General features: G+C 62.8%; 55 protein-coding genes and 1 pseudogene (1 of these 56 running past the window's edge). 21 read left to right on the top strand and 35 right to left on the bottom strand.

The features are described from left to right. Together NKJ20_RS09425 and NKJ20_RS09420 are read left to right on the top strand one after the other, a co-directional pair. On the top strand, positions 1 to 545 hold a 545-nt coding region (locus NKJ20_RS09425; protein ID WP_352743710.1), incomplete at its 5' end, for an AraC family transcriptional regulator. Between the two features lie 92 nt (positions 546 to 637). Further along, positions 638 to 1,069, top strand: coding sequence for a VOC family protein (locus tag NKJ20_RS09420; RefSeq protein ID WP_352449792.1), 432 nt, complete (start codon positions 638 to 640; stop codon positions 1,067 to 1,069). A gap of 144 nt (positions 1,070 to 1,213) precedes the next feature. Here NKJ20_RS09420 and NKJ20_RS09415 read toward each other — a convergent pair whose 3' ends face one another. The 5 genes from NKJ20_RS09415 to ehuB are packed head-to-tail and all read right to left on the bottom strand — an operon-like array spanning position 1,214 to position 5,026. Then, positions 1,214 to 1,945, bottom strand: coding sequence for a GntR family transcriptional regulator (locus NKJ20_RS09415; protein WP_023674261.1), 732 nt, complete (start codon positions 1,943 to 1,945; stop codon positions 1,214 to 1,216). Beyond that, a complete protein-coding gene (gene ehuA / locus NKJ20_RS09410; RefSeq protein WP_023717024.1) occupies positions 1,942 to 2,721 on the bottom strand; it encodes an ectoine/hydroxyectoine ABC transporter ATP-binding protein EhuA in 780 nt (259 codons plus the stop codon). The genes NKJ20_RS09415 and ehuA overlap by 4 nt, the downstream gene beginning before the upstream one ends. Next, a complete protein-coding gene (ehuD, locus tag NKJ20_RS09405) occupies positions 2,718 to 3,377 on the bottom strand; it encodes an ectoine/hydroxyectoine ABC transporter permease subunit EhuD (protein ID WP_023674259.1) in 660 nt (219 codons plus the stop codon). Before ehuD ends, ehuA begins: the two co-directional genes overlap by 4 nt. Further along, positions 3,374 to 4,102, bottom strand: coding sequence for an ectoine/hydroxyectoine ABC transporter permease subunit EhuC (gene ehuC / locus NKJ20_RS09400; RefSeq protein ID WP_352455831.1), 729 nt, complete (start codon positions 4,100 to 4,102; stop codon positions 3,374 to 3,376). The genes ehuD and ehuC overlap by 4 nt, the downstream gene beginning before the upstream one ends. A 54-nt stretch (positions 4,103 to 4,156) precedes the next feature. After that, positions 4,157 to 5,026 carry an ectoine/hydroxyectoine ABC transporter substrate-binding protein EhuB gene (gene ehuB / locus NKJ20_RS09395; RefSeq protein ID WP_352576580.1) on the bottom strand — a complete coding sequence of 290 codons (870 nt, stop codon included), beginning with the start codon at positions 5,024 to 5,026 and terminating at the stop codon, positions 4,157 to 4,159. Positions 5,027 to 5,263: 237 nt separating this feature from the next. Between ehuB and NKJ20_RS09390 the strand changes: the two genes are divergently transcribed. The 6 genes from NKJ20_RS09390 to NKJ20_RS09365 all read left to right on the top strand — a co-directional run bounded on the left by NKJ20_RS09390 (position 5,264) and on the right by NKJ20_RS09365 (position 12,700). Next, complete coding sequence (locus NKJ20_RS09390; protein WP_352743708.1) at positions 5,264 to 6,454, top strand: M24 family metallopeptidase; 1,191 nt, start codon at positions 5,264 to 5,266, stop codon at positions 6,452 to 6,454. 73 nt (positions 6,455 to 6,527) lie between these two features. After that, a complete protein-coding gene (locus tag NKJ20_RS09385; protein ID WP_352743707.1) occupies positions 6,528 to 7,676 on the top strand; it encodes a M24 family metallopeptidase in 1,149 nt (382 codons plus the stop codon). Positions 7,677 to 7,686: 10 nt separating this feature from the next. Further along, positions 7,687 to 8,943, top strand: coding sequence for a sarcosine oxidase subunit beta family protein (locus NKJ20_RS09380; RefSeq protein ID WP_352743706.1), 1,257 nt, complete (start codon positions 7,687 to 7,689; stop codon positions 8,941 to 8,943). 13 nt (positions 8,944 to 8,956) lie between these two features. Then, positions 8,957 to 9,253 carry a sarcosine oxidase subunit delta gene (locus tag NKJ20_RS09375; RefSeq protein ID WP_352743704.1) on the top strand — a complete coding sequence of 99 codons (297 nt, stop codon included), beginning with the start codon at positions 8,957 to 8,959 and terminating at the stop codon, positions 9,251 to 9,253. After that, complete coding sequence (locus NKJ20_RS09370; protein WP_352743702.1) at positions 9,250 to 12,204, top strand: sarcosine oxidase subunit alpha family protein; 2,955 nt, start codon at positions 9,250 to 9,252, stop codon at positions 12,202 to 12,204. Before NKJ20_RS09375 ends, NKJ20_RS09370 begins: the two co-directional genes overlap by 4 nt. Further along, the gene (locus NKJ20_RS09365; RefSeq protein WP_352743701.1) at positions 12,197 to 12,700 is read left to right on the top strand and encodes a sarcosine oxidase subunit gamma family protein; all 504 of its coding nucleotides are present in this window, start codon (positions 12,197 to 12,199) and stop codon (positions 12,698 to 12,700) included. Before NKJ20_RS09370 ends, NKJ20_RS09365 begins: the two co-directional genes overlap by 8 nt. A 65-nt stretch (positions 12,701 to 12,765) precedes the next feature. On the opposite strand, the gene NKJ20_RS09360 is transcribed toward NKJ20_RS09365, so the two are convergent. From NKJ20_RS09360 to NKJ20_RS09260, 21 genes are all read right to left on the bottom strand, one after another. Then, a complete protein-coding gene (locus tag NKJ20_RS09360; RefSeq protein ID WP_352743700.1) occupies positions 12,766 to 13,230 on the bottom strand; it encodes a cupin domain-containing protein in 465 nt (154 codons plus the stop codon). Between the two features lie 203 nt (positions 13,231 to 13,433). Then, positions 13,434 to 14,309: an aldose 1-epimerase gene (locus NKJ20_RS09355; protein ID WP_352743698.1), complete on the bottom strand. Its 876-nt coding sequence runs from the start codon at positions 14,307 to 14,309 to the stop codon at positions 13,434 to 13,436. Positions 14,310 to 14,314: 5 nt separating this feature from the next. Next, positions 14,315 to 15,115 carry a FadR/GntR family transcriptional regulator gene (locus tag NKJ20_RS09350; protein ID WP_245274602.1) on the bottom strand — a complete coding sequence of 267 codons (801 nt, stop codon included), beginning with the start codon at positions 15,113 to 15,115 and terminating at the stop codon, positions 14,315 to 14,317. 2 nt (positions 15,116 to 15,117) lie between these two features. Further along, positions 15,118 to 16,062, bottom strand: a complete 945-nt coding sequence (locus NKJ20_RS09345) for an ABC transporter permease (protein ID WP_352502561.1) — start codon at positions 16,060 to 16,062, stop codon at positions 15,118 to 15,120. 53 nt (positions 16,063 to 16,115) lie between these two features. Continuing rightward, the gene (locus NKJ20_RS09340; RefSeq protein ID WP_352743697.1) at positions 16,116 to 17,636 is read right to left on the bottom strand and encodes a sugar ABC transporter ATP-binding protein; all 1,521 of its coding nucleotides are present in this window, start codon (positions 17,634 to 17,636) and stop codon (positions 16,116 to 16,118) included. Between the two features lie 97 nt (positions 17,637 to 17,733). Continuing rightward, entirely contained in the window at positions 17,734 to 18,717 is a 984-nt protein-coding gene (locus NKJ20_RS09335) for a substrate-binding domain-containing protein (protein ID WP_352571183.1), read from the bottom strand. 30 nt (positions 18,718 to 18,747) lie between these two features. Continuing rightward, positions 18,748 to 19,524 carry an SDR family oxidoreductase gene (locus tag NKJ20_RS09330; RefSeq protein ID WP_352571181.1) on the bottom strand — a complete coding sequence of 259 codons (777 nt, stop codon included), beginning with the start codon at positions 19,522 to 19,524 and terminating at the stop codon, positions 18,748 to 18,750. Positions 19,525 to 19,529: 5 nt separating this feature from the next. Then, positions 19,530 to 20,807 (bottom strand): galactonate dehydratase, encoded by a 1,278-nt coding sequence (gene dgoD, locus NKJ20_RS09325; protein ID WP_352743695.1) that lies wholly within the window; start codon positions 20,805 to 20,807, stop codon positions 19,530 to 19,532. Positions 20,808 to 20,910: 103 nt separating this feature from the next. Beyond that, on the bottom strand, positions 20,911 to 22,416 hold the full coding sequence (locus NKJ20_RS09320; protein ID WP_352449809.1) for an aldehyde dehydrogenase family protein: 1,506 nt from the start codon (positions 22,414 to 22,416) through the stop codon (positions 20,911 to 20,913). Further along, a complete protein-coding gene (locus tag NKJ20_RS09315; RefSeq protein ID WP_352449810.1) occupies positions 22,413 to 22,901 on the bottom strand; it encodes a (2Fe-2S)-binding protein in 489 nt (162 codons plus the stop codon). The genes NKJ20_RS09320 and NKJ20_RS09315 overlap by 4 nt, the downstream gene beginning before the upstream one ends. Continuing rightward, positions 22,898 to 26,047, bottom strand: a complete 3,150-nt coding sequence (locus NKJ20_RS09310) for a molybdopterin cofactor-binding domain-containing protein (RefSeq protein ID WP_352743693.1) — start codon at positions 26,045 to 26,047, stop codon at positions 22,898 to 22,900. The genes NKJ20_RS09315 and NKJ20_RS09310 overlap by 4 nt, the downstream gene beginning before the upstream one ends. Further along, positions 26,044 to 26,910, bottom strand: a complete 867-nt coding sequence (locus NKJ20_RS09305; protein ID WP_352449812.1) for an aromatic ring-hydroxylating dioxygenase subunit alpha — start codon at positions 26,908 to 26,910, stop codon at positions 26,044 to 26,046. The genes NKJ20_RS09310 and NKJ20_RS09305 overlap by 4 nt, the downstream gene beginning before the upstream one ends. Positions 26,911 to 26,924: 14 nt before the next feature. Continuing rightward, positions 26,925 to 28,298: an amidohydrolase family protein gene (locus NKJ20_RS09300; RefSeq protein WP_352449813.1), complete on the bottom strand. Its 1,374-nt coding sequence runs from the start codon at positions 28,296 to 28,298 to the stop codon at positions 26,925 to 26,927. A 39-nt stretch (positions 28,299 to 28,337) separates the two neighbouring features. Then, positions 28,338 to 29,903 carry a GMC family oxidoreductase gene (locus NKJ20_RS09295; RefSeq protein WP_352743690.1) on the bottom strand — a complete coding sequence of 522 codons (1,566 nt, stop codon included), beginning with the start codon at positions 29,901 to 29,903 and terminating at the stop codon, positions 28,338 to 28,340. A gap of 7 nt (positions 29,904 to 29,910) precedes the next feature. Beyond that, positions 29,911 to 30,519, bottom strand: a complete 609-nt coding sequence (locus tag NKJ20_RS09290) for a thiamine pyrophosphate-dependent enzyme (protein ID WP_352449815.1) — start codon at positions 30,517 to 30,519, stop codon at positions 29,911 to 29,913. Beyond that, a complete protein-coding gene (locus NKJ20_RS09285) occupies positions 30,516 to 31,016 on the bottom strand; it encodes a thiamine pyrophosphate-binding protein (protein ID WP_352743688.1) in 501 nt (166 codons plus the stop codon). The genes NKJ20_RS09290 and NKJ20_RS09285 overlap by 4 nt, the downstream gene beginning before the upstream one ends. 90 nt (positions 31,017 to 31,106) lie before the next feature. Continuing rightward, complete coding sequence (locus tag NKJ20_RS09280; RefSeq protein WP_352743686.1) at positions 31,107 to 32,027, bottom strand: LysR family transcriptional regulator; 921 nt, start codon at positions 32,025 to 32,027, stop codon at positions 31,107 to 31,109. Beyond that, entirely contained in the window at positions 32,028 to 33,830 is a 1,803-nt protein-coding gene (locus NKJ20_RS09275) for an adenine deaminase (RefSeq protein WP_352743685.1), read from the bottom strand. 36 nt (positions 33,831 to 33,866) lie between these two features. Further along, complete coding sequence (locus NKJ20_RS09270; RefSeq protein WP_352743683.1) at positions 33,867 to 34,502, bottom strand: glutathione S-transferase family protein; 636 nt, start codon at positions 34,500 to 34,502, stop codon at positions 33,867 to 33,869. Continuing rightward, positions 34,499 to 35,221 (bottom strand): Rieske 2Fe-2S domain-containing protein, encoded by a 723-nt coding sequence (locus tag NKJ20_RS09265; RefSeq protein ID WP_352449819.1) that lies wholly within the window; start codon positions 35,219 to 35,221, stop codon positions 34,499 to 34,501. Before NKJ20_RS09265 ends, NKJ20_RS09270 begins: the two co-directional genes overlap by 4 nt. Beyond that, on the bottom strand, positions 35,218 to 35,520 hold the full coding sequence (locus tag NKJ20_RS09260) for a hypothetical protein (protein WP_352743681.1): 303 nt from the start codon (positions 35,518 to 35,520) through the stop codon (positions 35,218 to 35,220). Before NKJ20_RS09260 ends, NKJ20_RS09265 begins: the two co-directional genes overlap by 4 nt. Positions 35,521 to 35,743: 223 nt before the next feature. Here NKJ20_RS09260 and add point away from each other — a divergent pair, with 223 nt between their 5' ends. From add to guaD, 8 genes are all read left to right on the top strand, one after another. After that, on the top strand, positions 35,744 to 36,784 hold the full coding sequence (add, locus tag NKJ20_RS09255) for an adenosine deaminase (protein ID WP_352743679.1): 1,041 nt from the start codon (positions 35,744 to 35,746) through the stop codon (positions 36,782 to 36,784). 27 nt (positions 36,785 to 36,811) lie between these two features. Then, positions 36,812 to 37,933, top strand: a complete 1,122-nt coding sequence (locus tag NKJ20_RS09250; protein ID WP_352449822.1) for a BMP family ABC transporter substrate-binding protein — start codon at positions 36,812 to 36,814, stop codon at positions 37,931 to 37,933. Positions 37,934 to 38,048: 115 nt separating this feature from the next. After that, positions 38,049 to 39,653, top strand: a complete 1,605-nt coding sequence (locus NKJ20_RS09245) for an ABC transporter ATP-binding protein (RefSeq protein ID WP_352743723.1) — start codon at positions 38,049 to 38,051, stop codon at positions 39,651 to 39,653. A gap of 2 nt (positions 39,654 to 39,655) precedes the next feature. Continuing rightward, positions 39,656 to 40,708: an ABC transporter permease gene (locus tag NKJ20_RS09240; RefSeq protein WP_502894821.1), complete on the top strand. Its 1,053-nt coding sequence runs from the start codon at positions 39,656 to 39,658 to the stop codon at positions 40,706 to 40,708. 10 nt (positions 40,709 to 40,718) lie between these two features. Continuing rightward, the gene (locus NKJ20_RS09235) at positions 40,719 to 41,654 is read left to right on the top strand and encodes an ABC transporter permease (protein WP_352743678.1); all 936 of its coding nucleotides are present in this window, start codon (positions 40,719 to 40,721) and stop codon (positions 41,652 to 41,654) included. Positions 41,655 to 41,661: 7 nt separating this feature from the next. Next, positions 41,662 to 43,062, top strand: a complete 1,401-nt coding sequence (locus NKJ20_RS09230) for an 8-oxoguanine deaminase (RefSeq protein ID WP_352743676.1) — start codon at positions 41,662 to 41,664, stop codon at positions 43,060 to 43,062. A 23-nt stretch (positions 43,063 to 43,085) separates the two neighbouring features. Beyond that, a complete protein-coding gene (locus NKJ20_RS09225; RefSeq protein WP_352743675.1) occupies positions 43,086 to 43,949 on the top strand; it encodes an aromatic ring-hydroxylating dioxygenase subunit alpha in 864 nt (287 codons plus the stop codon). Positions 43,950 to 44,049: 100 nt separating this feature from the next. Further along, complete coding sequence (guaD, locus tag NKJ20_RS09220; protein WP_352743673.1) at positions 44,050 to 45,417, top strand: guanine deaminase; 1,368 nt, start codon at positions 44,050 to 44,052, stop codon at positions 45,415 to 45,417. Between the two features lie 78 nt (positions 45,418 to 45,495). On the opposite strand, the gene NKJ20_RS09215 is transcribed toward guaD, so the two are convergent. Together NKJ20_RS09215 and NKJ20_RS09210 are read right to left on the bottom strand one after the other, a co-directional pair. Next, positions 45,496 to 46,551 (bottom strand): alpha/beta fold hydrolase, encoded by a 1,056-nt coding sequence (locus NKJ20_RS09215; RefSeq protein WP_352743671.1) that lies wholly within the window; start codon positions 46,549 to 46,551, stop codon positions 45,496 to 45,498. Between the two features lie 345 nt (positions 46,552 to 46,896). Next, positions 46,897 to 47,481: a glutathione binding-like protein gene (locus NKJ20_RS09210; protein ID WP_352743669.1), complete on the bottom strand. Its 585-nt coding sequence runs from the start codon at positions 47,479 to 47,481 to the stop codon at positions 46,897 to 46,899. 357 nt (positions 47,482 to 47,838) lie between these two features. Between NKJ20_RS09210 and petA the strand changes: the two genes are divergently transcribed. The 5 genes and pseudogenes from petA to NKJ20_RS09185 all read left to right on the top strand — a co-directional run. Then, complete coding sequence (petA, locus tag NKJ20_RS09205; RefSeq protein ID WP_502902802.1) at positions 47,839 to 48,423, top strand: ubiquinol-cytochrome c reductase iron-sulfur subunit; 585 nt, start codon at positions 47,839 to 47,841, stop codon at positions 48,421 to 48,423. Between the two features lie 16 nt (positions 48,424 to 48,439). Next, positions 48,440 to 49,735, top strand: a complete 1,296-nt coding sequence (locus tag NKJ20_RS09200; protein ID WP_352743667.1) for a cytochrome b — start codon at positions 48,440 to 48,442, stop codon at positions 49,733 to 49,735. A 23-nt stretch (positions 49,736 to 49,758) separates the two neighbouring features. Further along, on the top strand, positions 49,759 to 51,276 hold the full coding sequence (locus tag NKJ20_RS09195) for a mechanosensitive ion channel family protein (protein WP_352743666.1): 1,518 nt from the start codon (positions 49,759 to 49,761) through the stop codon (positions 51,274 to 51,276). 26 nt (positions 51,277 to 51,302) lie between these two features. Then, complete coding sequence (locus NKJ20_RS09190; protein ID WP_352743664.1) at positions 51,303 to 51,569, top strand: pirin family protein; 267 nt, start codon at positions 51,303 to 51,305, stop codon at positions 51,567 to 51,569. 213 nt (positions 51,570 to 51,782) lie between these two features. After that, positions 51,783 to 52,028, top strand: a pseudogene (locus NKJ20_RS09185) (pirin-like C-terminal cupin domain-containing protein); the annotation flags it as partial. Positions 52,029 to 52,095: 67 nt separating this feature from the next. Here the strand turns inward: NKJ20_RS09185 and NKJ20_RS09180 are convergent. The 7 genes from NKJ20_RS09180 to NKJ20_RS09150 form a co-directional block, all read right to left on the bottom strand. Next, positions 52,096 to 52,527 (bottom strand): DUF1810 domain-containing protein, encoded by a 432-nt coding sequence (locus tag NKJ20_RS09180; RefSeq protein WP_352743662.1) that lies wholly within the window; start codon positions 52,525 to 52,527, stop codon positions 52,096 to 52,098. A 41-nt stretch (positions 52,528 to 52,568) separates the two neighbouring features. Further along, positions 52,569 to 52,850: a GNAT family N-acetyltransferase gene (locus NKJ20_RS09175; RefSeq protein WP_352455795.1), complete on the bottom strand. Its 282-nt coding sequence runs from the start codon at positions 52,848 to 52,850 to the stop codon at positions 52,569 to 52,571. Between the two features lie 54 nt (positions 52,851 to 52,904). Continuing rightward, complete coding sequence (locus tag NKJ20_RS09170; protein WP_352743660.1) at positions 52,905 to 53,639, bottom strand: sensor histidine kinase; 735 nt, start codon at positions 53,637 to 53,639, stop codon at positions 52,905 to 52,907. Between the two features lie 129 nt (positions 53,640 to 53,768). After that, positions 53,769 to 54,206: a CBS domain-containing protein gene (locus NKJ20_RS09165; RefSeq protein WP_352455793.1), complete on the bottom strand. Its 438-nt coding sequence runs from the start codon at positions 54,204 to 54,206 to the stop codon at positions 53,769 to 53,771. A 137-nt stretch (positions 54,207 to 54,343) separates the two neighbouring features. Next, positions 54,344 to 54,865 (bottom strand): carboxymuconolactone decarboxylase family protein, encoded by a 522-nt coding sequence (locus tag NKJ20_RS09160; protein ID WP_352449835.1) that lies wholly within the window; start codon positions 54,863 to 54,865, stop codon positions 54,344 to 54,346. 266 nt (positions 54,866 to 55,131) lie between these two features. Beyond that, the gene (locus NKJ20_RS09155; RefSeq protein ID WP_352612463.1) at positions 55,132 to 55,578 is read right to left on the bottom strand and encodes a hypothetical protein; all 447 of its coding nucleotides are present in this window, start codon (positions 55,576 to 55,578) and stop codon (positions 55,132 to 55,134) included. A gap of 243 nt (positions 55,579 to 55,821) precedes the next feature. Beyond that, a protein-coding gene (locus tag NKJ20_RS09150; RefSeq protein WP_352743658.1) for a cupin domain-containing protein crosses the window boundary here: on the bottom strand, positions 55,822 to 55,852 show its end. It continues 371 nt past the right edge of the window; the window shows 31 of its 402 coding nt (coding positions 372–402); the start codon falls outside the window, past its right edge; it ends in the stop codon at positions 55,822 to 55,824.

Below are 55,852 nucleotides of genomic sequence, written 5' to 3'. Positions count from 1 at the left end.
ACGAGATCGTGATCGGCTTGCGCTTTCATCCTGCCACGGCGGCGGCATGGCTCGGCGTGCCACAAATCGAGCTTGTCGGCCAGAGGCTGTTGCTCGACGATTTATGGGGAGCGCGAGCCCGGCGCCTCGCCAGCCGCGTGCGCGCTGGCGACAATTTCGAAGATCTGGCCTGTTCGCTCGAACAGGTCGTCGCCGAGGAGGCGGCCTCCCGCGCGCCAGACGCTCCCATGCAGGCGGCATATCGATTGATCGAGCGCGGGCCGCCACCCGACGCGCCGCTCGTCCCTTGGTTGATGCGCGCACTCGAGATGAGCGAAAGGACGTTGCGCCGGCGCTTCGACGAGAGCTTCGGCTATGGCCCCAAAACGCTTGACCGTATCCTCCGCTACCAGCGCTTTCTGCGGCTTTGGAGCCAATCGAACAGCGCTACGGCCATCCTGGCAGCCGAGGCGGGCTATTCCGACCAGGCGCATCTTGTCCGCGAGAGCCGACGCCTGACAGGAAGCACCCCGCGACAGATTCATCACCTGCTGCAGAACGGATGAAACGACGTCGCGCTCTTCATTGGCCGTTTTGTTCAAGTCTTCACTATCGCCCGACTTTATCCTGGTATCTCCGACAACCAGAGGAGACTGCCATGAAACCGCGCATTTCGGTTTTTACCATCGCTGTCGCCGACCTTGAGAGTTCTCTCGCGTTCTACCGCGACGGTCTCGGCTTGCCGACGGAAGGGATCATCGGCCGCGAGTTCGAGCATGGCGCCGTCGCGTTCTTCACGCTGTCCGGCGGGTTGAAGCTCGCGATCTGGGCGCAGGACGACCTCGCCTACGACACCGGCCTGCCCAAGGCGCCGATCAGCTCGACCTCGTTCACAGTCGGACACAATGTTGTGCGCCGCGAAGAAGTCGATCAAGTGATGGATGAGGCCGCCCGCGCCGGAGCCGAGATCATCAAGCCTGCCCGGGACACATTCTTTGGCGGGTACGCCGGATATTTCCGCGACCCGAACGGACACCTGTGGGAGGTCGTCTGGAATCCCGCCAACATACCGAGTGAGAATCCTCTTTAAGGGCGGCGCGGGCCTGTAGTATCGGGCCGTTCTAGTCATTCCCGGTCCTGGCAAATTCTGTCGGGATCGGGGCGGGCGGCCTGCTTTCCCTGGCAAACGAAGCCAGTTCGACGGCAGTCCACCAGCACAATCTTAGGGGGCTGATTATGTAGCTCTATCCAGATTCGCCTCGCCTGCATGGCGCATCATGCGGCGGAAGCTCATTGAGATATGCGCCCGCCTTATGTGCCCGATGGACTCCCAGTCGCCGATTTCGGCGGCGGCAAGGACCTCTTCCATTTCGCGGCGGAATGCGGTGAATTCCTCGACAAGGCCCAATTGCGGCATCAGCTTCAGGACGACGCGCGCGACCTGAAAATACAGGCGCTCGCTGATCTCGCGCAGTGGCTGGTTGCCGGTCATCGCCGTGAGCTCGTAGAAAAAATCCATGTTGAGGCGCAGGAAAGCGCGCTGGTCGGGATTGAGTATATCGGAATCGCAGCGCGCGATGAGCGCCCGTATCCGGTCGAGGTCGTCCGCCGTGCGCGGGATCGGCGAAAGCTTGCCGACGAGGAGCGCCAGCTCCAGGCGCAGATGATAGACCTGCTGCAATTCCTCGATGTCGACGTCGGTGACGATCGTGCCGACGCCGTGGACGGATTGAACCAGACCCTCGGATTCAAGGCGCGCCAGCACGCGCCGGACCGGCGTGCGGCTGATCTCGAATTCCTGGGCAAGTTCTTCCTCGGAAAGGTGGCTTCCCGGCGCATAATCGAGCAGGCAGATGCGGTCGCGCAATATCCGGTAGATGCGCTCGAACCGCTCCCGCGCGGAGAGCGGGCGCGGCGGCGCGGCGGTCACCGTCGTGGGCGGCTTGGCCTCTGTCTCGATCGTCACCCAGCCTCCAGGACAGCGTGCAGGAATTGCCGTGTCCGCTCGTTCTTGGGAGCACCAAACAGTTCGCTTGGCGGCCCCTGCTCGCAGATCTTGCCTTGATAGAAGAAACAAACGCGGTCGGAAAACTCCTTGGCGAAGCCCATCTGGTGGGTGACCATAAGCATGGTTAGATCATGCTCGCGCCCGATTTGCCTTATCACCTGCAGCACTTCGCCGACAAGCTCCGGGTCGAGCGCCGACGTCACCTCGTCGAACAGCATGATCTTGGGCCGCATTGCCAGCGCCCTGGCGATGGCGACGCGCTGCTGTTGGCCACCAGAAAGCTGTGACGGATAGTGGTCCTTCTTCTGGGCCAGACCGACCAGTTCCAGCAGCTCGGCCGCTCGTGCCTCGGCGTCCGCCCGCTTCATTCCGAGCACCGTTATCGGCGCCTCGATGCAGTTCTGCATCGCTGTCATATGCGGAAACAGGTTGAACGACTGGAACACCATGCCGATCTTGGCGCGTATCTTGCGGATGTGGGCGAGATCGGCGGGAACAAGCTTGCCGTTCCTCTCCATATGGGTCAGCGGCTCGCCTTCGACCCAGATGACGCCGTCATTGATCGTCTCCAGCGTCATCAGCATGCGCAGCACCGTCGTCTTGCCCGAACCCGACGGACCGATGACCGAGACTTTTTCGCCGCGCGCTATTTCGAGATTGAGCCCATCGAGAACGGTTAACGTGCCGTAGCGTTTCGATACATTGTCGAAGCGGACCATCGGTTGTTCCGTCATCGGGTGGTCCTCCGGTTGAGCAGCCCTTCGAGGGAGCGGATGAGCGCCGCCGAAACCAGGCTCATGGCAAGGAAAAACAGGCCGACCAGCGTGATCGGCTCGGTGTAGCGGAATGTTTCGGAGCCGATGATCTTGGCGGTCTGCATCAGTTCCATCACGGCGATTGCGGAAAGCAACGGCGTTTCCTTGAACAAGGCCACCAGATAATTGCCGAGCGCCGGAACGATCGGCGGGATCGCCTGCGGAATGATGATGTCGCGGAACGTCGTCCAGGACGAGAGATTGAGCGCGATCGAAGCTTCCCACTGGCCGCGATGGATGTTGTCGAAACCGGCGCGATAGACCTCGGAGCAATAGGCGGCGTAGTGGATGCCGATGGCCAGCACCCCGGCGGTGAAAGCGTCGAGCACGACACCGAATTTCGGAAAGACGAAATAGAGAAAGAATATCTGGATGAGCAGCGGGGTCGAGCGGATCAGCTCGACCAGCACCGAAATCGTCCAGCTGGTCCATGGCACGGCGATGCGGACAACGGCCAGCACCAGGCCGAGCGAGGCGGCAAGCGCAAAGCCGATCAGCGTCGCTTCGATGGAAATGACGGCGGCGCGGGCAAGCACCGGCAGGATTTCCAGAGCAAATCCCCAATCCCAGATCATGCCGCCTTCCCCCGCGCCAGTCCGAGCGACGCCCGCCTTTCGAGAAGCCGCATGCCGATGGTCACAACCAGCGACATTGCCAGGTACATCAGAAGGACGAGGGTGAAGATCGGAATGGTCTTGAACGTGTTCTGGTTCATTTGCTGCGCCTTGAAGGCGAGATCCGAAAGCGTGATCAGCGAGACCAGCGCCGTCGATTTCAGAAGCTCGATGAACAGATTGCCCCAGGGCGGGATCATCGCGACAAACGCCTGCGGCAGAATGATCCGGCGCAACATCTGCGGGCGGCTCATGTTCAATGCCGTACACGCTTCCCACTGCCCGCGGGCGACGGACAGGATCGCGCCGCGCACGCACTCCGATCCGTAGGCGCCGACATTCAGGCCGAGCGCGAGCACCGCCACAACGAATGCGTTGATCGTGACGCCGAATTGCGGGAGCACGAAAAACAGCCAGAACAATTGCACCAGTGCCGACGTTCCGCGGAAGATCTCGACGTAAACCGTGGCCAGCCATCTGAGCGGCGTCGGGCCATACATCCTTGCAAGTGCTGCAAGCACGCCCATGATAATTGCCAGCAGGCTGCCGAGGACGGCGATCTCGACCGTCAGGACCGCGCCTTGCAGCAGCCCCGGCATAAACACTTGATATGATTCCTGTGTTGCCAAGGCACCGATCACGACAAGCGCGATGACCAGCATGGCAACGAGCGTACGGATACCCATGCGATTCCCCCAAGGAAAAAGGGCGGCGCTTTCGCGCCGCCAGCAGTTGGGAACCTATTTGCCAGCACAGAGCTCTGCGGTGGTCTTGTTGGGCAGATAATCCTTGCCGAAGCCGAGTGGCTCGACCAGCGCGATATGCTCCGGCGAACCGAGGAACTTCTTCAGCTCGGCGTTGAAAGCCTCCTGCAGGTCGGTGTCTTCCTTGCGGAAGCCGAAGCCGCCATGACCTTTTACCGATTTGCCGGCGACCTCGCCGAAGGGCTTGGTCGATTCGACACCGTCGGCTTTCTTGGCCATGTCGGCGATCGAAAGAGCGGTCAGCGCGGCTGCATCGGCGCGGCCCGACTGGACGGCGGCGACCAGGCTTGACTGGTCGGGCAAGGAGACGATCTGCCCACCGGCAACGCCCGCTTCCTTGGCGAAGCCGCCTTCGACGGCGCCGGCCATCACGGCAAGCTTGAGATCCGGATTGTCCTTGATGCTGGAAAAATCCTTGATGCCTTTCGGATTGCCTTTTGCCACCAGCATAGCCTCGCCGATGCCGTAGGACGGCTCGGAGTAGTTGATCTCGGCGCAGCGCTTCGGAGTGATGAACATGCCGGCGGCGATGATGTCGAAGCGGCCGGCCTTGAGACCTGGAATGAGCGAGCCGAATTCGGTCAAAACACCGTCGACCTGCGGTATGCCCATCTTGGCGAGCACCGCCTTGGCGACTTCAGGGGCCTCGCCGGTCAGCTTGCCGTCTGGCGTGGCGTAACCGAACGGCGCCTCGTTGGCGAAACCGACGCGGATGTAGCCGTCCTTCTTGGCCCGTTCGAGGGTGGTTTCCGCGTGAGCGGACAGCGACGTCAATGACGTCGCGGCGAGCGCGATGCAGGCAGCCGCCTTCACGACCATACGGCGCGATATCGATGAATTGAACATGCTTTTCTCCCATTGGACAACTGTGGATGGTTCCCAGGGCGCGGCCTTCTTCGAGGTCGACGCCTGCTTGATCAGACGTATACAACTGCCCTAGACATTTCGCAAGCAGAGATATAGAAACCATGAAAATTCGGCGATAATTCGCAGTTAGCCAGCAAATTGACGTCGAGTTGTGCACAATTTGGCCTAGTTGCCACTTACAAAAGGCAAACGGCGTACCTGGAAGGCAGGATTTCGGTGGCGACCGCGAACGGCTTCGGGACATTCACGCAAGCGGAGTATGGGCAGCGCCTCGCCGGCGTGAAGACACGCATGCAAAAAGCCGGCTTCGATCTCATCGTTTGTCAGGATCCCGCCAACATGTGCTGGCTGACCGGCTATGATGGATGGTCGTTCTACGTTCCGCAGTGCGTGCTCGTCCATCTGGAGGAAGACCGGCCGATCTGGTTCGGCAGGGCACAGGATGCCAAGAGCGCACGCCTGACCACCGGCCTGCCCGAGAAAAACATCGTACCGTTCTCGGAACGGTTGGTGCAACAGCCCGTCGAACACCCTTATGACGAACTCGCCCAACTGATCCGGTCGCGTGGTTGGGGAAAAGCCCGCATCGGCGTCGAGATGGACGCGCATTATTATACGGCGCGCTGCCACGCCCATCTGATCCAAGGGCTGCCCGACGCGCACTTCGCCAACAACCACGATCTCGTCAACTGGGCGCGGCTGGTCAAATCCGAGGCCGAGCTGGTGCTGATCCGCGAGGCGGGTGCGATCTGCACGCATGCCATGAACCGCGCCATCGAGAAAATGCGGCCCGGTGTGCCGCAGAACCATGTCATTGCCGAAATCTATCACGCACAGATCATGGGCGTGCCCGGAGCGGGCGGCGACTATGCCGCGATCTGTCCACTGATGCCCGTTGGCGAGGGCACGAGCACGCCGCATCTGACGTGGTCCGACGCGCCGCTGCCGGACAGCGGCCCCGCCATTCTGGAGATTGCCGGCGTGCGGCGTCGCTATCACGCGGCGCTGACCCGGACCATACATTTCGGCAAGCCGCCGCTAGCCATCCTCGACATGGCCAAGGCAATCGTCGAGGGTGTCGACGCCGGCCTCGAGAAGGCGCGCCCCGGCTACACCGCCGAGGAGGTGGAAGCCGCCTGGCAGGCAGTGTTGAGGAAGAACGGGCTGAAGAAGGAAAGCCGGGTCGGCTATCCGGTCGGGCTCGCATATCCGCCCGATTGGGGTGAACGCACCGCAAGCCTTCGTCCCGGCGACACCACCGAGATGCAGCCCGGGATGTGCTTCCATTTCATGGCCGGTGTTTGGCTCGACGATTTCGGCATCGCCATCTCGGAATCCTTCGTCGTCACGGATCGCGGCGGCGAACGCCTCTGCGACGTGGCGCGCGAACTCGTCGTCATCGACTGACATGGCGGCCGGGAAACCGGCTGCCGAAAGACCATGCCCACCAGCAAGCCGGCAACAAGCACGAGGACACCCGATGGACCGCAATCCGTTTTCCGAAGCCGAAATCGCCGGCCGCCTTGCCAAAGTCCGTACTGCTCTAGCCGAGCGCGAGCTCGACGCGGCGGTCTTCGCCTCGCCGGAGAACGTCTTCTATCTCACCGGGCTCGATCACTGGGGGTATTTTGCCCCTCACCTGCTGATCGTTCCGCTCCAGGAAAGACCCGTCCTGGTCACGCGCTCGATGGAAAAGGTAACGATCGAGAAGCAGGTGAAGGCAGCGGAATTCCGTGGCCACTCCGACAGCGAAACGGCGGCCGACCTTGCCGCGCGGGTGCTTGCGGAGCTCGGCCTGTCCGGCAAGCGGATCGGTCTCGAATACTGGACGGCCGGCCTTAGCCATGGACTTGCCATGGCACTCCAGATGCAAGCCGATGCCAAGTGGAGCGACGTCTCCGGTCTGGTCGATAAGATGCGGTGGGTGAAGAGCGCCGAGGAACAGGCGCTGATGCGTCGAGCCGCCAAGGTGACGGACGCCGCCGCCGGTGCCGCGATCGCCGCGATCTCCGATGGCGCTTCCGAACAGGAGGTCGCCGCCCAATGTGTTGCGGCAATGATCCGCGCCGGCGGTCATGCGCCGGGCTTCGGACCGTTCATCCGCCCGGCCGCGCGCTTGGGCGAAGAGCACACGACCTGGGGCGACGGGATCTACCGCAAGGGCGAGCCGGTCTTTGTCGAACTGTCCGGGTGCATCTCGCGCTACCACGCCCCGCTCGGCCGGCTCGTTCGCATCGGCCACATCAGCGACGAAGACGCCGCAATGGCGGAATTGACCGCCAAGGCGTTCAACGCGGTCATCGAGGCGTTGCGGCCGGGCGCCAAGGCGCGCGATGTCTACGCCGCCTGGCAGGCTGTCGCCGACGAGGCCGGTCTTTCCCACTATCGCCGCCATCACTGCGGTTATCTTGTCGGCGCCGGCCAGCCGCCGTCATGGACCGGCGGCAATTCGGTGACCGGCTTGAGGCACGATTCCGACCTCGAGATCGAGACCGGGATGAGCTTCCACATCCTGTCATGGCTGATGGGCACCGGTCGCGGCGATGACTTCGTCTCCAACACGGTGCTTTTGACCGATGCGGGCGCTGAAGTGCTCACCCGCACGCCGGCCGGCCCGATCGTTCGATAGGCCCGCACGCATGGCGCGCTACTCGGCACTCTCGATTTTCCGCAACGCGCTGTCCGGCCAGAAGAATTGGCAGCGCGCCTGGCGTGCGGCGGAGCCAAAACCGTCCTATGATGTGATCGTCATCGGCGGCGGTGGACACGGCCTCGCTACCGCCTTCTACCTTGCCGAGAACCACGGCATCCGCAACGTCGCGGTGCTCGAAAAGGGCTATGTCGGCGGCGGCAATGTCGGCCGCAACACTACCGTCATCCGCTCCAACTACCTGCTCGATGGCAACACCCAGTTCTACGAATTCTCGATGAAGCTTTGGGAGGGCATGTCGCGGGCGCTGAATTTCAACGTCATGTTCTCGCAGCGCGGCCAGCTCGTCACGGCGCATTCGGCCGATCAGCTCGACGGCTTCAGCCACCGCGCCAATGTCATGCGGCTGAACGGCATCGATGCCGATATCCTCGACCGGGAAGACGTGCGCCGGCTGGTGCCTTATCTCGACTTTTCCGACACCGCCCGCTTCCCGATCCATGGCGCTATCTTCCAGGGCCGGGCGGGCACGGCGCGCCACGATGCCGTCGCTTGGGGATATGCGCGCGCTGCCGACGGCCATGGCGTCGACATCATCCAGAACTGCGAAGTGACAGGCTTTGTCCGCGACGGCGACAGTATCGTCGGCGTCGAAACGACGAAAGGCCGCATCGGCGCCGGCAAGGTCGGCCTCGCGGTCGCTGGCCACACGTCCGTGCTCGGCGCCAAGGCCGGGCTTGAACTGCCGATCGAAAGCCATGTGCTGCAAGCTTTCGTCACCGAGCCGCTGAAGCCGTTGGTAGATCACGTCGTCGCTTACGGCGCCGACCATTTCTACGTCAGCCAGTCCGACAAGGGCGGACTGGTCTTCGGCGGCAATCTCGACGGTTACAATTCATACGCCCAGCGCGGCAATCTCGGCGTCGTTCGCGAGGTGGCGGAGGCGGCGATTGCATTGATGCCGTGCATTTCGCGCGTCCGCCTGCTGCGCCACTGGGGCGGCGTCATGGACATGACTCCCGATGCCAGCCCGATCATCTGCCCGACGCCGATCGACGGCCTCTATCTCAATGGCGGCTGGTGCTATGGGGGCTTCAAGGCGACTCCGGCTTCCGGCTGGTGCTTCGCCCACACGATCGCCACCGGCAAGCCGCATCCTTTGATCGCGGCCTACGGGCTCGATCGTTTCCGCACCGGCCACACGCTCGATGAGGCCGGTGTCGGCCCTTCCGCCTGGCTGCAATAGGAGGCGGGACAAAATGCTGCGCATCGAATGCCCCTGCTGCGGCCCGCGCGACCATGACGAGTTCCGCTATGGCGGCGATGCCTCGGTCACGCGTCCGGCCCATGACGATCCCGATCCGGAGGCCTGGTACCGCTACGTCTATATCAGGACAAACCCGGCCGGCCCGCACCGTGAATTCTGGCAGCACGTGACCGGTTGCCGGCAATGGCTGGTGGTCGAACGCGACACCCGCAACCATGCCGTCGCATCCGTCGACTTCGCCAAAAAATTGCGGGCCAGGAAATCAACTCTGAGGAAATCCCCGGCATGAGTTCGAACCGCAAACGGCTGTCGTTAGGTAGCCGCATCGACCGCGAGCAGCCGGTCGAGTTTACCTTCGACGCCCGCAAGCTGGCTGGATATCGCGGTGACACGCTTGCCTCTGCGCTGCTCGCCAATGGCGTCACGCTGGTCGGTCGCAGCTTCAAATATCGTCGCCCGCGCGGCATTTTTTCCGCCGGGCCCGAAGAGCCGAATGCGCTGGTTACGCTCGGGAGCGCCGGCAGGCGCGAGCCGAACCTGCCGGCGGCGACACTGGAACTCGCCCAGGGCATGGTCGTGGAGAGTCAGAACCGCTGGCCATCGCTTGCCTTCGACGTGCAAAGCATCAACGGGCTGTTGGCACCGTTTCTGTCCGCCGGCTTCTACTACAAGACCTTCATGGGCCCGACGCGCCGCGCCTGGATGTTCTACGAACATTTCATCCGCAAGGCGGCCGGCCTGGGTAGAGCCGGCACCGGCTCGGATCCCGACCGCTATGAGGTTCGTCATGCCTTCGCCGATGTCGCCATTGTCGGCGGCGGCCCGGCGGGATTGTCGGCGGCGCGGGCGGCGGCCGCGGTCGGGGCGCGGGTTGCGCTGATCGAGCAGGATTTCCTGCTTGGCGGCCAGCTTCTGGCGGAACCGTCCGACAGCGCAGCGGCTGGATGGTTGAGGCAGGCCGAGGCCGAGTTGGAGGGCTTCGAAACCGTCACGCTGATGAAGCGGACGACCGCTTTCGGCAGCTATGACGGCAATGTCCTTGGACTGGTCAAACAGCGCGATCCAACCGATCCGAAGCCGAATGGCGAGGCCCGCCAAACGGTCACTATGCTGCGCGCCCGCTCGATTGTTTTCGCCACCGGCGCCATCGAGCGGCCGATCGTGTTCTCGAATAATGACCGGCCCGGCGTGATGCTTGCCTCGGCCGCCCGGACCTATCTCAACCGTTTCGCCGTCCTGCCGGGCAAGAAAATCATTGTCGCCACCATCAATGACGGTGCCTGGCGCACCGCCTTCGACTATGCCGCAGCCGGCGCGGAGGTGACGGTTGCCGATCTGCGCGCCGTCCCGCCCGCAGCACTTGCCGCGGAAGCCGCACGGCTCGGCGTGGTGGTACGGGCCGCAACGCGCATCGTCGACCTTAACGGCGGCCATGCTGTCAGACGTGTAACGCTCAACGGGCCGGAGGGCCAATCCGAGGCCGCCTGCGACCTGGTCTGCGTGTCCGGCGGCTGGTCGCCAACTGTGCATCTCACCTCGCACCTGGGGAGCAAGCCCATTTACCGCGACGACATCGACGGCTTCGTGCCGGGTTCGTTTCCGGCCGGCCGGTTCGGCGCCGGCGCGATGATGGGAACCTATGCGACGGCCGATGCCATCGACGACGGTCATCGCGCCGGCATCGAAGCGGCAGCCTCCTGCGGCAAGTCGGCGCCGGTGCCCGCTCTGTCGAAACTCGATCTCGGCGAGACCGCTACGACGCTACTTCGCCAAGCCCCTTCGGTCGGACGTGGAAAAGCCTTCGTCGATTTCCAGATGGACGTGACGACCGGGGATATCGAGCTCGCCCATCGTGAGGGCTATGAATCGGTCGAGCACCTGAAGCGCTACACCACGCTCGGCATGGGCACCGATCAGGGCAAGACCAGCAATTTTCCCGCACTTGCCGCCATGGCAGCGCTGCGCAACGCAACGATTCCCGAAACCGGCACCACGACCTTCCGCCCGCCCTATACGCCGGTAGCGATCGGCGCGCTTGCCGGACGCGCCGTCGGCCATCATTTCAAGCCGATCCGCCGCACGCCGATGCACGACGGGCACATGGCGAACGGCGCCGAGATGCTCGAGGTCGGGCTCTGGATGCGGCCCTATTTCTACCGGCAGTCGGGCCGCGACGTGAACGAGGCCTATGTTGCCGAAATGCGTACCGTGCGTCAGGCCGCGGGGCTGATGGACATCTCCACGCTCGGCAAGATCGATGTCCAGGGCCCGGATGCGGCAATCTTCCTCGACCGCGTCTATGCCAACGGCTTTACCAAACTGGCGATAGGCCGCGCCCGCTACGGCGTCATGCTGCGCGACGACGGCATCGTCTTCGACGACGGCACCACGACGCGGCTAGCGGAAAACCGGTTCTTCATGACCACTTCGACCGCCAAGGCCGCCGATGTGCTGTCGCGTCTCGAATTCCTGCTCGACACGGCCTGGCCGGATTTGCGCGTGGCCGTTACCTCGGTCAGCGACGAGTGGGCGGCGATGTCGGTTGCCGGGCCTAACAGCCGCGCTATCCTGAATGCAGCGTTTCCCGCTCTCGACGTTTCCGAGGAGGCGCTTTCGCATATGGGACTACTCGAAAGCGAATGGGAGGGCCGTGCGCTCCGCATCCTGCGTCTCAGTTATTCCGGCGAGCGCGCTTACGAAGTCTATGTCGGCGCCACTGCCGGTGAACAGCTCTGGAGCCGCTTGCTCGAAGCCGGCAGACCCTTCGACCTGAAGCCTTACGGTGTCGAGGCGCTTGGCGCGCTGCGGGTCGAAAAGGGCCATGTCGCCGGACCGGAGATCGATGGGCGCACGACGCTCGACGATCTCGGCCTCGGCCGCATGGCCGGCAAGCGCAGCGGCTTCGTCGGCGACGTCCTGCGACGGCGCCCTGCCCTCCGGGCGCCCAACCGGCAGCGTCTGGTCGGGCTGGAATGCATCGAAGAGGGAAAACGCCTGCGCGGCGGTGCCATCCTGTTCCTGCCGGATGAGAAACCCCATGGCCATGGGCGCGGTCGTGTCAGCTCCGTCACTTTCAGCCCCGAACGCGGCCATTATGTCGGGTTGGCCCTGCTTGCCGGTGATGTCGCGGCAGAAGGAAGCGAGGTCGTGGCGGTCTATCCGATGAAGGCCGAAACGGTTCGCGCCCGCGTTGTCTCGCCGGTATTCATCGATCCGCAGGGAGAACGGCTGCATGGCTAGCTTGACCGCTTCTCGGGATTTCAGCCTGTCCGTGGCGGATTGTCCGCTTATCCAGATCGAGGGCTGGGACGCGACACTGAGACAATTCGAAAAGAGCGTCTCGGCGTCGCTCAACACGAAACTTCCCGCTTCGGTCGGAGAGACGGTTCGCCACAAGGGCTTTTTAACCATCCGCGTTGCACCTCGCCGCCTTTGGCTAGCTCTCGACGAAGGCACAGAAGCGCCAGCCCTTGTCGTCGACCCCGATCTCGGCTGTTCCGTGCCCCTCGGGGAAGGTCGTGTTCGTTTGAAAATGGCCGGCCCTGGTATCGCAAGGCTTCTGTCCGGCTGCATTGCCGTCGACTGGCACGCGCCGACCGCCGCTCCGGGCCGCGCCGTGCAAACATCCTTCCATCACGTGCCCGTGCTCTTCCTGCGCACCGGCGAGACCGCGTGCGAACTCATCGTGCCGCGAAGTTTTGCCCGCAGCCTCTCGGATTGGATTGCCGGCGGCTAGCCAATACCGGTTCCTCGGGCAAGGGCCGGCTTTAGCGGCGATCCAAGCCGCCATCACGAAGCCATCTACTCTCTTGCCGGCCAGTCCTGCAGAAGCGTAATCCCAAACTTCGGCGCGGCTACTTTGAGCCGCTCGATATCGGCAGGCGTCGGCGGCCCGACCACCTCTCCCTTGCTGCGTTCATGGCCACCTTCGGCGAGAAACTGCTCGAACACACTTGGCGTGTCTATCAGGATATAGCGAACGAGCTGATTGCCGCGATTCATAAGCTGGTGCGGGATGCCCCGCTTCAAAAACATGCTCTCGCCGGGCGAGAGCGTTCGGACCACACCGTCCACAATTGCGGTCAAGTGCCCTTCGATGACGTAGACCGTCTCGTCGTCATTCGCATGAACATGGATTGGCGTTTTCGTGTGCCCGTCGCTTGTGTTTTCGAAGAGACTCAACAAGCCTCCCGTCTGTTCGCCGGAGACCAGTCGCTTCATGACGATGCCTGCGAGCACGAATTCTTTTGGTTCAACATCCGTCATTGATCCAATCCTGCCAGGCACATGTGGTGGGGCGTCAAGCAGACGAGCTGCGCAGCGACATCCGGCAAACGTCGAACTGGCTCACGGGTTCCCGGTCGCCGGAGTTCCCTCTTCCCAAGCTCCGTTTGGACGAAAAGCCGGCTTCGTTCTCACCGGACATGCTGGCCGACATCCGCCAATTCGAGGGCGCCGCAGAGGTCCGCCTAACTGACGGCAAAGCTGCAACGGGCTGCCAGGCTCTCGCCGGGCCCAAGCACCGACAGTCCATTCCATTTGTCGATCGAACCACGATTGTGAGCATCGACAGTATGACTGACCGGTTCAAAACAGAAGGAGTCGCTGTCCTTCGATGGCGAATAGACCAGGTAAAAATTCAAGGACGATGAAGCTTCAATCCGCAGGCTGCAACTGTGCTCCGGCCACGATATGGTGGCGACGCCGTTCCAACCGGCAAACAGATTGTTTATCCATCCACTCGGCAATACGACTGGGGCGCCGAAATCCCAGTCGGGACGGGTTTTGACATCCACAAACCGTTCAGGGAGGTGGTTGGGCAGTTCGAGACAAACCTGCGAGGCCGGCGCATGAAGCGCGGTTCGTGCCGTTCTCGGGAACCATGGATGGATGCCAAGCCCGAACGGCAATCTGATCGAGGCCCGATTGACGATGCGAAGTTTCAGCTCGAGCCCCTGTCCGGCCAGCGCGTAGCTCACCTCGGCGCGATATCGGTATGGGCCGGGCCCGTTGCTGATGAGCGACAGCTTTGCGTTGTTCCGCGTTACGCTGTCGACGTCCCACTCGCTCGAAAATCCATTGCCGTGAATGGGAAATGGCTCGCCTGCAACATTGGCAGGCAGTTCGTGGAATTTGGAGTCGAATGTGAACCCGCCGCCCGAGATGCGATTTGACCATGGCAAAAGCAGGTTGCAGGCAAGGTCGAACGGTTTGCTGCTCCCGCCGTTTGGCCAAGGCCTGAAGAGTGGCACGCGCCCATAATCGAACCTCGCAAGACCTGCCCCAAGCGACGGGACGATTTCAGCAGACAGGTCTCCGCTTCCGATCTTGATCGTCCCGACCATCAGCTTCAGACGGTATCGGCCTTGGCAGCGGCGATCGGCTGTTGATGGCGGCCTTTGCGAGCGACTGCAAGAAGGTCGTTCGACGCGATCCCGATGAGCGCCTTCATCTGATCGTGTGCATCGTCGGCCCTGCGCATCCTGATTGCCTCCAGCACGTCGCCATGCGCGCTCAGCGTCTGCTGGTAATTAGCGGTGGCCGATGTGGTCAAGCGGAAGGAGAAGCTGAGGGCGGCCGCAAGCATATTGCCGAGATTGGCGAATACCGGGTTGCGGCTGGCACGCAGGATGGCGGTATGAAACCTGACGTCGGCATCGAGACACGCAGCGAGATCGTCCTGCGGAGCAATGCGCATGGCTTCATAGGCCGCTTCGATGACTGCGAGATCGCCTGACGTCGCCATCTTGGCCGCAAGTTGGGCGGCAGCGGGTTCAATGACCAGCCGCGCCTCGATCAGTCCGCGGACGAAATCGAGATCGGGCTCGATATCGCGCATCCATTCCAGAACCTGTGCATCCAGCCTGTTCCATTCGCTCGACACGCGCACACGCGTCCCGGCCCGCTTGCGCGCCTCGATCAATCCTTTCGCCGAAAGCGTCAGAAGAGCATCGCGAAGCGCGGTGCGGCTCGCCCCGTAGATGACGCAAAGCTCGGCTTCCGTCGGCAGGACGGAGTGCTGGGCGTAGGAGCCGGCGAGGATGCGCTGTCCGAGATCGCGTGCGATGCGATCCTTGAGCGATGACGTGGTGCCATCTGCGGCAGGAATGTCCTGCTTGCCTTGGCCAGTCGAAGCGATCGCCGCGTCCATCGTCATGTCCTGTTCAAGTGGTACTCGGCAATTACCACAGCAAGTATCAGCAGCGAGCCCTTGGCAAGCAACTGATAGAAGGTTGGCACGGACGTCAGTATCATTCCGTTGTTGAGGACGCCAATGATGGCGACGCCCAGCAGTGCGCCGACGATCGTGCCCTTGCCGCCCTGCAAGGCGCAGCCACCAAGAACGGCCGCTGTGATGGCCTCGAGTTCCAGGCCTTGGGATCCGGATACGGGCTGCCCGGAGCCGGTACGGGCAGCCAACAGAATCCCGGCCAATCCGGCCGCCACTCCACTCATGATGTAGATGCCGACGCGGTAGCGGTTGATGTCGATGCCGGAGAAGCGTGCGACAACGGGATTGCCGCCCAGGGCATAGATGTTGCGGCCAACGATCGAGCGGGCAAGGAAGAGATGGAACACGATCGCGGTCAGCAAGAGAATCCAGATCAGCAGAGGCAGGCCGAGGATTCGTCCGATCCCGATGAAGCGGAAAGTGTCGCTGAAAATCGCGATCGATTGCCCATCGGACATGATGAACGCGATGCCGCGGAAGATCGCCATCGTACCGAGAGTCGCGATGACAGCGTTGACCCGCCCATAGGTGATGATGATGCCGTTCACGAGGCCGGCAAGACCGCCCAGGACCAGGCCGGCAAGAATGCCAGCGGCGGGTGATCCGGTGGCCTGGATGGCCATTGCCGTCGATACTGTGGTCAGACCGACAATTGCGCCGACGGCAATATCGAGCCCTCCGGCGACAATAACCACGGTCTGGCTCATCGCCAGAACGCCCAGGATGGTAATGCCTAGACCGATGTTCAGCAGATTGCGGCTGGAGAAGAACACGTCGCCTCTCAGGGTGCCGAAAATGAGCACGAGAATGGCGAGAGCAACAAGAAGGCTTATGTTGTGAATGCCGATGCGCTCTGCGATGCGCAAGGAAGCGCGCCTTTTGCCGGTTCGGGTTGTTGCTGTCCTGAGCTCAAGGCTGTTCACTGAATTTGTCCTCCAAGCGATGCTGCAGATTGAGGCATGGCATGTCTCAGGATCGTGGCCTCGTCGATGTCAGGGCGGGAAAGTTCGGCCGTGATCCGGCCTCCAGCCATAACAAGCACCCTGTCGGCCAGCCCGATCAGTTCCGGCATTTCCGAGGAAATCAGGATTATGCCGATGCCGCTGGCGGCGAGTTCGTCGATCAGGCGATAGATTTCCGCCTTGGCGCCGATGTCGATGCCGCGGGTCGGCTCGTCGAGGATGAGAAGCATCGGCTGCCGCGCAAGCCAGCGCGCGAGAACGACCTTCTGTTGGTTGCCACCCGATAATTTCGAAACCTGTTCGTCGAGGTTGGGCGCCTTGATCGACATCTTTGCTGCAAGCGGTGAGACGATTTCCAGTGCCTTGCGCCGGTTGAAGAAGCCGAAGGTCGACGTTCTGTCGGGCACGCAAAGCGAGGCGTTATCAAGAATGCTTCGGAACAACAGCAGCGCCTCGTGCTTGCGGTCTTCCGGGGCAAAGCCGATGCCCGCCACGATCGCTGCATGCGGGCTGTTAGGGCCAACGGGCACACCATTCATCGTTATGGTTCCGTCGACGCGCCTATCATAGCCGACAATCGCCTTTGCCAGTTCGGATCGACCCGCACCCATAAGGCCGGCAATGCCGAGCACCTCGCCACGGCGGACCTTGAGGCTCACATCGGTGACGTGGTCGGTGGTCAGGCCCGCCACCTCCAGCAACGGTTGCCCCGATTGCCACGTCTCGCGCGTAAACAGATCGGCTATGTCGCGGCCCACCATGAGCTTGGCTATGGTCTGCTCGCTGGCACCGGCAGCGGGGGAATCATCGACCAGCCGGCCGTCCCGCAACACGACAATGCGATCCGCAAGGTCGATGACCTCGTTCAGCCTGTGAGAGATGTAGACGATCGAAGTGCCCGCGCCGCGCAGCCGGCGAATTACTGAAAACAGACGGCGCGCTTCGTCGTCGGTCAGTGACGAGGTCGGCTCATCGAATGCGATCAGCCGGCCGCCGGCACGTATGGCGCGCATGATTTCGATCATCTGGCGCTGTGCCGGACCGAGTGTGCTGCAGAGTTGACGCGGCAGCATATCCTGCTGCATGCCGAAGGTCGCAAGCACCTTATCAGTCTGGTCCTCGAGCCTGTGCCAGTCGAGCAGGACGCCTGCCAGCCGCGGCAGTTCGCCGACGAAAATGTTCTCGGCCACGGTCAGGTTCGGAACGATCTCCGGCTCCTGATGGATGACGCGTATTCCGGCTCTGTGGCTGTCGCGCGGCTCGCTGAAAACGATCGGCGTGGAGCCATGCAGCACGGTGCCGGTGTCCGGTGCGAACACGCCCTCGAGAATTCGCATCATTGTCGACTTGCCGGCGCCATTCTCGCCAACCAGGGCAAGCACCTCTCCTGGCCGAAAGGCAATCGAGACATTGTCGAGCGCCTGCACGACGCCGAAGCGCTTCGATATCCTGTCGAGCGAGAAGAAATCCGATTGCATCAAAAGCTCACTCCCGAGGATCGATCCCGTGTGCCCGCCGACGAACTGCCGGCCCAAAGAGCGTCATGCGCACTGCGGCGCATGACGCATATCTGGTTCAGTGGCAGAGCTTGGCTTTGTAGTCCGACGCAAAATTGTCGGCCGTGATGTATTCCGGGTCGGTGAAGGACTGAACGGGAAGCTTCGTTCCGTCCTTGATGGAGGCCAAGAGAATCTTCACCGCCAGCGCGCCATGATTTTCCGAATTGAGCCACATCGTACCACGGAACGCCGAGGGCTTTCCGGATCCGAAGGCATCGCAGGCGCGGCTCCCGTCGATGCCGATCCCCATGCCCTGGTCTGCGGAATAGCCGGCATTCTCCAGTGCTCGCGCACCACCCAGCACGCCGTCATCGTTGCATGAATAGAATATCCAGTTCGTGACGCTGGGATTGGCCGTCAATGTGGTGGTCATCACATCGATGGCGTTGACCATCGTATTGTCGTAGGGGACGCGAACGATGCTGCCCGGCTTGAAATCGGGCACCGCCTTCAGGAACGCTTCTTCCGCGCCCTTGTTGCGCTGCATGCAGGTATCGGCCTTGCGGTCCTCGATCGAGGCGATGCGCACCTCTTTGCCCGCCCAGCCTTCAGCCTTGTAGAGCTTGGCAAGCTCTTCGCCCACCCGCGCACCGATATTGTAAGCATTCATGCCGACATAGGGGACCTGGGTGCCATCCTGGTAGTAGATATCGTCGTCCACCGCCACCAAGGGAATTTTTGCGGCCTTTGCTTTCTCCGCGATGACCGGTCCCAGCGCCTTGTCGGGGACAACGATGGCGATGCCTTTCACGCCATCGCCGACCATCGTATCGAAGGTCGTGATCGTCAAATTGGCGTCGAACTGAACGTCCTGCGACACGAACGCGGCCCCTGCCGCCTCAGCCGCTTTCTTGGCGCCGCCGACTTCGGCGACGAACCATGGGTGGTCTCCCATCTTGTTGATGTAGCCAATCTTGATGTCGTCTGCGCTTGCTGTGCCACTCATCAGTCCGGCAGCCAATACCGCAAATGTCGCCAAAGCCTTTGTTGTGGTTTTCATGAATATCCTCCCTGAGAGCTCTATTGGTTGCTAGTCGTGGTAGAGAACCGAGCGCCCACCATCGATGGTGATCGTCTCGGCATTTATGAACGGCGCTTCGTCCGAAGCGAGGAAAACCGCCGTCATTGCAACCTCGTCCGGCCGGCCAATACGCTTGGGCGGATGGAGGTCGTAGGCTCGCCGCTTCTCCTCGGCGGGGTTCGGGAATGTGTTCCAGTAGGCTTCCGCGATCGGCGTCTCGATGTAGCCGGGTGCTATCGCGTTCACCCGGATACCGCGTGCGGCATATTCGATGGCCAGCGAACGGGTCAGGCCCAAAAGTGCATGCTTGGCGACCGGATACGGGAACGTATGGGGAATGATCTGGAAGGCGTGACAGCTCGCTATGTTGACGATGGACCCCGAGCCCTTCGCCAGCATCGTCGGCAAAACCGCCTTGGCGCAGAACCACGCGGCCTGGAGGTCGAGCTTGAGGCAGCGCTCCCATTCCTCATCCGGCATCATCAATGGTTCGTAGAAGACGTTGGCACCGGCATTGTTGACCAGAACGTCGACGCCGCCATAGCTCGTGATCGTGCGGGCGACCATGTCCGCGACCGCGGATGCGTCCGTGACATCCGTCTCGACGAACAATACGTCGGCGCCTCCGGCACGCAGTTCGTCGGCGATCGCTTTGCCGCTTGCCGCATTCAGTTCGGCAATGACGGTCTTTGCCCCATGCATCGCAAAAGCCCGGGCGGTGGCGGCACCTATGCCTTGGCCGGCGCCCGTGACGATTGCGATCTTTCCTTGCAGCCGGCCTGCCATTGCATTCACCAGTCAACCACGGTGCCGTCCGGCATGACGGCATTGCGGGCATGCAGCACTTCCTGCTTAAAGGGGTGACGCGCGATCACGTCCTCATTGACGGTGACGCCAAGGCCCGGCAGTTCGGGCAGGTCCCAGCGGCCTGGTTTACGCCGAATTGGCCAGGTAACGACCTCGTCGTACCAGGCGACGGCACCGGACATCTCCTCCTGAATGACGACGTTTGGCGTCGATATGCCGAAGTGAAGAGCAGCGACGCCAGCGATCGGACCGAGCGGGTTGTGCGGCGCAAGGCCGATGCCTGCCGTTTCCGCCATGGCCGCGATCTTCTTTGTCTCCAGCAGACCGCCAGTGTGGCAGATATCAGGCTGGGCAATGTTGAAGGCACGGGCTGCGATCGAGTGCGTGAATTCGCGGCGCCCGATCAGCCGTTCGCCGGACGCGATCGGCACGGCTGATCGCGCCGTAATATGCGCCAGTCCGGCAACATCTTCGGGTGGAACGGGCTCTTCCGCGAACATGATGCGGGCCGGCTCGATTGCCTTGAGGTAATCCATCGCCGCGTTAACCGATGCAGGGCGTCCGTGGAAATCGACCATGATGTCGATGTCCGGGCCAACCGCCTCGCGAAGTGAGCCAACCATGTTGGCAACAGAATCGACCGCCTTCGTAGGAGACACGTAGTGGGTGTAGGGAATGCAGACGACCTTGACCGCGTCGTAGCCTGCCTGCGTCACGATGCGTCCGCGTTCCACGATGGCATCCGCGGATCCGGTCTCATAGACCGCCTTCATGTCCCCGAGGCCGAGATGCGTGTAGGTGCGCAGATAGTCGCGGACCTGGCCACCTAGAAGGCGCCAGACGGGGACTCCCAATGATTTGCCCAGGATGTCCCAGAGCGCGATCTCAATGCCGCTGACAGCAGACATTCCCTCGACGCCGAGACGCCAAAATCCGTGCCGCGTAAGTATCTGGTAGCACTGCTCCACGTTGCGCGGATCCTGCCCGATGAGCAGGGCCTCAAGGTCCTGAAGCGCCCCAACGACGGCTCGGGTCTTCCATTCCAGCGTTGCCTCACCCCAGCCAAACAGCCCGGGCTCGTCGGTTTCGACCCGGACGAAGACCCAGTTGCGCATTTCCGCATTGCAGACGCGCGCCATGATGGCCGTGATTTTCATTGGTCCTCCCAGACCTGCCGCCTTTTTTCGAGGGCGATATGTATGATTTATTATGGATAATATGGACGAGTCAAGCGCAACGTCGATGTGGACCAAGGCCGTCAAGGAACTGGTCCTCAGGAGGATCCGAGCAATTGTCGATCAATCCTTGTCCGCCGATGGAAGGGCTGTCAGCCTCCGATCCGCGAACATCGCGGAAAAGGCGCGGCTAAATCACCGCGCAGACTGTTTTCGTCTCGAGATAGTTCTCCAGGCCCGGTGCGCCGTTCTCATAGCCCCAACCGGATTGCTTGTGGCCGCCCTTCGGCAATTCCGGCGAGAAGTAGGAATGGCAATTGATCCAGACGGTGCCCGACCGGATACGTGCGGCAAGGCGATGCGCAGTGGAAAGGTCGCGGGTCCAGACGCTTGCGGCGAGGCCGTAGGGCGAGTCGTTCGCATGGCTTAACGCCTCCGCGACATCGTCGAACGGTGTCACGGCAACGACCGGGCCGAAGATTTCCTCGCGCATCATGCGCATGTCCGGGCGAACGCCGGTAACCACGGTCGGCTCGAAGAAGTTGTCGAAGCGCCGGCCGCCGGCGATGATCTCGGCGCCGCTGGAAGCACCATCGCCGACGTAGAAGGCGACGCGCGCAGCCTGGGTTCCGTTGACCAGCGGACCAAGGTCGGCATCCGGGTCAAGCCCGTGTCCGAGACGCAGCTTTCGCGCCTCTTCCGCCAGCCCCTCCACCAGACGGTCGTAGATCGAGCGATGCGCATAGACACGCGAGCCGGCGACGCAGACCTGGCCGGCATTGGCGAAGATCCCCCGAGCCACTCCGGGGATTGCGAGCCCCATGTCCACATCGGGCATGATGATGGCCGGCGACTTGCCACCCAGCTCGAGCGTCAGCTTCTTCAGATTGCCGCGCGCTGCGGAGACGATCATCTTTCCGACTTCCGTCGAGCCGGTGAAGGCGACCTTATCGACATCGGGATCTGCAGCCAATGCTGCGCCCACGGTTTCACCGAGACCGGTCACGATATTGACGACGCCGTCCGGCAAGCCGGCTTCGATCATCAGTTCGCCGAGCCTGAGCGCGGTGAGCGACGTTTCCTCAGCTGGCTTGAGCACGATCGTACAGCCGGCGGCAAGCGCCGGGGCGAGCTTCATCGAGGCCATGAGCAGCGGCGAATTCCATGGCGTTATGGCTGCCACGACACCGATCGGCTCTCGCACCGTGTAGGCGAAAATCTTGCTGCGCGCCGGTTGGTAGCTGATGGAGGTGGGGATGGTCGTGCCGAGGATTTTCGTGGCAAAACCGGCGAAATAGTGGAACTGCTCGGCCGAGGCGGGAATCTCGGCGAAGCGTGAGGTCTTCAGCGACTTTCCTTGGTCAAGCGTCTCGAGTTCTGCAAGCTCATCGGCATGGCGTTCAATCAGGTTGGCGATGCGCCATAGCAGCTTACCGCGTGCCGACGGTGTCATGTCGCGCCAGCTCTCGCCTTCGAAAGCAGCACGCGCCGCAGCAATGGCGCGGCCGGCGTCATCGGCTGTGCCTTGCGCCAGCAGTGCGAGCGTGTCGCCATTCGCAGGATCGGTCGCGGGCAAGGTTGCGCCATCGCTGGCGTCGCACCAGCCGCCGCCGATCAGGTGCCGCATTCTGGGTTTGGCCAGGAACGCCTTGACGCCTGCATGCCTGGCTGCACCGTTTCGAATGATGACCGTCATGTCCGTACCCCGCAAGCGAGCGCCTCGACCGCGGCGAGAGCACCGCGGATGATGGAATGATAGCCTGTGCAACGGCAGATATTGCCTTCGAGCGCAGTGCGGATCTGAGACTCGTCTGGAGCCGGATTCTCCAGCAGCAGAGCGGTCAGCGCAACAGTGATGCCGGGTGCGCAGTAGCCGCACTGGAAGGCGTTTTCGGCCGCCAGAGCCTGGCGCAGGACAATAGCTTCGGGAAGGTCGTCGAAACCCTCCGGCGTGATGATGGTGGCCCGGTCGAGTTGCCACGACATGAGCAGACAGCCATTGACCGCGCGATCGTCCATCAGCACGGAACAAGCGCCGCAGCGGCCGATGCCGCAAGCCGTCTTGGCGGCAGTCATGCCGAAATGATCGCGCAGCAAATCGATCAGGCGCAACTCGGCGGGCACGGCCAGCGCCTGGCGGCAGCCGTTGAGGTTAAAGGCGATCTCGATGTCGGCACTCACGCCGCACTCCTCCGCAAGGCGTCGAGCACCCATTCTGGATCGACCGGGATGCGCTCGGGCCAATCCCCTGTGGCGTCCGCAATCGCGTTGACGATGGCTGGCGTCACGGCGCCAATGCCAAGCTCACCGGCTCCGCGCGGGCCGAACGGGTCGTCCTCGTCCAAATCCTCCAATGCGAAGGTCGCGAGGCTTTCCGGCGTATCGGCAATGCCTGGCAGCATATAGAAGTCGAGGTTGCCGGCAAGATACCGGCCATCCCGCATCGCCGCGTCCTCGGTGAGGGTGAAGCCCAGCCCCTGGACGCCGCCGCCTTCGATCTGGCCGAGATAGGCGGCGGGATCGAGCATCGGTCCGGCCGCGGTGTGCTGATGGAGGTCGAGCACACGTACCTGTCCGGTGATGCGGCTGACGGCAACGCGCGCCAGTGTCGCGCCGAAGGCGAAGATCAGGCGTGCATTGCCTTCCAGATAGTCCGATTTCGGAAACTCGAAGCTGACGGCAGCAGCTGGCAGCCGGTCGGGAGGCAACGCCTCGGCAAGCTCGGCGAAACTCATGAGCAGTGAGCCGCTGTTGGAATGTCGCTCGACGATACCGCCGGGTGCCAGCGCCAGCGTCCCGGCTTCGCGGCAAAGCAGCTGGCCCGCTGCGGCCAGCAGGTCACGCGCAAAAGCTGGTGCGGCGACTGCCGCGACCCGCCAGACCACGTGAGTGCCGCGCGAGGCGGTAGAGGAACCGGATTCGGGCGTCGCCGCCGTATCGCCGGTGACCGGCCGGACATCGTCGCGACCGCAGCCGAGCGCTCCGGCTACGGCGGCCTTGACCGAGGTGAGCAGGCCCTGTCCCAGCTCGTCCAGGCCGTAGAGAGCTTCGATCATGCCATCCGCAGCCAAGCGCAACGCGCCTCCGGCCGGGTCCGGCGGCAGCGTGCCTAGTCCGTTGCCTTGATAGTTCATCGCCATCCCGACGCCGATCGTCTCACAGCCGTCGAACGACGGACCACGCGGCTTGGCCCAGATCGGGTCAGCAGCGGCGGCTTGCAGCATCTCGGCCAAACGTTCGGACGGCGCGACCTGCTGGCCGAGATGGCCTCGCGTGCCAGGCTCGCGCAAATTGCGGCGCCGTATCTCGATAATGTCGATGCCGGCGGCTTCGGCCAGCCGGTCCAGCTGGCACTCTACCGCGAAGGCCATCTGGTTGGCACCGAAGCCACGAAACGCGCCGCAGACGCCGTTATTGGTGTAGGCGAGCCTGCCCGAGCTGAGGACGTTGGGAACGACATATGGCCCGCAGGCGTGTTCGAGGGCCGTCTCAAGCACGCCCGGACCGAGCGACGCGTAGGCGCCGGCATCCGCGATCACATCCACCTGCTGTGCGAGCAGCCGACCTTCGGGGTCGCAGGCGGTACGCATATGGATGCGCATGGCATTGCGCTTGGTGCCCGCGATGACGGATTCCGCCCGGTCGAGATGCAGCCGCAGGGCGCGTCCGGTCTTCAGCGCCAGCAGGGCCAGGGCAGGCTGCACGGTCAGCTCGTCCTTGCCGCCGAAAGCGCCGCCAGTCGGGCTGGTGACCACCCGTATCTGCTCTTGCGGCATACCGAGGATGCGCGAGAGCTGCATGCGGTCGCGGCGGCCATGCTGCCCACCGGCAAAGACGTTCAGGGTACCATCCGTACCGACGAAAGCGTAGCCGCCCTCCGTCTCCATAAAGCCGTGCATCTGGCACGGCGTTTCGTAGACAGCCTCGACGATATGAGCTGCCTTGGCAAAAGTCGCGGCGGCATCGCCACGCGTGAACTCGAAGCTGCACTGCAGATTGCCTGAGGCGTGGACCGACTCGGCTCCAGCGGCGAGTGCCTGTTGGGGATCGCTCACAATTGGCAGCGGCTCGTATTCGACGCTGACGAGAGCAAGCGCGCGTTCGGCCGTCTTCATGTCAACAGCGGCAACAGCAGCAACCGCGTCGCCAACATAGCGGACCTTGTCGAAGCACAGTGCCGGCTGATCTTGCACGACAATGCCGAAGGCATTGCTGCCGGCAATGTCGCGGTGCGTGACAACCGCCGCGACGCCGGGCAGCGCCTCGGCCGCGCTCGTATCGATGGAAACGATCCTTGCATGGGGAATGCCAGCGCGCCGAATGCGCCCGACCAGCATACCGGGCTCGCGATGGTCGGTCAGGTATTCGAGCCGGCCGGCGATTTTCGGCGCGCCGTCCGGCCGCTGGTACCAGCGTGCGCCGGTTTCCGACCGGGACACAAGAACCTCGGCAGGCGGCTTTCCGGACGGCACGGTCCGCCGGCGCGGCGAATGTGCTCCTTGGGACAACTTGCCGCCGAGCCCGAAGACCAGCGCATTCGCCGCGACATTGCGCCGATAACGGCCGGACCGCCACGAATCGTCGATCGCCGGCGCCTCTGCAAGAATTGCGGCGTGCAGCTCGGCCCAATCGATCTCTTGGAGGCGCCGGCCGATGAGCAGCGCTTCAGCGCGGCCAAGACGGGCTGCTTCGCCGCCGCCGCTGGCCGCGAGCCGCGCGATCGTGACAAGATCGTCCGCCGTTTCGATCAGTCCGGCAACACCAGCCACGCTTGGGGTGAAGGCGGCGCGCAGGCCGACTTTGCGATGGGTCCAGCGAGCGGCAGTTGGCTGCGGTGGAACGATGATCGTCTCAATGAGGGCCGCTGACGGTGCGTCGGCCAACCATTGCGCGAGCGGCACGACGGCGCGCCCAGCCGGTGAGACGATCTCCAGCTTCGCGTCGATCGCGAGCAGGGCCGGCAGAAGGCAACCCGTGCGCCCGGCGACGTTGCCGCCCAGCGTTGCGAGATTGCGGACGGCGGGTCCCGCCGTGGCGCGGACGGCGGCTGCGAGCAGAGGCAAATTCTCGCCTATCGCCCGGTCACGCTCCAAGGCACCCAGGGTCGTCAGTGCGCCGATGCGAAAGCCGTCATCGGCCGGTTGGATGCCCTTCAGGCAGGCGATTCGGCCGATGTCGATGAGGCGCCGCGGCTTTGGCAGGCCTTTCGCCCAGCCGAGCTGCAGCGCCGTGCCTCCGGCGACCAGTTGCGATGCGCCCTCGCCTGCCAACGACAGCGCCTCGGCAACGGAGGCCGGGCGAAGCACCTGGAGATCCGGTCCGGTCATGTGGCTACCGCGGTCGTGCCGAAACGAATGCCTTTTTCCTTCAGCCAGCGGCGGTAAGCGATGGAGGAACCGTCGGCGCGTGTCGGGATTTCCATCCGCGGCTCGAGCGGAAGGCGCAGCGGCCGCTGGTTCTCCACGATGATCCGATCTTGCAGAAAGATGACCTGTTCGAAGTTGAGCAACGCCGTCTGCGTCGAAGCGGAGTCGACGAGATACATGACCGGCTGGGCGCGGCAGAGATCTTCCTCGAGAGGCTGGATGAACAGCGCGATCACATCGAGCCGACCGCGCGCTCCGGGGCATACACGGTAAAGCATGACAATGAATGGGCTCGGCACACGATAGGTCAGATGCACAAACGCGCCGGAGCTTTCCGTGGCGGCGATGCGCGGCTGGAAGAACGTGCAGTTGGTCGCCCAGACCTCGTCCACGTCGCGACGTATCTCGCTCAGATAGGCCGGCACCTCCGTATGCGGCTCCGAGCCGAGAATGTCGGTATGCACGAAGGGGAAATGTGCCATGTCGAGGAAGTTCTCTACGACACGCAAACCCGAAGCCCGCATCGTCACCCAGCCGCAGGGCACGTAGCGCCGGTCGGGCTCCGACGCCTCGGCGATCTCGAAGATTTCCTTCCCCGGCTCGCCCAGCGTCGTCCAGACGCAGCCGTAGCGCTGTCGGACAGGCAGCGCGAGGCCGCGGCCGTCGTCGTCCAGGACCTCCCTAACGATGATTGCGCCCGTGATGTCACGGACCAGTTCGATGTCCTGGCCCAGCAGCCGCGTGCGGCTCGGCGCGCCACCCAGGTCGGCCACCGTCGCCACCGCATACCAATCGTCCAGTGCCGCCCTGTCCGTCGTCTTCATTACCGGGGCTCGCCTTATTGGGTCCACTGCAGGCTGCCGCCGGAATTCTCGGCGAGGAAGGCGGCGCGCCGGGCGAACAGGCCAGGCGCGACGCGATGGATTTCGGCAATGATCTCGCGCAGGTCGCCGGTGCGCAGCACGCCGTGCTCGACGAGGATCTCGCCATCGACCATCGTCAGGGACACGTCGCTGCCGCGCACGGCGTGGACGAGATTGTGGTGGAGATTGAAATAGGGTCCGTCGCGGAAGACCGGCGTCATGCGCGGCGTATCGGTGCGGACCGCGATGATGTCGGCACGCTTGCCGACCTCGATCGAGCCGATCTCATGATCGAGGCCGATCGCCTTGGCGCCGACGATGGTGGCCATGCGCAGCACTTGCCAGCTATCCATGGCAGCGGCGTCGAGGTCCTTCAGCTTGCCCAGCAGCGAAGTCACCTTCATCTCTTCGAACATGTCGAAATTGTTGTTCTCCTTCTCGCCGTCGGTGCCGATCCCGACAGGCACGCCGGCCTTCAGCATCTCGGCCACCAGCGCGATGCCGCTTGCCAGCTTCATGTTGGAAACAGGATTGTGGGCCACCGAAACGCGGCGCTTGGAAATAAGCTCGATCTCCTCCCGGTCGAGCCAGACGGCGTGGGCGATCATGGCGCGCGGCGTTTCGAAGAAGCCGAGGTCGTCGAGCGCGAACATCGGCCGTTTGCCGTAACGCCGCTCAAATTCCGCGATCTCGATCTCGGCCTCGCTGCAATGTGTGTGGAAGCCGGTCTCGTATTTCCTTGCGAGTTCGATCGCCCGGCGCTGGCCGGCTTCGTCGGCATAAAACAGATGCTCCAGCCCGACCCAGACGTTGATGCGGCCGCCCGCCTTGCGATGCCAGCCCTCGATCATCGCCTCGTTCATGTCGAGCGTGTCGAAATAGTTGTAGTCGGGATGCTCGCCGACGTAAGGCACGGCGACCAGGCGGTTGCCGATCGCCTCGGCCGCCCTGGCGCTGCCTTCCATGAACCGCCACATGTCGACGACGGTGGTCGTGCCGCCGAGCACGGATTCCGCGTAGCAGAGCCACGACGCCGCCTCGGCCTCGTGTGGCTGCAGCACGCGATGCATCGGATTGATATGGAGTGTCAGCCAGTCCCAGACCGGCAGGTGCTCCGCCGTGCCGCGCAGGAAACCGGAATGCGCATGCGCGTTGACCAGCCCGGGCAAAAGCACCGCATTGTCGAGCTTCTTCACGGCTACGGCCGGATGCGCGGCACGCAGTGCAGCGAGCGCACTGACCGCGGCGATACGGCCATCCTCGACCAGCACGGCGCCGTCAGGCAACACATGGTTATTTTCATCCATAGTGAGCAGCGTGTCGGCCGCAAGGATGAGGCTTCGTGTCATCGCCAGTGCTCCGTGTGCGTTCTGTCGTTCATGACATCCTCAAGCTGCCGCGAGCAGGAAATCGGCGGCGCGCTCGCCGATCATAGTGGCGGGCGCGTGGGTGTTGCAGGTCGGGATCGTCGGGATCACCGAAGCGTCGGCAACATGCAGCCCATCAAGGCCGTGCACGGCGAGGCGGCTGTCGACGACGGCCATCGCGTCCTCGCCCATCTTGGCTGTTCCGCAGGTGTGGAAGAACGTCGAGCACGCCTCGCGGATGAAGGCGATTGTCTCGGTGCGGGTCAGTCGGCGGTCGGGTGCGGCGAAGCTGCCGAAGAGACCGGCATTCGCCTTTGCAGCCGCCATCTCCATCACCAGCTCGACCGCAGTGACCATGGCGTCGAGATCTTCCGGTTCCGCCAGAAAGTTCGGTTGGATTTCGAGCGGCCCGCCGGGCTTGCCGTCGAGTAGCTTCAGCTGCCCGACACTCTTCGAGCGCATCAGGCCCGCACCGAAGGAAAAGACATCGCCGGATAGATCGTAGCGCGCGCGGATCGCCGGTTCGGCGCTGTTGCCCTGGACCGGAAAGGCGTGCAGGTCGGGCTGCGGCAGGTCCGGCCGCGACTTCCAGTTGACCATCGAGCCACCGCCATTGCCCACTATCGGTCCGATCGGGCGCTTCGCGCGGAAAACGCAGGCCTGCGCCAGCGGATGATCCTGAAGATTCCGGCCGACGCCCGGCAGGGCGCAAACGACCGCAATGCCAAGGCGCTTCAGGTCGAGCGGATCGCCGATGCCCGACAGCATCAGCAGGCGCGGCGTGTCGATGGCCCCGGCCGCTAGCACGATGCTCTCTTGCGCGCGCGTTTCGCAGATTTCGCCGCCGACGAGGTGCTTGACCGCGACGCATCGGCTGCCTTCGACCGTCAGGCCGATGGCCGCGGATCCGGTCAGCACCGTCAGCATCGGGTGATCCAGGATCGGCACGAGATAGCCCGTCGCCGAACTCCAGCGCTTGCCGTCGAAGATGTTGAAATTCGCGGCCGCCGCCCCCTCGTTGCTGGGGCCGTTCGGATCGTCGATCACCGGGATACCGATCTCGGCCGCGCCATCGATCAGCGCCTGCGCGACCGGGTGCAGTGCCGTCGGCCGCTCGATACGGAGCGGACCGCCCGCTCCGCGAAACTCGCTTGCACCGTCGCGCCAGTCCTCGCAGCGCCGGAAAAAGGGCAGCACGTCGGCGAAGCTCCAGCCCTTGGCGCCGCCAGCCTCCCAGGCATCGTAATCATGTGGGTGGCCGCGATACCACATCATCGCGTTGATGGCGCTTGAGCCGCCCAGCAGGCGGCCACGCGGGATGCCGATGGTACGGCCGTTCACGCGCCGTGTCGGAGCATAGTCGTAGCCCCAGTCATAGGTGCCGCGGCCAAGCGGCACCCATTGGCCGGGGTCGTCGGCCTCCACGATCCCAAGACTCGTCGGGCCTGCTTCGATCAGGAGGACGTCGGCACCGGCATCGACCAGCCGCCGCGTCACCGCACAGCCACCGGAACCCGAGCCGACCACGACGTAGTCGTAGCTGGGTTTCAGCGCGCGTCGAGGGACGACAGGTCCGAGGGTGCCCATGATCTCGTCAGTTGTGCTCGCTCGGGCCCATGATGACGATGCGTTCGCTCGCCTCGACGTGGCGGACGAAGATATACTTGTCCTCGCGGCCGTCGCTGTGTTTGCGCTTGATGTCCGGCTGAACCGTTCCCGAGACCTTGGCGACCACTATATAGGGTGCCTCCATCGCGAGCGCCCTTGCGCAATGCACGTCGAACTCCTCCACGGTGCGCGCCGTATGGGCGTTCTCGACGCCGGCGCCGCGCGCGATCGCGGCAAGGTCGACGCGGCCCAGCGCCGTATGCGTCGGCGGGCCGCCGATCGACTGGTAGCACTCATTGTCCCAGACCACGATGAAGAGGTTTTTCGGTTGTTCGTTTCCGAGCGTGGCCAGGATGCCCAGATTGAAGAGCAGGCCGCCATCCGTATCGAGCGAAACGACGCGGCGGTGCGGCAGGCCGGCGGCGAGCCCGAAGGCCTGCGGCGTGACGCAGCCGAGTTGCTGCTGGAACAGGCTCGCCTCGCGCATATGCGGCGCGGCGTTGTACCACTCGTCGACGCTGCCGCCGAGCGAAAGGATCACCAACTCATCCTTCAACCGCGCGGCAAGCGCCTTCATGCAGTCGAAGCGTTTCATCGCACCACCTCGCCGCCGAGCGCCACGGCCGAATGGTAGTAGGACGCATAGGACCAGGAATAGGCGTCGACGATGGCGTGCTCGATCTTCGCCTCCTCGGTGACGATCCGGTACGGAACGCGCAGTGCGTTCAGCACCGGCTCCATGGTGATGCCATGCGGGATTGCCCACCAGTTGTTCTCGCCGAGCTCGCCGCGATAGCTCATCAGCATCACGACCGGGATGCCGGCTCCGAGGCCCATGCGGGCCAACGGCTCGACCGAGGCGCGCAAGCCGGAATTTTCCATGACCAGCGCCGCGCGCTTGCCCGACAGGAAGACCCCGCCGCAGATCGCCGCGCCCTCACCCTCGTTGGTGACGCGGATCGTGCGGATATCCGGATCGGCATCAAGCGCCGGGTAGAGCTCCTTGAACAGCGAATCGGGCAGGTAGCAGACGATGCTCACTCCCGCCCGCTTAAGCCCCCGAATGACCGCGTCGACCGCACTCTGCTTCATGACATCCCCTTCGGCCGGGAAGTCTCGCAAAGCTCAGTTGTTCGAGATAGGGACAAATTACTCTCTTTATCGATGCGCAAAATGCAACAACTAACCATGCAACGCCTCGACCATGCGGGCCAGCAGCGCCGCGAATGCGGAGGCCGCATCCGACATTTCGCGTTCCAGTCGGGCGAGCAGCATCAGTCGGTGCGGGTTCATGCGAGAATCGCGCAACGGCACGAAAACGATCGATCCGTCAGCCACTTCCGGTTCGATGCCGAGCTTGGTGCGAAGCACCACGCCGAGGTTGAGGCGCACCATCTCGGTCATCAGTCCGATCGAGTTGGTCCGCGACCGTCGCGTGATGTCGATCATGGAGCGCCCGATCGCATCGTCGATCGAAATGCCCAAAGCAAGGCTGTTGTCCGAGACGATGACCTGTTCGCCGGCAAGATCGAACAGCTTCACTTCCTTGCGGCCGGCAAGGCGACTGTCCGGATGAGCGACGACGCCCAGCGGCAGAGGCGTGCTCGCGATCTTGCGCACGTTGCGCGGCACGCGCACGTCGAAAGCAAGCGCCAGATCGCATTCGCCGTCGGCAACCGCATCGCAGGCGCGCTGCGACCCGGCGACATGCACATCGACCGATATCCGCGGATGGCGCTTCCAGAATTCCTTCAGTGCGTTCGGCACCAGCCCGCGCGCCGCGCTCTCCACGACTGCCACGGACAACGAGCCGCGGTTGAGGCCACTGAGATCGTTGATCTCGGACGAGGCGCGGGCCAACTCGGTGATGCTCTGACGCGCGTGGTAGAGCAGAAGCTCGCCTGCGCTGGTCAGTTTCAGTCGCTGGCGCACGCGTTCGAAGAGCGGTGTGCCCAGTTCGTCCTCCAGGCTCTTGATGACGCGGCTGATAGAGGATGGCGCCACGTTGAGCGCCTGCGCGGTCTGGCGCACCGAGCCCAGCCGCGCGACCATTTGGAAATAATGGATGCGCGGTGAGACCAGGCCAAGTCGGAAGGGATCCACTCAGGCGGCCTCGAAGGCGGGGACGATCTCCATTTCCGGCACCAGCACGAGACCTTTGTCGGTGATACGGATTTCGGGGATGACCGAGAGCGGGATGAGGTTGAAGCCCATATAGGGAATGCAGCAGCCGGCCGCCTCCCATTCCCGCTTGAGGATCTTCACCTCCTCTGCGACCTCGGTGACGCGCTTGTCGGACAGCAGACCGGCGATCGGCAGTTCGACCATGGCAGTCACTTTGCCGTCGACGACGACACAGACGCCGCCTTGCGTTTCCTCGATCGCCCGCAGCGCCACCTGCATGTCGGACTCGTTGAGGCCGGCGATGATGATGTTGTGGCTGTCGTGGCCGACGGACGATGCGACGGCGCCGCGCTTCAGCGTGAAATTGCTGAGCAGCCCGTAGGCGACGTTGCCGTCCGACTTGCCATGTCGCTCGACCACGGTGACGAAGCACAGGCCGTGGCGGTCGAAATGGTTCTGCCAGTCGTTGGCCGGATCGAGCGTGATCTTCTGATGGCCGAGCGTGATCCCCGGCAGTTCGGTGCGGATGGTATGCGCCACCACCTTGGCGGTTGGCAGGTCCGGCGTCAGCTTGATCTGCTTCGGCAGCTTCACTGTGTGGTAGGCCGTGTCCGGATAGCGGTAGCGGGTCGAGAGGGCCTGGTCGAGCAGCGGCGTGATCTTGCCGTCATCGACGACGAGTTCGCCGCCATACCACGTGCTGACGGGATCGAAGCCGTCGTCGAGCAGCACCAGGTCGGCACGGCGGCCGCCACCGAGGCCGCCGATTTCGCCTTCCATGCCGAAGCGCGTCGCGCCATGCAGTGAGCCCATAGACCAGGCCTGCTCCGGCGTCATGCCGGCCTTCATCGCCTCGCGCGTCACCCAGTCAAGGCCGAAGAGCATCAGGTCGTCAGCATCGCGGTCGTCGGTGCAGACCGCGATGCGCTTGTGCGAGGCTCCGAGTTCCGTGATCGTCTTGATCGCTGCGGGCAGGCTGTGCCACGGCGTCGTCGGCGGGCCGCCGCGCAGGAACAGCCAGATGCCGGCTTCGAGCATGTCGTCGGCGATCTCGTGGTTGATCGCCTCATGGCTGTCGGTGACGCCGGACGCTGCATAGGCCGACACGAATTCGCGTCCATAGACGTGTCCCGATACCGGGCGGCCGCGTTTCAGCGCCGCAGCGAGGATGGCATGGCTGCGTTCATCGCCCATAGCCACTGGCACGAAATCCATCTTCTCGCCGAGCGCCACGGCTTCCGGCCATTTGTCGAACAATGCGCCGATCTTCTCGGCTGTCAGGTCGCCACCGGCCGTTTCCAGCAACGGCGAAGTTGCCGGGACGGTGCTCGGAACCGTCAGGAAAATGGACAACGGCGCCAGGCGCGCGTCCTCCAGCATCGCCTCGATGCCAGCAACGTCCATGACGTTGCCGATCTCGTGGCTGTCGCAGAAGAGGGTCGTGGTGCCGTTGAGCAGCGCCGCCTCGGCATAGGCGCAGGCCGTCACCATCGAGGATTCGATGTGGATGTGCGGATCGACCAGGCCGGGGGCGACGATGCCGCCCCTGGCGTCATATATCCTGACGCTGCCGCCCTTATAAGTGCCGGCCGGCTTCACAGCGGCGATCCGCCCTCCCGACAACCAGATCTCGCGGCCTGGAAGCACGCGCTCCGAATAGGTCGACAACACGCGTGCGCCGGCAATGACCAGATCGGGATCGGCTCGCCCGGAAGCGACGCCGGCCAGCCGCCGGGTCATGGACGAGAGCGGCTGGACGGAAAGGCGTGTGAGAGAGGTCATTCTGTTGCTAGCCTCGTTCTCGTCGAATGTTGGGCGTCAATGGTAATCGGGGATGCCCGGCATGGTCGTGAAGCCGGGAAGCGCGCGGAAGCGACGCACCCAGCGGCGCAGCGCCGGATACTCGTCATGGTCGACGCCGAAATCGCGGCTCAGCGCAAAAGCCGGAAAAAGCGCGATGTCGGCGATGGTCGGGCGGTCCGCAGCGAACCATTCTTTTTTCTCGAAACCCCGCGCGGTCATATGGTCGTCCATGGCGCGGAGTGCGTGCGCGGCACCGGCCCTCAGCGCAGCCTCGTCGCCGCCGGCGCCGAACATGGCATGGCGGCGTGCGGCGCCGGCAACGCCGAGATCGCCGGTCGCGAAGAAAAGCCACTGCATCACCTTGGCGAAATCCGCCCCATCCGCCGGCAGCCATGCACCCGTTGAATCGTGGCTGCGCGCCAGATGGACGATAATGGCCTCGGCGCCGAACATCGTCACCTCGTCGTCGCGGAGAATGGGCAGGCTGCCCGCCGGGTTCATGGCCAGGAATGGCGGCGTCTTCTGCTCCGCCCCCGGAAATGCATCGACTGCAACGGTCTGCCATTCCAGGCCGAGCATGGAAAGCGCCAGCCGCACCTTATAGCAGTTTTCGTCCAGCTCGTAGTTGTAGAGCGTGATCCTCGCCATCATGCGGCCCACGTCGTCGAGGTCGCGCCGGTACGCCCGGTCTCGAGATGATGACGCAGCTCGCTCGTCCAAGCGAAGAAATGCTCCTGCCCCTTGCCGGCATACTTGGCTGCCGGCCCGTCAATCACGACGTGCAGGGCCGATCGTTTGTCGGTCAGTTCCTGCAGGCCAAGAAGCAGCGTGTGTTCGCCGACCGTCAGGCTGAACAGCATCCCGCTCAGCGCCTTCAGATCAGCGAGCCCGGATCCGCGGGAGAAGGGCCTGGGCGGCATGGCCCTCACGACATCGATCACCATTGCGGCGGGACTGTCGAGATACAGGCTGCGGACCGGCACCACCTCCTCTGGCAAGGCAGGCAGTTCGGGCAATGCTGCTGCCGGATCCAGTGCCGTCCAGACCATTCCAGCCGCCTCGGCCGTGCTGTAGACGGACACGGCAATGGACGCCGGCACCCTGAGATCGGGGTGGGCCGGAATGTATCGGCACTGGCCGGCCGCATCGTACTGCCAGCCGTGATAAAGACAGGCAATATGATCGCCGCGGACAAAACCGAAGCTCAGCTTCATGCCGCGATGCGGGCAGCGATCCTCCCAGACATGCGCTGCGCCGCTGTTGTCGCGCCACACCACCAGTTCGTTTCCGCCAAGGCGGATCCCGGCCGAACTGCCCGGCTCGATCGATCCCGACAGCGCCACTGGGTGCCATCCAGCCTGTATCGTCATCCTGCGTCTTCCTCTCTGGAATATCCCCGAATTTCGGCCCGTTCGCAGTCCATCACCAGACAGTCGATTGGTCCCAGGCTACATGCCATCTCGAAGGCATCGATGAGATCGGGCTGGCCCGAAACCTGGACGACAAAAAAATCGTCCGCGGCTTCGTGCACCAGCAGATCGAGATTGAGCCGAGCGGCACGCCTGTCGGCGAACTCGCTAAAGCTCGACGACACCATTTGGCCGACGAAGCGCAGGCGCGTTGTTTGAGGCGGAGGCGCAAGGTTCTGCGCTTCCAGTAAGTGCTTCATGCCTATATTTCTCCCGGCCTGCACATTTTTTAAGCAATTTTAGAATGTGTCTAGTTAGGCATCATTTTTTGGCTTGTGCAAGCCCCGTTTCCCTGACATCTGTTGCGTATCAGGTGATTGGACACTTGGAAAAAGCCGCGATTATCGAACAACTCGGCAGCCGTCCGTCGCCCAAGAAAACCAGGTGCGGCTTGGGATTGCCGGTCCGGGCGGGTGAGCGTCGATGTCGTTGTCAAGTTTCATTCAGCTTATACCCAAGGTCGAGTTGCACTTGCACCTCGAGGGTGCCGTCTCCACAGAGACATTCGCCGAGCTGGCGGCGCTGAACGCGGTGTCGCTGCCGGACGGCAGACCGACATCGGAGCTCTACAGCTACGGCAACCTGCTGGATTTCCTGAAGATTTACGATCTGGTTTGCGCCTCGATCAGGACTGCGGACGATTTCTCTCGCATCACCTTCGAGGCACTGGAGCGCTGCGCGAAGGCCGGTGCGCGCTACGTCGAACTGTTCTTCAGCCCGCATGCGCATCTGGCTCATGGCGTGGCCTATTCGACGATGCTCGAAGGCATCCTCGACGGCTTTCACTGCGCGAAGGAGCGCTATGGGCTTATAGCAAAGCTGATACCGGCGCATGCGAAGCCGCTCGGCGCGGCAGGTGGCGAGCGCTTCCTGGACGTGGTTCTGGCCGAGCGCCCGGCTGAGGTGATCGGCATCGGCTTCGATTACGACGAACGCCCGAACCCACCGCCGATGTTTGCGCGCATCGTCGAGCGAGCGCGGGCTGCCGGGCTCAATGTCACCAACCATGCGGGCGAGGACGGCCCGGCGGACTATGTCCGCGACACCATCGACATTCTCGGCCTGAGACGGGTCGACCACGGCTACCACCTGGTCGACGACCCCGCGCTGATGGAGCAGTGCAGGGAGATGGGCATCGTCTTCACCTGCTGTCCGAGCACGACGCTGGCCACCACCGTCTGGCGTGACCTTTCCGCGCCCGACCACGCGATCCGCCGCATGATCGAGGCCGGGCTTACCGTGACGATCCACTCCGACGATCCGCCCATGTTCGCCACGACGCTCGACCGCGAATACGCGCTGATCGCGGAGAATTTCGCGCTCGGGCCGCCGGCACTGAAGCGGATCGCGCTGGCTGGCCTGTCCGCCGCATGGCTCGACGACGACATCAAGCAGGCATGGCTGGCCGACTGGTCGGCAGAAATCGACCGCCTCATGGAAACCGAACTGTCTCTCCCGAACTGAACACAACACGGAACAAAGGACCGACGCATGATCGACCTGCGCAATCTCTCCCGCCGAGGCTTCCTCAACATGGGCGCCGCAGCCGGCGCCTCGCTGCTCCTGCCGAAATCCGGCCTTATCACGCCCGCCCATGCACAGACGCCGCTCGCCGCCGTCGCCGAGGAAAACGCTGTCATCGCCTTCGGCCACACCGGTCCGGTGACCGATGAAGGCTGGACCTGGAGCCACGACCAGGGCATGAAGGCCGTGCAGGAAGCGTTCCCGAAGCTGAAGACGCTGTTCGTCGAAAGCATCCCCTATTCGGCCGACGCGACCCGCACCTTCCGCCAGTTCGTCTCGGAAGGTGCCAACATGGTGTTTGCCACCTCCAACTATGGCGACTTCCTCTACGACGTGGCCAAGCGTTCGCCGGACGTCGCCTTCTATGAATGCGATGGCCGCAACCCGCTCGAAAATCTCTCGACCTATTACCTCGCCCATTGGTACCCGACCTACGTCACCGGTGTCGCCGCGGGCCTGATGAGCAAGAGCGGCAAGCTCGGCTACGTCGCCTCCTTCCCTGTTCCGTCGGTCTTTTCCGGCACCAACGCCTTCCTGATGGGCGCCCGTTCGGTCAATCCCAACGCCACGGTGCAGACCATCGTCATCAACTCGTGGTTCGATCCGCAGGCTGCCACCCAGGCCGGCACCGCACTCATCGATAACGGCGCCGACCTTCTGTTCGGCATCATGGACGAAGCAGGCTATCTGCAGGTGGCCGAGCAGCGCGGCGCGAAGGCCGTCATGTGGAATACCGACATCCGCCGCTACGGGCCGAAGGCCTACGTCTCCTCGATCGCCATCGACTTCAAGAAATTCTATGTCGACCAGGTGCGCCTGCGCCTCGAAGGCAAGTGGACGCCCTCGCAGACCATCCTGCCGATGGGCGGCGGTATCGACCGCGATGCCTGGGGCGAGACGGTGCCCACCGAGGTCGCAAAGCAGGCCGATGCCGTGCGCGACAAGATTCTCGGCGGCTGGAGCCCGTTCGAGGGCGAGATCAAGGACACCAAGGGCAACGTCAAGGTGGCTGCCGGCCATCGCATGACCGAAGAGGAACTCTACAACTGGGATTGGTCGATCGAAGGCGTCAGCGGCCTCCAAGCGTGATCCCGAAAGATTGCAGAGTTTTCGGATAGACTATGCGGCAGAAGGCAAAGAGCTGAGCGGGATGAATGATTTTGTTCCAGTTCATCATGCTTCGAGCGAGCACCGCTACGGCGGCATGGAGGTGCCGTCCACCTCCCCGGGGCGTTACGAGCCTGGCTCCGGCGCGCCGCCGCTCGTGCTGCTCAAGGGCATCAGCAAATATTTCCCCGGCGTCGTTGCCAACCAGGATGTCGACCTGGACGTGATGCCGGGGGAGATCCACGCCTTGCTCGGCGAGAATGGCGCCGGCAAATCGACCTTGATGAACATCCTCACCGGCATCTATCAGCCGGATGCCGGTGAGATCGTCGTCGACGGCTATGCCAAACGTTTCGCATCTCCAGTCGATGCGATCTCCGCCGGTATTGGCATGGTCCACCAGCATTTCAAGCTGGTGACCGCCTTCACGGTTGCCGAGAATATTCATCTCGGCTGGTCCGAAACGCCCAAGCGTATTGGCTCGTCGGTGCTCGAGGCGCGGACTGCCGCACTGGCCGACAAGCTGAACCTCGCGGTACGGCCATCCGCGCGCGTCGCCGATCTTTCGACCGGCGAGCAGCAGCGCGTGGAAATCCTACGCGTGCTCGCGCGCAACGCTCGCGTTCTGATCCTCGACGAGCCGACTGCAGTGCTTACTCCGGCGGAAGCGCGCGAGCTCTTCAAGGCGCTCAAGCAGTTCGTGTCCCGGGGCAATGCGGTGGTCTTCATCAGCCACAAGCTCGACGAGGTCCTGGAGATATCCGACCGCATCACCGTGCTGCGCGGCGGCCGCAAGGTGGCCACCGAAAAGACTGCGGACTGCGGCGAGAAGATGCTGGCGCGCCTGATGGTTGGCCGTGAGATCGTGCTTAGCAATCTGCGTGCCAGGCAGCCAGGCGCGGCCGGCATCTCCGCCGAGCCGGTGCTCAGCCTCAAATCCGTCGTCGCGCGTGACGACGTGGGCGGCATCCTTCTCGACGAGGTTTCGCTCGACATCCATGCCGGCGAGATTCTCGGCATCGCCGGTGTGGCCGGCAACGGCCAGAAGGAGCTGACCCAGATCGTCACCGGCTTACGGCCGATCCACTCCGGCCAGATACTGCTCGGCGGAAAGGACGTCACGACCGCCGGCGCGGTCGATTACGCGAAGTTCGGCGTCGGCCACATTCCCGAAGACCGGCTGCACAGCGGCCTGGCGCCGGCGCTTTCAATCACCGATAACGCCATAATCCGCGAATATGCGTCGCCGCCTGTTTCAAAGGGCTTTGCGTTCCGACCGCGCCTTGCGGCAGCTCTCGCGCGCACGATCGCCGAAGCGGCATCCGTTGCGGTGCCCGATTTCGGCATGCCCATGCGCAACCTTTCCGGCGGCAACCAGCAGCGCCTCGTCGCACGCCGCGAGATGCGCATCGCAAGCAAGGTTCTGATCGCCGCCTATCCGAGCCGCGGCCTCGATGTCGGAGCGATCAACACGATGATGCACTACCTCGTCGAATTGCGCGATGCCGGCGTCGGTGTGCTCTTCATTTCCGAGGAGCTGGAAGAGCTGTTCAACCTGTCGGATCGCATCGCCGTGATGTTCCATGGCAGGATCATGGGCGCGGTGGAGACTGCCTCCACCGACATCGAGGAAATCGGCCTGATGATGGGCGGGCAGATGCGGTCCAGTGCTGGCGCCCAGGCCGCTGCCGGGAAGCACTGACCTTGGCGATCAAGCTTCAGCGCGTTCCATCCGCGCAGCCCTCCGTTGCCTTTGCGGCACGTGCCCTGGCGATCGTGCTGGCGCTGGGGGTCGCCGGCCTGGTTCTGGCCGCTCGCGGCAATGCTCCCGTCGAACTCGCCTGGGAGGTGCTCAGCTCGACTTTTGGCTCGAGCTTCGGGCTGGAAGACGTCGGACTTCTGGTCACTCCCCTGATCCTGACCGGCCTGTCGGTCTGGGTAGCGCTGAGAATCGGCGCCTGGAACATCGGCGCGGAGGGCCAATTCTATGCCGGCGCCTTCAGCGCCACGGCGGTCGCGCTGTTCATTCCCGGCCCGACCTGGCTGATCCTGCCTGTTATGTTCACCGCTGGCGCGCTCGGCGGGCTGCTCTGGATACTGGTGCCGACGCTGGCGCGCGCCTACGCCGATGTCAGCGAACTCATCACCACCCTGCTTCTGAATTTCGTGGCGACGCTGATGGTTTATTACGTCGCCACCGGCCCATGGCTCGACCCGAGCGGCCATGCGCTCGCGACCACTGCACGTCTGCCGCATGACGTGCCTGAATTCTGGGGTATCGTGCACTACGGTTTCCCGCTGGCGATCCTGCTCACTTTTGTCATCGCAGGACTGCTCAACTACACGCGCTGGGGTTACGAGGTGCGGGTCGCTGGGTCGAACCCGAGCGCGGCGCTTTATGCGGGCATGCCGTTCCGGCGCCGCCTGATCGTCGTCCTGCTGATGTCGGGAGCGATCGCCGGCATCGCCGGTATGCTGGAAGTAGCTGGCACGGTGCATCGCCTGCAGGGCGGCATCTCCAACAATTTCGGCTATCTCGGCATCATGGTCGCGGTGCTGGCGCGCGGTTCCTCACTTGGCGTGCTCGCAGGCGCGGCTTTGATGGGCGTCATCCTGAATTCGGGCATCATCCTGCAGACGCAAGGCATCACCGTCTCGGCCGTGCTCGCCATCACCGGACTGATCCTGTTCTTCACGGCGATCGGCAACGAACTCGCTCACTACCGCATCACGCGGACCGAACCGGCCGCGAGCTGAGGAAACACCCATGGACATGATCGCCGGACTGATCCAGACCTCCATTCTCGCCGGCGGCGTGCTGGCGCTGGCGGCGCTGGGCGAGACGCTCTCCGAGCGCGCCGGCGTCGTCAATCTCGGCGTCGAAGGGCTTATGGCACTCGGTGCAATCACTGGCATCGCGGTCGTCGTCGCCACGCCGCACCCTATGCTCGGCTTCGTCCTTGCGCTTGCCGTCGGTTTCCTCGTTGGCTGCGTCTTCGCTCTTGGCACCGTCGTCGTCAAAGCGAACCAGGTGTTGTGCGGCCTGGCGCTGACGCTGATGGGCACCGGCATGGCCGCAACGATCGGTCGCGCCTATTCCGGCATGCCGGCGCCGGCGACCTTCGCGCCGATCGCTATTCCCTATCTTAGCGACATCCCGCTGCTCGGTCGCGCGATCTTCACGCAGAACATCCTTGTCTACCTGATCTACATCGTCCTGCCGGTTGCGCTGCACTACATCATGTTCCGCACGCGCCACGGGCTGAACATGCGCGCGGTGGGCGAAAACCCCGCGGCAGCCGACGCCGCCGGCATTTCGGTGCAAAGCATCCGCTTCTGGTATGTCGCCGCGGGCTCGGCGCTGGCGGCCGGCGCCGGCGCTTACCTCACGCTTGCCTTCGTTCCCTCTTGGTCGGAAGGCGTCGTGGCCGGCCGCGGCTGGATTGCCGTCTCTCTCGTCATCTTCGCAGGCTACCGGCCCCTCAACGCCGTGCTGGCCGCTCTGCTGTTCGGTCTCATCACCTCTCTCGGCTTCGTCGGCCAAGCACGCAACTGGCCGATCGCGGCGCCGATCCTGTCGATGCTGCCCTATCTCGGCACGATCGCCCTGATCATCGTGCCGGTGCTTGCCTGGCAGCGCATGCGCCGGGTAATGGCCGCGCCGGCTGCTCTCGGCGAACCCTATTTCCGCGACATGCGTTGAGACCATCATGCCCCGCCTGCTTGTCAAGAACATCGATCTGCTCGCCACCTTCGATGGTACGCGCCGCGAGATTTCCGACGGCGCCTTGTTGATCGACGACAACGTCATCGAAGCGGTCGGCACCACCGCGGAACTCAGTGCCTCCAGTGCCGACGAGGTGCTCGACCTATCGGGCCATGTCGTCATGCCGGGCATGGTGAACACGCATCATCATATGTACCAGAACCTCACCCGTGTGATGGCTCAGAACGACGAGCTGCTTGTCTGGCTGAAGACGCTCTATCCGATCTGGGCCGAGCTCGACGACGATGCGATAGGCGTCTCGGCGCGCGTAGCGATGGCCGAGCTCATCCATTCGGGCTGCACGACCAGCTCCGATCATCTCTACATCTTGCCCAACAACTGCACGCTCGACGCGACGATCGGTGCGGCCCGCGATATCGGTCTGCGTTTCCACGCTGCGCGTGGAGCCATGTCGCGCGGCGAAAGCCAGGGCGGCTTGCCGCCGGATCGCTGCGTCGAAAAGGAAGAGGATATCCTGAAGGATGCCGAACGGCTGATCGGCGGCTATCACGACGCGTCGCGGCATTCGATGAGCCGAATCATCCTGGCTCCTTGCTCGCCGTTCTCGGTGACTCCGGAGTTGATGCGCGATGCGGCATCGCTGGCGCGCAGCCACAAGGGCGTGAACCTGCATTCGCACCTTGCCGAAGAGCTTTTCGAGGAGAAGTACTGCCTCGAAATCTATGGCAAGCGGCCGGTCGAGTTCGCCGAATCCGTCGGCTGGCTCGGTGACGACGTCTGGTTCGCCCACTCGATTTTCATGACCAGCGACGAGATCGACCGCTTCGCCGAAACCGGCACCGGGGTCGCCCATTGCCCGTCGGCTAACATGCGCTGCGGCCAGGGCATCGCGAAGATCCGCGAGATGCTCGACAAGGGCGTGAAGGTCGGCCTTGGCGTCGACGGCTCGGCCTCGAACGACACGTCGAACCTGTTCATGGAAGCGCGGCTGGCGCTGATGCTTCAGCGTGTCGCGCCGCACCACTACCTCTCCGAAAAGCCCGGCGGCCGCGGCGGTTTCGGCGGCACGCCGACGGCGCTGTCCGCGCGCGAGGCCCTCGAAATGGCGACGCGCGGCGGCGCTGCCCTGCTCGGTCGCAATGACATCGGCCATCTCGCGCCCGGCATGTGCGCCGACTTCATCGCGGTCAAACGCAGCCAAGTCGGCCTTTCCGGGACCGAGCGCGACCCGCTCGCCGCGCTGGTGCTTTGCGGACCCTTCAAGGTCGACTATTCCTACATCAACGGCCGGCAGATTATCGCGAGAGGCGACTTCGCCTCTTTCGATGTCGAGGCGGCGATGGCCGACCACCGGGCTGTGATGGACCGCATCTATCGGCAGTGAGATAGCACAGGAAGGACGCAACAATGACCATTAAGCGAGCTGCGGAGCAGGCGGCCCTCGATCAATGGTATTGCATTGACGCGCTGAACGAGATTCCGGTCGGCACGATGGCGAGCCGGCTTCTGGGCATCGATCTGTTGGTAGCCCGCGATACGGCAGGCGCGGTCAATGTGTCGCGTGCCGGCGACGGCAGCCAAGTCCCGGCCAAGGAACGCTACGGCTATCTATGGATCACGCTCGGCATGCCGGCCGGCGATGTGCTGTCGATCCCGGAGGCCTATGAGGACGATCGCCGGCCTGTCGTTTGCGGAGCGATCGCGGTAAAGGCGTCCGGCCTGCGCATCGTCGAGAATTTCCTCGACATGGCGCATTTCCCCTTCGTCCATACCGACATATTGGGCGCCGAGCCGCACACGGAAGTGCGGCATTACACAACCGAAATCCGCCGCGACGTGGATGAGGTGTGGGCGACCAACTGCGAATTCTTCCAGCCGCAGGCAGCACTCTCGGCGACCGGCGGCATCATGACCCAATACATGTACCGGGTCGCCAATCCTTTCGCGGTGATGCTCTACAAGACCTGCCCCAACTCGGCCACCCGGTTGGACGTGATCTGTCTGTTCGTGCAGCCCCTCGATCCGGACCGCTGCCGCGCGCACCCCGTCATGTTCCTGATCGACGACGTATCGACCACGACCGAACTTGTGCAGTTCCAGCAGCTCATCTTCCTGCAGGACCGCATCATCCTGGAGAACCAACGGCCACTTCTTTTGCCGCTCGAGCCGCGCGCGGAAATCCCGACGCGGGCCGACGGCTCGTCGATCGCCTATCGCCGCTGGCTGAAGGAGAAGGGCATCACCTACGGCACGACGGCGCAAGCCGCATGAGCGGCAGCCCTTCCGATATTGTCATCGGCATCGACGGACGGGCAATCGCGCTCTGGCGCTTCGCGACGGCAGTGCGTAGCTGTTCTTCGGCGGAGGACAGGTGAGCGACCTGAGCGGCAAGACGCTTCTGGCCAGCGGCTTTCACGCGCCGGAGCGCGGGCTCGTGGAAGAGTTGCTCCATGCCCTGATCGCAATCGATCAATCAGGCATCATCGTCTCGGTGCTGCATCCGCATGATGCCGGCTATGACGAGGCGCTGGAGGCCGCGCGCCGGACCGGTTCGCTGGCGACCTTGCCGGCGCAGAGTTATCTGCTGCCCGGCTTCGTCGATCTTCACGTGCACGCGCCGCAATATCCGCAGCTCGGCCGGGCGCTGGACGTGCCGCTCGAGGCCTGGCTCCACAAACACACGTTTCCCCTGGAGGCGCGCTACGCCGATCTCGCCTTCGCGCGGCGCAGCTACGGCCTGCTGGTCGACGACCTGATCGCTAACGGCACGACCACAGCGCTCTACTTCGCAACCATCCACCAGGACGCGACAAGGCTGCTCGTCGACATTTGCCTCGAACGGGGGCAACGTGCGCTGGTCGGCAAAGTGGCGATGGACAATCCCGACGAGTGCCCGGCCTACTATCGCGATACCTCGGCGGACGCGGCCATCGATGGCACGCGCGCTCTGATCGACTACGTGCATGGGCATCCGGACAATGCCACGGGACGGGTAAAGCCGGTCATTACGCCGCGCTTCATCCCCTCCTGTACCGACGCCGCCCTCAAAGGGCTCGGCACGCTTGCGCAGGAATGCGGCTGCCATGTGCAGACGCATTGCTCGGAGAGCGACTGGGCGCATGGCTACGTGCTGCAGCGCCACGGGATCAGCGACACGTCTAGCCTTGATCGCTTTGGCCTGCTGCGCGCCGGCAGCGTGCTCGCGCACGCCAATTTCATTACGCTTGCCGACATGGAGACGATCCGCGTGCGCAAGGCGGCCGTGGCGCACTGCGCCGTCTCCAACGCCTACTTCGCAGGCGCCGTGTTCCCGTTGAGGGCGGCCCTCGAGAAGGGTGTCAAGGTCGGGCTCGGCACCGACATTTCCGGGGGACCGAGCGCCTCGATGTTCGATGCGATGCGCGCGACGGTCATGTCGTCGCGCATGCTGGAAACCGGCACCGACCCGGCGCTAGCGGCCGAGACGCGCGGCACGGCCGGAACAGCACGCGTCGACTTTCGCGAGTCCTTCCACCTGGCGACGGCAGGCGGTGGCGCGGCACTCGGCTTGCCTGTGGGGCGATTCTCTCCTGGCTACCATTTCGATGCGATCCTGGTCGACACCGCCGCGCCCAGAGGCACAATTCACCTGTGGGACGAACTCGACGACGGCGACGGCATCCTTCAGAAGATCGTCTACTCCGCTTCCAGGGCCAACATCGCGTCGGTCTGGGTCGGCGGGAGAGCTGTTCTCGCCTAAGCGGACCGGAGGCTGTGCCGAGAACCAGGACTCTTCCCGTTTTATTCCTTACGGTCGGGGGCACGTCATGGATTTTGATCAGTATTCGCCGACGTCGATGACAGCCTGGGCAAAGGCTTGCGGGGCTTCTTGAGGCAAGTTGTGGCCGATACCGCCGGTGATGATCCGGTGCGTGTATCTGCCCGAGAATTTCTTGGCGTAGGAACTGCTGTCGGGATGGGGTGCGCCATTGGCATCGCCCTCAAGGGTAATGGTCGGCACTGTGATCACGGGAGCTTCGGCCAGCCGGTTTTCCAGAACGTCATATTCCGGCTCGCCCTGTGCCAGGCCGAGCCTCCAGCGGTAATTGTGAATGACGATGCTGACGTGATCCGGGTTGTCCAGTGCTGCGGCGCTGCGCTGGAAGATGTCATCGTCGAAATTCCACTGCGGCGAAGCGAGTTGCCAGATGAGTTTGGCGAAATCGCGCGTGTATTTCTCGTAGCCGGCGCGGCCGCGATCCGTGGCGAAGTAATACTGATACCACCATTGAAGCTCCGCCTCCGGTGCCAGCGGCACCATGCCGACCTGCTGATTTCCGATGAGATAGCCGCTCACCGAGACGATCGCCTTGCAACGCTCAGGCCAGAGCGCGGCAACGACATTGGCCGTTCGAGCGCCCCAGTCGCAGCCGGCGATCGTGGCCTTTTCGATCCCCAGCGCATCCATCAGGGCCATCGTATCCGCGGCGAGCGCCGACTGCTGGCCGTTGCGCATCGTCTCGTCCGACAGGAAGCGCGTAGTGCCGTAGCCGCGCAGGTAGGGCACAATCACGCGGTACCCCTTTGCGGCAAGCAGGGGAGCGACATCGGCGTAGGTGTGAATGTCATAAGGCCAGCCATGAAGCAGGATCACTGGGGCACCTTCGGCGGGCCCCAGCTCCGCATATCCGACGCTCAGATTTCCGGCATTGACCTGCCCGAGCGAGCCGAATGATTTCTGCGTGGCTTGCGTAGCAGATGCCCTCGCCTCGACCGTCCAAGTGGCCGCCGGCTCGCTCAAGCCGAGTTCGGTGGCGGCGAACGTCATTGCTGCAGCACCAACAATGCGCCGGCGGCGATGATCGACCGTGTCGGGAGCCTTACTCGCATTCATGATGAAGCCTCTGTAATGACCAACAAGCAGGAACGACCGGACCGCCCGCCTCATCGGCCGACAGGAAATGTTGCCTATTTCGATGGTGACTGCGGGCGGCGGACCAACCACTGTAACACTCGGCCAGGAGGCAGTGCGGCGAACTCTGATTGAATGCCGGTCAGGTCAAGCGTTTCCTCGATTTCCCTCCTCAGAAATTCGAGACCTAGGCCGTCCCCGCGCTTGGAAGCGGCTGGATGTAGATGTAGCATCCGCAGGAACGGCAGCATGAGAATGACTCCTGATCTTCTGTTTGGGCGAGAGGACATGTTGCATCTGGTCTTATGCTCGAAGTCGCCCTCGGCTTCAGACGAGGCCCTCACGATCCATTGCGATGCGCACGGCCGGTCGGGCAGCCATTCGGACGCGAAGGGCTTGCAAAGGCGCGGGAACAGGGACTTGGAAGCGGGCCGCCCAAAGCAGCATCACGAAAAGATAAAAATCCGCGACGCTGGGCTTGTCGCCGAACAGATAGTCGGTCTCGAGCCCGTCAGCGACGAACTCGAGTTGGCTCGTAATCGTCGCGCTCGCCCTGGCCTTTTCGGCATCGCTGCTTTGGTGCCACATCGGCTTGAAGCTTCGGTGTATTTCAGTTGAGACGTAGGTCAGCGCTTCGAGAAGGCGGGTACGGCCCAACCGCCCCGCCACTGCCAGTGGCGGGTATTGCGACGCAATCCAGTCGAGGACGGCGATATTTTCCGTCAGCGTTTCGCCGCTATCCAGCACGAGGGCTGGAACATAGCCCTTGCGCGTGACGGTAGTGAAATCATCCCCGGAGCCTGTCCGTTTGGTCTTGAGGTTCACACTTTCGCGCTCGAAGGAAACACCGGCCTCTTCCAGAGCGATGTGGTCCGCCAGGCTGCAGGCGAGAGGGCTGTAGTAGAGTTTCACCGCTTTTCCCTTATCTTAGCCCGATTGAATCCCGCAATTGGTCGTCGCCGAGCGGAAAACCTGCCCCGCGCCACGCGAGACAACCGCTCCAGAAACTCGCACTTGGCGGAGACGACGACTACGACACCGACAGCTAGACGTGCCTATGCCGAGGTATGGTCGGGGTGAAGTTCGGATCGCCGTGCGCAATGCCGGGACGTATGCCAGCTCAGCGGCCGACGGTTATCTGGAGGAATCCAGAACCTTCCATGATGGCATCATCGCCGGCCCGGCCAGTCCTTCGCTCAGGAAATCCTAAACGAAAGTATTGGACGCACGTGCCGTTGGCACGATGGCTCACACCCGGCCACGGCCGGCATATTCCGCGCGGCACGAGCAGACTGGGAAACGCGAAAGCCGTGGTCTGACTTTTGCTCGATTGCCACCAACGCGATGACGCAGCTTCCGACAATAGGAGTCGCTATCATGGCCGACCTTTCCGACACCTCCACAGCCGAGCACACGTTGCGCGTCGAGGCGCCCGCCGCGATCGAGGTCGACGTCTCCTCGCTGACGCCGGGAACGTCGCTGATCGTCGACTGGCACGGCAAGCCGGTTGTCGTGCGCAACCGCACCGAAAAAGAGAGGAAGGACGGCCAGGCAGTCAGTCTCGCCGAGCTCAAGGATCCAATTGCCCGCAACGCCAACCTGCCGGCCGATGCGCCGGCAACCGACGCCAATCGAACTATGCCGGGCAAGGAAGCCTGGGTGGTGATGATCCAGGTCTGCACCCATCTCGGCTGCATCCCGCATGGTCAGGAAGGCGATTTCGACGGCTGGTTCTGCCCCTGCCATGGTTCGCAATACGACACTGCCGGCCGCGTCCGGAAGGGGCCGGCACCCGAGAACATGGCGGTGCCGGTGTTCCAATTCGTTTCCGACACCAAGATCCGTATCGGCTGAGGCAGGGGGCATTTCGATGAGCGGCGGCAAACACTCGACCTATACGCCCAAAACCAGAATCGAACGTTGGTTCGACGCCCGCCTGCCGCTGCCGCGGCTGGTCTATGACAGCTTCATCGTCTATCCCGTCCCGCGCAACCTGAACTATGCCTATACGTTCGGCGGTATTCTCACGATCGTGCTGGCTTCACAGATCCTGACCGGCATCGTGCTTGCGATGCATTACGCCCCTGATACGGGGCTGGCCTTCAACTCGGTCGAGCAGATCATGCGCGACGTGAATTCGGGCTGGCTGCTGCGCTATCTCCATTCCAACGGCGCGTCGTTCTTCTTCATTGCCGTCTACATCCACATCTGCCGCGGGCTTTACTACGGCTCCTACAAGGCGCCGCGTGAGCTGCTGTGGGTGCTCGGTTGCACCAACCTCCTGCTGATGATGGCGACGGCCTTCATGGGCTACGTGCTGCCTTGGGGACAGATGTCGTTCTGGGGCGCTACTGTCATCACCAGCTTCTTCACCGCCGTCCCACTGATCGGCGACTGGCTCCAGCAGCTTTTGCTCGGCGGCTTCGCGGTCGACAATCCGACGCTGAACCGCTTCTTTGCGCTGCATTACCTGCTGCCATTCGTGCTTGCGGGCGTGGTGACCTTGCATATCTGGGCGCTTCACGTCGTCGGCCAGAACAATCCGACCGGCATCGAGGTCAAATCGAAAACCGATGTCGTGGACTTCACGCCTTATGCCACCGTCAAAGATGCCTTCGGCATCCTCGTGTTCCTGTTCTTCTTCGCCTATTTCGTCTTCTACCTGCCGAACTACCTCGGCCATCCCGACAACAACAGCATCGCCAATCCGCTGAAGACGCCGGCCCACATCGTGCCGGAATGGTACTTCCTGCCGTTTTACGCGATCCTGCGGGCCATCACCTTCAATATCGGGCCGATCGATTCCAAGCTCGGCGGCGTGCTCGCGATGTTCGGCTCGATCGCCGTGCTGTTCCTGGTGCCGTGGCTCGACACCTCGAAGGTGCGCTCGGCGGTCTATCGGCCCTGGTACAGGGTGCTCTTCTGGCTGTTCGTTGCCAATGCCCTCTTTCTCGGCTGGCTCGGCTCCCGGCCGGCGGAAGGCGCATACGTCGTCATGTCCCAACTGGCGACGCTTTACTATTTTGCGTTCTTCATCATCGCCATGCCGGTGCTCGGGCTGATCGAAAAGCCGCGACGGCTGCCGAATTCGATCACCGAAGCAGTTCTCGAAAAAGACAAGGCCAGCGCCAGAGGCCCGATCGCCGGGCCGGAGATCAAACGTTGAACCGGGCATCGCGGTGATCGTTCATGAACTGGTGGAACTCTCCTCTGGTCTACATCGTGTTGCTCGGCCTCGCCGGGATCGTCGTTTGGTCTCTCATCCCCAGACGCTTCGCCAATGCGAAGCTGGTCGTCCAACTCGGCTTTTTCGTCGCGATGTCGGCCATGGTTCTCCACCTGCGCGTCGTGCCGTACGAAGCCGCAGGAGACAACGAGACAACCGGAGCAGCGATCCTCATCGGCTCGGTCAAGCTGCTCTGGTGGGTTCACCTTGCCTGGGCGCTGATCGGATTTGTCCGTATCTATCTCGTCTTCGAGCGACAGCCGCGCGAGGCACGTCTCCTGCAGGACGTCGTGGTCGGTGTCGTCTACGCTGGAATGTTCCTGTCGATCCTGGCGTTTGTCTTTGCAGTGCCGGTCGGAACGCTCATTGCCACGTCGGGCGTGTTTGCCGTCATCCTGGGACTGGCGCTCCAGAATACGCTTGGTGACGTATTTTCGGCGATCGCGCTTAACCTCGGCCGCCCTTACGTGCTTGGAAACTGGATCATTCTGGGCGACGGAACCGAAGGCCGCGTTGTCGAGACCAATTGGCGGTCGACCCAACTTCTGACCCCGACACACAATGTCGTGGCGCTGCCAAACAGCCTTCTCGCCAAGATCGGGGTAACAAACCTAAGCGGTCCGGACGAGAGCCATGGACTTGCCGTAACCGTCAAGGTGGCGCCAACGAAGACGCCGGCGATCACCGTAGACCTCATGCGCACTGTCTTGCTGAGCTGCAATTCAATCCTCCAGGACCCTTCGCCTTCGGTCACCATCAGAAGCCTGGATGCCGCAGCTATCGAGATCGAGTTGTTTTTTCGCGTCGCAAGTATCGACCAGCGAAGTGCCGCTCGGAACGAAATCTTCGATCTCATTTATCGCCATTCAAAGTCGACCGGCATGCTGCTGGCGGAGCCATTTTCGGGCTCGATTGCCATGACCAACCGGCCGGGCCACGAGACGGCGGCCTCCCAAGGCTTCACCCCGATCGAACTCATCAATTCCATACCGGTATTCTCGGCGCTAACGGATACCGAGCAGGAGTCGCTCGCCAAAGCGGCCTCGGTTCGCACCTACCATAAGGGCGAGATCATCGCACGACAGGGAGAGATGCTGCCGTCGCTCATGATCGTACGGACGGGAGTCATCGTCCGGCAAATTGGCGAGGGCGATGATCAACTGCAGGAGATCGGCCGGCTTGCACCTGGCGATTTCTTCGGCGAGACCGGCTTGCTCGCCGGCATTGGCGAGATGTCAAGTTTGCGGGCAATGACCCCTGTCACGGTTTACGAGATAGACCAGGAAAGCTTTGCGCCGCTGCTGCACGACAGGCCCGAAATGGCCGAAGATCTTGCCGCGACCCTGTCGATGAGGGTGTCGGCTTTTAATGAAAGCGGCATCGCCGAACAGCACCACGCGAACTCCAAATTCGCGCTCCTCAAAGCCATTCAGACAGTCTTTCGCGCCGCTCCGTTCAAGCGCGTTCGAGCACCTGGCTGACAAGGCATGCAGAAGGGCAGAGATCCATGACCATCCGCCAAAGCGATATCACAGGCATCGATACACTCATCCAGCCGGCTATCCGTGATTTTGCGGACGGACTGAAGATAAGGCGCGTATTGCCGTCCTCGAATCGCCTGATGATCGGGCCCTTCATCCTGTTCGACCATTTCGGCCCCGCTATGTTCGACGCAGGTCACGGTTTCGATATGGGACCACATCCGCATATCGGCGTTGCGGCCGTGACCTACCTGATCGATGGCGAGATCGTCCATCGCGACAATTTGGGGTAAAGTGCAGACCATCCGGCCTGGCGAGGCCAACTGGATGACGGCCGGTCGGGCATCGTCCATTCCGAGCGCACGCCACCGGACGTTCTCCGACATGGTCTATGCCGAAATTGTGCTCACGAGCGGTGCGCGCTACCAGGTGAAACCCGAACACCGTGAGCGTGCGATCTACATCGTCGCCGGTGAGGTTGGAATGTCGGCCAGCTCGGTACGTTTCATGAGGCCGAATTAGTAGCTCTGGCGCCCGGCGCTGAGATTGTGCTCCAGGCGCCTGCCTTCCATGCGGCGAGACTGATGCTGATAGGAGGTGAGCCCCTGGCCGAGCCACGTCATATCTTTTGGAACTTCGTCTCCTCTTCAGCCGAACGGATCGAGCAGGCAAAGGCGGATTGGCGCGAACGCCGCTTCCCCGGCGTGCCGGGAGAGCACGAGCTCATGCCTCTGCCAGATGGCAGCGTGTGAGGGATAAGGCAGCGGATGGTGACCTCAGCGCCGCGACAGCTTGACGCCGGGTGGCGCAGGCAGACCACTACGACATCAGGTAGAGATCGTTCATCGTTTCCTCATCGAGCAAACCGTCGAACCAGACGTCGAAGATTGTCTCGAGCAGGAACTCGTCATTGCTTGCTTCGGAAAACAGCGTCAGGGACGCGTGCAACTTCTTCGCATCAACCTCACCGAAGACAGCGCGAGCGCTCAGGCCGGAGAGCCGCTGCAGGGTGCCAACGCATTCCCGATAACGGCCTCCAAGGATCGGAAATGACAGATAAGCGCTGGCTTCGTCGAGCGATGTGATTGCATATGGCTCAGGCGCTGCACCACTTCGCCTTGTGGCCAACCTTGGGAAGATGAACTCCATATAGGGAGTGCACATCATCCCTCGACGTAGAATGGCCAGCGCGTCGTCGTAGACCGGATCCTGTGCGCTGACGAACCTCTGCAAATCATACTCGTCAGGCATTTGGATAGATCCTTGGGAAACCCTCAACATTGGTGCCCTGACTAGCCGTCGACGACATCTGCATAGTCCGGGTGCTTGGCGAAAAAGCGGCTCATGAAGGGACATTTCAAGATCGCTTTACGGCCGGTTTTGCGGAGCAGTTCGAAGGTCCCTTGGGCCAATCGCGACGCGATCCCTTGTCCGGAAAATTCCGACGGGACTTCGGTGTGTATCAGCGCGACCTTCCCGCCCTCGAGCCGATAGTAGGCCGCCGCAAACATATCGCCGGCGATCGGCAGCTCGAAACGGCGCTGTTGGACGTTTTCAACGAGTTGTGCATCCATCTCTATCTCTCGATTGTATGTCACGTCTGTCACCGGAGGGAGATTGGCCGACCGCTATCGCATCGCCGGCAATCGCAGGGTGACGGTCGTGCCTGCCCCGAGCGTGCTCTGAAGGTCGATGCTTCCGCCTGACTGCTCGACAAAGCGCTTCACCATCGGCAAACCGACGCCGCCGAGGCCTTCGCTTTTGGTGGTGAAGAACGGATCGAAGGCGCAGACCATTGTCTCGCAGGTCATCCCGATACCGTTGTCCGCGACACGGATATCTACCTGACCGGCGGTAGAGCTTTCAGAGGCCAAGCCGGCATCGATCGAGATGAAACCGCCGTCAGGCATTGCATCGCGCGCGTTGAACAGAAGATTCAGAACCGCATTTTGCAATCCAAAGCGGTCGCATCTCACCAAAGGCAGGTCGGATCCAACCCGAAGCTCAAGACCGAAATTGGCATCCAAGGCGCTCCGCACGAGGGTTTCGATCTCAGCCAGGCAAGCACCTACGTTTGTGCATTCGATTTCCGCGTGGCTCTCTCGGGCCAGGCTGATGGTTTGCCGGACAAGGTCCCCAGCCCGTTCCAAAGCCGTTTTGGCGCCGGCAATTACAGGCCCAAGCGCCGGAGCCGCTTGGATGCTCGGATCGCGGGCCAGGTGGTTCAACGCCGACGACGCGACCTGAATGAGATTGCCCAGGTCATGGACGATGCCGGCCGTCGACATTTGCACGGACATACTACTTCCAGAACCATCGCGCGGGCTGTCGAAGACATCTTCTTTTATGTCCGGACGAAACATTTCATGCCCCCGCTTGGCTCAGTCGACACCCATTTGCTTCAATACACTATAACTCACGGCATTTATTTTCCATTATATCTAAGAAGGCTCCGATACATACTTCTGTATATCCAAACGATAGACCAAGCTCTATTGATAACCGATTCCGCTGATGTAGTTGGCAAGCAGCCGTTCCTGCAGTTCCTCTTGTTTGAAAAGCGCCTTCATCGCATCACGGATATCGAGGACGCCTAGCGGTTTCGAGTCAGCCCCGAGCACCGGCACATTCTGCAGGCCTTGCGCGGCCATGGTCTGCCAGACTGAATGAAGATCATCATCGGGACCACAGGACACGATGGACCGGCTCATCAATGCCGCAATCGGCGCTTCTGTTGGCCCTGAATTCGCCAGATGGCGGACAAGGTCGGACTTGCTCAGCACGCCTGCCGCCTCCCCACTGCCGTGGCACACCACGACCAGGCCTATTGCGGGCCTGGAAAGTGAGAGTGCCGCACTGCGGAGTGGAGCGTCGACATCGACCACCATGAGACGGGCCGATATTACTGGATGCAGACTGTCAATTCGCATGACGCCCTCCTGAGAGCGCCTCGCGGCCGCGGCCGGGAGGCTGAGATCGGTTCCAGTGTTGGTCGCCGAGCTCGGCGCCTTCGCCCGGCCGGTCAGAATGGCGCACAAACAAGCGCCATTCTGACCCATTCCAAAGATTAGCTCAGTGCTGCTTTGCTCAGGCCAAACTTCGCATCGCCCGAGCCCGGGACGGGTTTGAAGCCGATGTTCAGACGGTTCCAAGAGTTGACCGCCATGACAACGAAGGTCAGATCGGAGATTTCCTTCTCGGAAAGCTGCGACCTGACCCGATCGTAGATCTCGTCGGGGACACCCTGCTCGGGCAGCTTGGTCAAGACTTCCGTCCATGCCAAGGCTGCGCGCTCGCGAGGAACGAACAAGGTCGAATCCCGCCAGGCTGCCAGGTGGTAAAGGCGCAGTTCGCGCTCGCCATGGATCTTCGCCTGTTTGACGTGCATATCGAGGCAGAAGGTGCACCCGTTCAGCTGCGCGGCTCGGACTGCAACAAGGTCGCGGATTGGCTCTTCGATCGACCCCTCTCGCGTCGCACCAAGAAATTCAATAAATTTCTTCAGAAGTTCCGGCGACTGCTCGGCATAACTCGCGCGTTGGGCGACGGCTTTTCCCTTCGGAGCGACCGGTGGCGCTGCAATATTCATTACTTATCTCCTTGAGGTGTTTGCAATCCATTGCAGCGTAAGGATGACCGGTGAGACGAACTGTTGCTATCGTGCCGATGATATGTATTGCCACTCGATTGGGTTGGGGCGCCTAAACCGAAGTATAGGAGGTGGAAATTGGCACCTGACCGCTGCCCCCGGCAATTCGCTTTGGCGCAGGCTTGCGACGGGCGCACAGCGTTTGGGTCACTTGAAGGGCGAGGCTGAACCGACCGGTGTCGATAGAACCTGGATCGAAACGGCGTTCACTCTTCGAAGGGAGCGTTCATCACAAGATCAACTGCCGAAGTCGCCTTGTAGCCTGAAACAAAGCGCTCGCCGAAGTCCCGGGCAAAGTTGTCGTAGGTGGTTTCGGGCCTGATCTCGGCGATATGGCAAAAGCATCGCGTCATCCGCCGCTTCATCCCGAGGCGCGGAAATTCGCCAACGATCTTTGCAATCTCGGCTGACGAAACGAGGCTGTATTGCAAGCCGACGACATCGAGGCAGATGCCGGCTGTGCACAGCGCCACCTCAGCCTCCTTGTAGAGGCCGATCGACGGCGTCGAGTTGAGGGCGACGCTGTCCCAGATCAATTGGGCGCGCCGCTCGTCGAAGCCGCCCTCCCGAACGAAGGCGCGGGCGAGATCGGCGCCTTCCACTTCGAAACGGCGCGGCCCGGCGAAGTCCTCATTGAGCGTGACGTCATGCAACAGGGTTGCAACGGCAACAACCTCCCCGTCGTGCTGGATATTCTGAATCTGTCCGATCCGGGCCGCGAAAAGCCAGGATCGGACCACGTGGTTGAACAGGTAGGGTTCACATCGAGCGCGGGCATGTTCGATCGCTCGGCCAACAAGCGGAGTATCGGGGACCAAAATCCCCGCAAGTGTGCGGATGGCGATCGAATTCATGTCACTGACCGTCCCTTCGCGTACGCCCCGGGGGCTACGATTTCATTTCGCGTTCGTCGTCAGTTCCGTCTCG

Origin of the sequence: Mesorhizobium sp. M0185 (assembly GCF_040322175.1) — a bacterium.
Lineage (GTDB): Bacteria > Pseudomonadota > Alphaproteobacteria > Rhizobiales > Rhizobiaceae > Mesorhizobium.
The sequence above is the reverse complement of the archived record's forward strand: the minus strand, read 5'-3'. Positions and strand labels throughout refer to the sequence as shown.

Excerpts from the sequence above, each read along its gene's own strand:
- NKJ20_RS09420 (WP_352449792.1), top strand. The coding sequence starts at position 638 with ATGAAACCGCGCATTTCGGTTTTTACCATCGCTGTCGCCGACCTTGAG.
- ehuA (WP_023717024.1), bottom strand. The coding sequence starts at position 2,721 with ATGACGGAACAACCGATGGTCCGCTTCGACAATGTATCGAAACGCTAC.
- ehuD (WP_023674259.1), bottom strand. The coding sequence starts at position 3,377 with ATGATCTGGGATTGGGGATTTGCTCTGGAAATCCTGCCGGTGCTTGCC.
- ehuC (WP_352455831.1), bottom strand. The coding sequence starts at position 4,102 with ATGGGTATCCGTACGCTCGTTGCCATGCTGGTCATCGCGCTTGTCGTG.
- ehuB (WP_352576580.1), bottom strand. The coding sequence starts at position 5,026 with ATGTTCAATTCATCGATATCGCGCCGTATGGTCGTGAAGGCGGCTGCC.
- NKJ20_RS09385 (WP_352743707.1), top strand. The coding sequence starts at position 6,528 with ATGGACCGCAATCCGTTTTCCGAAGCCGAAATCGCCGGCCGCCTTGCC.
- NKJ20_RS09380 (WP_352743706.1), top strand. The coding sequence starts at position 7,687 with ATGGCGCGCTACTCGGCACTCTCGATTTTCCGCAACGCGCTGTCCGGC.
- NKJ20_RS09375 (WP_352743704.1), top strand. The coding sequence starts at position 8,957 with ATGCTGCGCATCGAATGCCCCTGCTGCGGCCCGCGCGACCATGACGAG.
- NKJ20_RS09370 (WP_352743702.1), top strand. The coding sequence starts at position 9,250 with ATGAGTTCGAACCGCAAACGGCTGTCGTTAGGTAGCCGCATCGACCGC.
- NKJ20_RS09365 (WP_352743701.1), top strand. The coding sequence starts at position 12,197 with ATGGCTAGCTTGACCGCTTCTCGGGATTTCAGCCTGTCCGTGGCGGAT.
- NKJ20_RS09360 (WP_352743700.1), bottom strand. The coding sequence starts at position 13,230 with ATGACGGATGTTGAACCAAAAGAATTCGTGCTCGCAGGCATCGTCATG.
- NKJ20_RS09355 (WP_352743698.1), bottom strand. The coding sequence starts at position 14,309 with ATGGTCGGGACGATCAAGATCGGAAGCGGAGACCTGTCTGCTGAAATC.
- NKJ20_RS09350 (WP_245274602.1), bottom strand. The coding sequence starts at position 15,115 with ATGGACGCGGCGATCGCTTCGACTGGCCAAGGCAAGCAGGACATTCCT.
- NKJ20_RS09340 (WP_352743697.1), bottom strand. The coding sequence starts at position 17,636 with ATGCAATCGGATTTCTTCTCGCTCGACAGGATATCGAAGCGCTTCGGC.
- NKJ20_RS09335 (WP_352571183.1), bottom strand. The coding sequence starts at position 18,717 with ATGAAAACCACAACAAAGGCTTTGGCGACATTTGCGGTATTGGCTGCC.
- NKJ20_RS09330 (WP_352571181.1), bottom strand. The coding sequence starts at position 19,524 with ATGGCAGGCCGGCTGCAAGGAAAGATCGCAATCGTCACGGGCGCCGGC.
- NKJ20_RS09320 (WP_352449809.1), bottom strand. The coding sequence starts at position 22,416 with ATGACGGTCATCATTCGAAACGGTGCAGCCAGGCATGCAGGCGTCAAG.
- NKJ20_RS09310 (WP_352743693.1), bottom strand. The coding sequence starts at position 26,047 with ATGACCGGACCGGATCTCCAGGTGCTTCGCCCGGCCTCCGTTGCCGAG.
- NKJ20_RS09305 (WP_352449812.1), bottom strand. The coding sequence starts at position 26,910 with ATGAAGACGACGGACAGGGCGGCACTGGACGATTGGTATGCGGTGGCG.
- NKJ20_RS09300 (WP_352449813.1), bottom strand. The coding sequence starts at position 28,298 with ATGACACGAAGCCTCATCCTTGCGGCCGACACGCTGCTCACTATGGAT.
- NKJ20_RS09295 (WP_352743690.1), bottom strand. The coding sequence starts at position 29,903 with ATGGGCACCCTCGGACCTGTCGTCCCTCGACGCGCGCTGAAACCCAGC.
- NKJ20_RS09290 (WP_352449815.1), bottom strand. The coding sequence starts at position 30,519 with ATGAAACGCTTCGACTGCATGAAGGCGCTTGCCGCGCGGTTGAAGGAT.
- NKJ20_RS09285 (WP_352743688.1), bottom strand. The coding sequence starts at position 31,016 with ATGAAGCAGAGTGCGGTCGACGCGGTCATTCGGGGGCTTAAGCGGGCG.
- NKJ20_RS09275 (WP_352743685.1), bottom strand. The coding sequence starts at position 33,830 with ATGACCTCTCTCACACGCCTTTCCGTCCAGCCGCTCTCGTCCATGACC.
- NKJ20_RS09270 (WP_352743683.1), bottom strand. The coding sequence starts at position 34,502 with ATGATGGCGAGGATCACGCTCTACAACTACGAGCTGGACGAAAACTGC.
- NKJ20_RS09265 (WP_352449819.1), bottom strand. The coding sequence starts at position 35,221 with ATGACGATACAGGCTGGATGGCACCCAGTGGCGCTGTCGGGATCGATC.
- NKJ20_RS09260 (WP_352743681.1), bottom strand. The coding sequence starts at position 35,520 with ATGAAGCACTTACTGGAAGCGCAGAACCTTGCGCCTCCGCCTCAAACA.
- add (WP_352743679.1), top strand. The coding sequence starts at position 35,744 with ATGTCGTTGTCAAGTTTCATTCAGCTTATACCCAAGGTCGAGTTGCAC.
- NKJ20_RS09250 (WP_352449822.1), top strand. The coding sequence starts at position 36,812 with ATGATCGACCTGCGCAATCTCTCCCGCCGAGGCTTCCTCAACATGGGC.
- NKJ20_RS09245 (WP_352743723.1), top strand. The coding sequence starts at position 38,049 with ATGGAGGTGCCGTCCACCTCCCCGGGGCGTTACGAGCCTGGCTCCGGC.
- NKJ20_RS09235 (WP_352743678.1), top strand. The coding sequence starts at position 40,719 with ATGGACATGATCGCCGGACTGATCCAGACCTCCATTCTCGCCGGCGGC.
- NKJ20_RS09230 (WP_352743676.1), top strand. The coding sequence starts at position 41,662 with ATGCCCCGCCTGCTTGTCAAGAACATCGATCTGCTCGCCACCTTCGAT.
- NKJ20_RS09225 (WP_352743675.1), top strand. The coding sequence starts at position 43,086 with ATGACCATTAAGCGAGCTGCGGAGCAGGCGGCCCTCGATCAATGGTAT.
- NKJ20_RS09215 (WP_352743671.1), bottom strand. The coding sequence starts at position 46,551 with ATGAATGCGAGTAAGGCTCCCGACACGGTCGATCATCGCCGCCGGCGC.
- NKJ20_RS09200 (WP_352743667.1), top strand. The coding sequence starts at position 48,440 with ATGAGCGGCGGCAAACACTCGACCTATACGCCCAAAACCAGAATCGAA.
- NKJ20_RS09195 (WP_352743666.1), top strand. The coding sequence starts at position 49,759 with ATGAACTGGTGGAACTCTCCTCTGGTCTACATCGTGTTGCTCGGCCTC.
- NKJ20_RS09190 (WP_352743664.1), top strand. The coding sequence starts at position 51,303 with ATGACCATCCGCCAAAGCGATATCACAGGCATCGATACACTCATCCAG.
- NKJ20_RS09180 (WP_352743662.1), bottom strand. The coding sequence starts at position 52,527 with ATGCCTGACGAGTATGATTTGCAGAGGTTCGTCAGCGCACAGGATCCG.
- NKJ20_RS09175 (WP_352455795.1), bottom strand. The coding sequence starts at position 52,850 with ATGGATGCACAACTCGTTGAAAACGTCCAACAGCGCCGTTTCGAGCTG.
- NKJ20_RS09170 (WP_352743660.1), bottom strand. The coding sequence starts at position 53,639 with ATGTTTCGTCCGGACATAAAAGAAGATGTCTTCGACAGCCCGCGCGAT.
- NKJ20_RS09165 (WP_352455793.1), bottom strand. The coding sequence starts at position 54,206 with ATGCGAATTGACAGTCTGCATCCAGTAATATCGGCCCGTCTCATGGTG.
- NKJ20_RS09160 (WP_352449835.1), bottom strand. The coding sequence starts at position 54,865 with ATGAATATTGCAGCGCCACCGGTCGCTCCGAAGGGAAAAGCCGTCGCC.